The 55782-nt window shown below is 40.5% G+C and carries 63 protein-coding genes (1 of these 63 only partly in view); 15 read left to right on the top strand and 48 right to left on the bottom strand.

The window, feature by feature from the left end:
- The 5 genes in view from rluF to ACNORC_RS13870 are tightly spaced (at most 50 nt apart) and all read left to right on the top strand, a layout consistent with a single transcriptional unit that may run on beyond the window.
- Positions 1-834 carry the 3' portion of a 23S rRNA pseudouridine(2604) synthase RluF gene (rluF, locus tag ACNORC_RS13890; protein ID WP_418336268.1) on the top strand. Its footprint begins 12 nt before the window's first position, so 834 of the gene's 846 nt are visible here — the last part of the coding sequence; the start codon falls outside the window, past its left edge; the stop codon is at positions 832-834.
- A gap of 50 nt (positions 835-884) precedes the next feature.
- Positions 885-1130 carry a DUF7218 family protein gene (locus ACNORC_RS13885; protein ID WP_418336267.1) on the top strand — a complete coding sequence of 82 codons (246 nt, stop codon included), beginning with the start codon at positions 885-887 and terminating at the stop codon, positions 1128-1130.
- A gap of 2 nt (positions 1131-1132) precedes the next feature.
- Positions 1133-1558 carry a VOC family protein gene (locus tag ACNORC_RS13880; RefSeq protein ID WP_418336266.1) on the top strand — a complete coding sequence of 142 codons (426 nt, stop codon included), beginning with the start codon at positions 1133-1135 and terminating at the stop codon, positions 1556-1558.
- Between the two features lie 18 nt (positions 1559-1576).
- Positions 1577-2596, top strand: a complete 1020-nt coding sequence (locus tag ACNORC_RS13875) for an AI-2E family transporter (RefSeq protein ID WP_418336265.1) — start codon at positions 1577-1579, stop codon at positions 2594-2596.
- Between the two features lie 16 nt (positions 2597-2612).
- Positions 2613-3035, top strand: coding sequence for a YkvA family protein (locus ACNORC_RS13870; protein ID WP_418336264.1), 423 nt, complete (start codon positions 2613-2615; stop codon positions 3033-3035).
- A 12-nt stretch (positions 3036-3047) separates the two neighbouring features.
- On the opposite strand, the gene ACNORC_RS13865 is transcribed toward ACNORC_RS13870, so the two are convergent.
- The 3 genes from ACNORC_RS13865 to argS form a co-directional block, all read right to left on the bottom strand.
- Positions 3048-3944, bottom strand: a complete 897-nt coding sequence (locus tag ACNORC_RS13865) for a bifunctional 5,10-methylenetetrahydrofolate dehydrogenase/5,10-methenyltetrahydrofolate cyclohydrolase (RefSeq protein ID WP_418336263.1) — start codon at positions 3942-3944, stop codon at positions 3048-3050.
- A gap of 179 nt (positions 3945-4123) precedes the next feature.
- Positions 4124-5452: a signal recognition particle protein gene (ffh, locus tag ACNORC_RS13860; RefSeq protein WP_418336262.1), complete on the bottom strand. Its 1329-nt coding sequence runs from the start codon at positions 5450-5452 to the stop codon at positions 4124-4126.
- A 122-nt stretch (positions 5453-5574) separates the two neighbouring features.
- Complete coding sequence (gene argS / locus ACNORC_RS13855; protein WP_418336261.1) at positions 5575-7344, bottom strand: arginine--tRNA ligase; 1770 nt, start codon at positions 7342-7344, stop codon at positions 5575-5577.
- A gap of 110 nt (positions 7345-7454) precedes the next feature.
- Here argS and ACNORC_RS13850 point away from each other — a divergent pair, with 110 nt between their 5' ends.
- The gene (locus ACNORC_RS13850) at positions 7455-7886 is read left to right on the top strand and encodes a hypothetical protein (protein ID WP_418336260.1); all 432 of its coding nucleotides are present in this window, start codon (positions 7455-7457) and stop codon (positions 7884-7886) included.
- Between the two features lie 43 nt (positions 7887-7929).
- Here ACNORC_RS13850 and ctlX read toward each other — a convergent pair whose 3' ends face one another.
- Positions 7930-8862 carry a citrulline utilization hydrolase CtlX gene (gene ctlX / locus ACNORC_RS13845; RefSeq protein WP_418336259.1) on the bottom strand — a complete coding sequence of 311 codons (933 nt, stop codon included), beginning with the start codon at positions 8860-8862 and terminating at the stop codon, positions 7930-7932.
- A 9-nt stretch (positions 8863-8871) separates the two neighbouring features.
- Positions 8872-9783, bottom strand: a complete 912-nt coding sequence (locus ACNORC_RS13840) for a dimethylarginine dimethylaminohydrolase family protein (RefSeq protein WP_418336258.1) — start codon at positions 9781-9783, stop codon at positions 8872-8874.
- A gap of 188 nt (positions 9784-9971) precedes the next feature.
- Here ACNORC_RS13840 and ACNORC_RS13835 point away from each other — a divergent pair, with 188 nt between their 5' ends.
- Together ACNORC_RS13835 and ACNORC_RS13830 are read left to right on the top strand one after the other, a co-directional pair.
- Positions 9972-11288, top strand: a complete 1317-nt coding sequence (locus tag ACNORC_RS13835) for a glycoside hydrolase family 2 TIM barrel-domain containing protein (protein WP_418336257.1) — start codon at positions 9972-9974, stop codon at positions 11286-11288.
- Complete coding sequence (locus ACNORC_RS13830) at positions 11278-15030, top strand: glycosyltransferase (protein ID WP_418336256.1); 3753 nt, start codon at positions 11278-11280, stop codon at positions 15028-15030. Before ACNORC_RS13835 ends, ACNORC_RS13830 begins: the two co-directional genes overlap by 11 nt.
- Positions 15031-15078: 48 nt before the next feature.
- Here ACNORC_RS13830 and ACNORC_RS13825 read toward each other — a convergent pair whose 3' ends face one another.
- From ACNORC_RS13825 to rpsL, 35 genes are all read right to left on the bottom strand, one after another.
- Positions 15079-16368, bottom strand: coding sequence for a citrate synthase (locus ACNORC_RS13825; RefSeq protein WP_418336254.1), 1290 nt, complete (start codon positions 16366-16368; stop codon positions 15079-15081).
- 330 nt (positions 16369-16698) lie between these two features.
- Positions 16699-17991 carry a phosphopyruvate hydratase gene (gene eno / locus ACNORC_RS13820; RefSeq protein ID WP_418336253.1) on the bottom strand — a complete coding sequence of 431 codons (1293 nt, stop codon included), beginning with the start codon at positions 17989-17991 and terminating at the stop codon, positions 16699-16701.
- Between the two features lie 176 nt (positions 17992-18167).
- Positions 18168-19289: a glutamine-hydrolyzing carbamoyl-phosphate synthase small subunit gene (carA, locus tag ACNORC_RS13815; RefSeq protein ID WP_418336252.1), complete on the bottom strand. Its 1122-nt coding sequence runs from the start codon at positions 19287-19289 to the stop codon at positions 18168-18170.
- A gap of 148 nt (positions 19290-19437) precedes the next feature.
- Positions 19438-19929, bottom strand: coding sequence for a 50S ribosomal protein L17 (gene rplQ, locus ACNORC_RS13810; RefSeq protein WP_418336251.1), 492 nt, complete (start codon positions 19927-19929; stop codon positions 19438-19440).
- Between the two features lie 96 nt (positions 19930-20025).
- Positions 20026-21018, bottom strand: coding sequence for a DNA-directed RNA polymerase subunit alpha (locus ACNORC_RS13805; RefSeq protein ID WP_418336250.1), 993 nt, complete (start codon positions 21016-21018; stop codon positions 20026-20028).
- 20 nt (positions 21019-21038) lie between these two features.
- The gene (gene rpsD / locus ACNORC_RS13800; protein ID WP_418336249.1) at positions 21039-21644 is read right to left on the bottom strand and encodes a 30S ribosomal protein S4; all 606 of its coding nucleotides are present in this window, start codon (positions 21642-21644) and stop codon (positions 21039-21041) included.
- Between the two features lie 91 nt (positions 21645-21735).
- Positions 21736-22125 carry a 30S ribosomal protein S11 gene (gene rpsK, locus ACNORC_RS13795; RefSeq protein WP_029037149.1) on the bottom strand — a complete coding sequence of 130 codons (390 nt, stop codon included), beginning with the start codon at positions 22123-22125 and terminating at the stop codon, positions 21736-21738.
- 8 nt (positions 22126-22133) lie between these two features.
- Entirely contained in the window at positions 22134-22508 is a 375-nt protein-coding gene (gene rpsM, locus ACNORC_RS13790; RefSeq protein WP_418336247.1) for a 30S ribosomal protein S13, read from the bottom strand.
- A 2-nt stretch (positions 22509-22510) separates the two neighbouring features.
- Positions 22511-22627, bottom strand: a complete 117-nt coding sequence (gene ykgO / locus ACNORC_RS13785) for a type B 50S ribosomal protein L36 (protein ID WP_037325435.1) — start codon at positions 22625-22627, stop codon at positions 22511-22513.
- Between the two features lie 5 nt (positions 22628-22632).
- Entirely contained in the window at positions 22633-22848 is a 216-nt protein-coding gene (gene infA / locus ACNORC_RS13780; protein ID WP_013073244.1) for a translation initiation factor IF-1, read from the bottom strand.
- The gene (secY, locus tag ACNORC_RS13775) at positions 22848-24185 is read right to left on the bottom strand and encodes a preprotein translocase subunit SecY (protein ID WP_418336246.1); all 1338 of its coding nucleotides are present in this window, start codon (positions 24183-24185) and stop codon (positions 22848-22850) included. Before secY ends, infA begins: the two co-directional genes overlap by 1 nt.
- A 10-nt stretch (positions 24186-24195) precedes the next feature.
- On the bottom strand, positions 24196-24648 hold the full coding sequence (rplO, locus tag ACNORC_RS13770; protein ID WP_418336245.1) for a 50S ribosomal protein L15: 453 nt from the start codon (positions 24646-24648) through the stop codon (positions 24196-24198).
- 9 nt (positions 24649-24657) lie between these two features.
- The gene (gene rpmD / locus ACNORC_RS13765; protein WP_418336244.1) at positions 24658-24840 is read right to left on the bottom strand and encodes a 50S ribosomal protein L30; all 183 of its coding nucleotides are present in this window, start codon (positions 24838-24840) and stop codon (positions 24658-24660) included.
- A gap of 12 nt (positions 24841-24852) precedes the next feature.
- Positions 24853-25377 carry a 30S ribosomal protein S5 gene (rpsE, locus tag ACNORC_RS13760; RefSeq protein ID WP_029037144.1) on the bottom strand — a complete coding sequence of 175 codons (525 nt, stop codon included), beginning with the start codon at positions 25375-25377 and terminating at the stop codon, positions 24853-24855.
- Between the two features lie 5 nt (positions 25378-25382).
- A complete protein-coding gene (gene rplR, locus ACNORC_RS13755; RefSeq protein ID WP_418336243.1) occupies positions 25383-25739 on the bottom strand; it encodes a 50S ribosomal protein L18 in 357 nt (118 codons plus the stop codon).
- Between the two features lie 11 nt (positions 25740-25750).
- Positions 25751-26293, bottom strand: a complete 543-nt coding sequence (rplF, locus tag ACNORC_RS13750) for a 50S ribosomal protein L6 (protein WP_418336242.1) — start codon at positions 26291-26293, stop codon at positions 25751-25753.
- A 19-nt stretch (positions 26294-26312) separates the two neighbouring features.
- A complete protein-coding gene (gene rpsH / locus ACNORC_RS13745) occupies positions 26313-26711 on the bottom strand; it encodes a 30S ribosomal protein S8 (RefSeq protein WP_418336241.1) in 399 nt (132 codons plus the stop codon).
- Between the two features lie 71 nt (positions 26712-26782).
- Positions 26783-27052 carry a 30S ribosomal protein S14 gene (gene rpsN / locus ACNORC_RS13740; RefSeq protein ID WP_418336240.1) on the bottom strand — a complete coding sequence of 90 codons (270 nt, stop codon included), beginning with the start codon at positions 27050-27052 and terminating at the stop codon, positions 26783-26785.
- A 2-nt stretch (positions 27053-27054) separates the two neighbouring features.
- The gene (gene rplE / locus ACNORC_RS13735) at positions 27055-27606 is read right to left on the bottom strand and encodes a 50S ribosomal protein L5 (RefSeq protein WP_418336239.1); all 552 of its coding nucleotides are present in this window, start codon (positions 27604-27606) and stop codon (positions 27055-27057) included.
- A gap of 2 nt (positions 27607-27608) precedes the next feature.
- The gene (gene rplX, locus ACNORC_RS13730; RefSeq protein WP_418336238.1) at positions 27609-27920 is read right to left on the bottom strand and encodes a 50S ribosomal protein L24; all 312 of its coding nucleotides are present in this window, start codon (positions 27918-27920) and stop codon (positions 27609-27611) included.
- A 12-nt stretch (positions 27921-27932) separates the two neighbouring features.
- Positions 27933-28301, bottom strand: coding sequence for a 50S ribosomal protein L14 (gene rplN / locus ACNORC_RS13725; RefSeq protein WP_189604913.1), 369 nt, complete (start codon positions 28299-28301; stop codon positions 27933-27935).
- A 2-nt stretch (positions 28302-28303) separates the two neighbouring features.
- Complete coding sequence (gene rpsQ, locus ACNORC_RS13720; protein WP_093113468.1) at positions 28304-28561, bottom strand: 30S ribosomal protein S17; 258 nt, start codon at positions 28559-28561, stop codon at positions 28304-28306.
- Between the two features lie 17 nt (positions 28562-28578).
- Positions 28579-28770 carry a 50S ribosomal protein L29 gene (rpmC, locus tag ACNORC_RS13715; RefSeq protein ID WP_418336237.1) on the bottom strand — a complete coding sequence of 64 codons (192 nt, stop codon included), beginning with the start codon at positions 28768-28770 and terminating at the stop codon, positions 28579-28581.
- Positions 28771-28781: 11 nt separating this feature from the next.
- On the bottom strand, positions 28782-29201 hold the full coding sequence (gene rplP / locus ACNORC_RS13710; RefSeq protein ID WP_418336236.1) for a 50S ribosomal protein L16: 420 nt from the start codon (positions 29199-29201) through the stop codon (positions 28782-28784).
- Between the two features lie 19 nt (positions 29202-29220).
- Entirely contained in the window at positions 29221-29943 is a 723-nt protein-coding gene (rpsC, locus tag ACNORC_RS13705; RefSeq protein WP_418336235.1) for a 30S ribosomal protein S3, read from the bottom strand.
- A gap of 8 nt (positions 29944-29951) precedes the next feature.
- The gene (rplV, locus tag ACNORC_RS13700; RefSeq protein WP_418336234.1) at positions 29952-30359 is read right to left on the bottom strand and encodes a 50S ribosomal protein L22; all 408 of its coding nucleotides are present in this window, start codon (positions 30357-30359) and stop codon (positions 29952-29954) included.
- 8 nt (positions 30360-30367) lie between these two features.
- Entirely contained in the window at positions 30368-30646 is a 279-nt protein-coding gene (rpsS, locus tag ACNORC_RS13695; protein ID WP_029037132.1) for a 30S ribosomal protein S19, read from the bottom strand.
- A 6-nt stretch (positions 30647-30652) separates the two neighbouring features.
- Positions 30653-31480, bottom strand: a complete 828-nt coding sequence (gene rplB / locus ACNORC_RS13690; protein WP_418336233.1) for a 50S ribosomal protein L2 — start codon at positions 31478-31480, stop codon at positions 30653-30655.
- A 9-nt stretch (positions 31481-31489) separates the two neighbouring features.
- A complete protein-coding gene (rplW, locus tag ACNORC_RS13685) occupies positions 31490-31780 on the bottom strand; it encodes a 50S ribosomal protein L23 (RefSeq protein WP_228915699.1) in 291 nt (96 codons plus the stop codon).
- Between the two features lie 5 nt (positions 31781-31785).
- Positions 31786-32415, bottom strand: a complete 630-nt coding sequence (gene rplD, locus ACNORC_RS13680) for a 50S ribosomal protein L4 (RefSeq protein ID WP_418336232.1) — start codon at positions 32413-32415, stop codon at positions 31786-31788.
- Positions 32415-33026, bottom strand: a complete 612-nt coding sequence (gene rplC, locus ACNORC_RS13675; RefSeq protein ID WP_418336231.1) for a 50S ribosomal protein L3 — start codon at positions 33024-33026, stop codon at positions 32415-32417. Before rplC ends, rplD begins: the two co-directional genes overlap by 1 nt.
- Positions 33027-33176: 150 nt before the next feature.
- The gene (rpsJ, locus tag ACNORC_RS13670) at positions 33177-33482 is read right to left on the bottom strand and encodes a 30S ribosomal protein S10 (RefSeq protein ID WP_010181931.1); all 306 of its coding nucleotides are present in this window, start codon (positions 33480-33482) and stop codon (positions 33177-33179) included.
- Between the two features lie 11 nt (positions 33483-33493).
- Positions 33494-35602, bottom strand: coding sequence for an elongation factor G (gene fusA / locus ACNORC_RS13665; protein WP_418336230.1), 2109 nt, complete (start codon positions 35600-35602; stop codon positions 33494-33496).
- Positions 35603-35605: 3 nt separating this feature from the next.
- Positions 35606-36082, bottom strand: a complete 477-nt coding sequence (gene rpsG, locus ACNORC_RS13660; protein WP_418336229.1) for a 30S ribosomal protein S7 — start codon at positions 36080-36082, stop codon at positions 35606-35608.
- Between the two features lie 23 nt (positions 36083-36105).
- Positions 36106-36480, bottom strand: coding sequence for a 30S ribosomal protein S12 (rpsL, locus tag ACNORC_RS13655; protein ID WP_418336228.1), 375 nt, complete (start codon positions 36478-36480; stop codon positions 36106-36108).
- Between the two features lie 534 nt (positions 36481-37014).
- Between rpsL and ACNORC_RS13650 the strand changes: the two genes are divergently transcribed.
- The 5 genes from ACNORC_RS13650 to rlmB all read left to right on the top strand — a co-directional run bounded on the left by ACNORC_RS13650 (position 37015) and on the right by rlmB (position 44665).
- Positions 37015-40194, top strand: coding sequence for a SusC/RagA family TonB-linked outer membrane protein (locus ACNORC_RS13650; RefSeq protein ID WP_418336227.1), 3180 nt, complete (start codon positions 37015-37017; stop codon positions 40192-40194).
- Between the two features lie 47 nt (positions 40195-40241).
- Complete coding sequence (locus tag ACNORC_RS13645; RefSeq protein WP_418336226.1) at positions 40242-41606, top strand: SusD/RagB family nutrient-binding outer membrane lipoprotein; 1365 nt, start codon at positions 40242-40244, stop codon at positions 41604-41606.
- 14 nt (positions 41607-41620) lie between these two features.
- Positions 41621-42478: a hypothetical protein gene (locus ACNORC_RS13640; protein WP_418336225.1), complete on the top strand. Its 858-nt coding sequence runs from the start codon at positions 41621-41623 to the stop codon at positions 42476-42478.
- Between the two features lie 126 nt (positions 42479-42604).
- Positions 42605-43858, top strand: a complete 1254-nt coding sequence (locus tag ACNORC_RS13635) for an aryl-sulfate sulfotransferase (RefSeq protein WP_418336224.1) — start codon at positions 42605-42607, stop codon at positions 43856-43858.
- A gap of 66 nt (positions 43859-43924) precedes the next feature.
- Positions 43925-44665 (top strand): 23S rRNA (guanosine(2251)-2'-O)-methyltransferase RlmB, encoded by a 741-nt coding sequence (gene rlmB, locus ACNORC_RS13630; RefSeq protein ID WP_418336223.1) that lies wholly within the window; start codon positions 43925-43927, stop codon positions 44663-44665.
- Here rlmB and ACNORC_RS13625 read toward each other — a convergent pair.
- Positions 44662-45411 carry a rhomboid family intramembrane serine protease gene (locus ACNORC_RS13625; RefSeq protein WP_418336222.1) on the bottom strand — a complete coding sequence of 250 codons (750 nt, stop codon included), beginning with the start codon at positions 45409-45411 and terminating at the stop codon, positions 44662-44664. The genes rlmB and ACNORC_RS13625 overlap by 4 nt on opposite strands.
- Positions 45412-45576: 165 nt before the next feature.
- On the opposite strand from ACNORC_RS13625, the gene ACNORC_RS13620 reads away from it, so the two are divergent.
- The gene (locus ACNORC_RS13620; protein WP_418336221.1) at positions 45577-46854 is read left to right on the top strand and encodes a replication-associated recombination protein A; all 1278 of its coding nucleotides are present in this window, start codon (positions 45577-45579) and stop codon (positions 46852-46854) included.
- On the opposite strand, the gene ACNORC_RS13615 is transcribed toward ACNORC_RS13620, so the two are convergent.
- From ACNORC_RS13615 to ACNORC_RS13585, 7 genes are read right to left on the bottom strand one after another with little or no spacing between them, the layout of a single operon-like run.
- Positions 46848-47684 carry a hypothetical protein gene (locus ACNORC_RS13615; RefSeq protein ID WP_418336220.1) on the bottom strand — a complete coding sequence of 279 codons (837 nt, stop codon included), beginning with the start codon at positions 47682-47684 and terminating at the stop codon, positions 46848-46850. The genes ACNORC_RS13620 and ACNORC_RS13615 overlap by 7 nt on opposite strands.
- Complete coding sequence (locus ACNORC_RS13610) at positions 47681-49084, bottom strand: DUF5723 family protein (RefSeq protein WP_418336219.1); 1404 nt, start codon at positions 49082-49084, stop codon at positions 47681-47683. The genes ACNORC_RS13615 and ACNORC_RS13610 overlap by 4 nt, the downstream gene beginning before the upstream one ends.
- Positions 49081-49623, bottom strand: a complete 543-nt coding sequence (locus ACNORC_RS13605; protein ID WP_418336218.1) for a hypothetical protein — start codon at positions 49621-49623, stop codon at positions 49081-49083. The genes ACNORC_RS13610 and ACNORC_RS13605 overlap by 4 nt, the downstream gene beginning before the upstream one ends.
- A 44-nt stretch (positions 49624-49667) precedes the next feature.
- On the bottom strand, positions 49668-50357 hold the full coding sequence (locus tag ACNORC_RS13600) for a YjjG family noncanonical pyrimidine nucleotidase (RefSeq protein ID WP_418336217.1): 690 nt from the start codon (positions 50355-50357) through the stop codon (positions 49668-49670).
- Positions 50344-51633: a polysaccharide deacetylase family protein gene (locus ACNORC_RS13595; RefSeq protein ID WP_418336216.1), complete on the bottom strand. Its 1290-nt coding sequence runs from the start codon at positions 51631-51633 to the stop codon at positions 50344-50346. Before ACNORC_RS13595 ends, ACNORC_RS13600 begins: the two co-directional genes overlap by 14 nt.
- Before the next feature lie 12 nt (positions 51634-51645).
- A complete protein-coding gene (gene radC, locus ACNORC_RS13590) occupies positions 51646-52347 on the bottom strand; it encodes a RadC family protein (RefSeq protein WP_418336215.1) in 702 nt (233 codons plus the stop codon).
- Between the two features lie 41 nt (positions 52348-52388).
- The gene (locus ACNORC_RS13585; protein ID WP_418336214.1) at positions 52389-53741 is read right to left on the bottom strand and encodes a UDP-N-acetylmuramate--L-alanine ligase; all 1353 of its coding nucleotides are present in this window, start codon (positions 53739-53741) and stop codon (positions 52389-52391) included.
- A 415-nt stretch (positions 53742-54156) separates the two neighbouring features.
- Between ACNORC_RS13585 and ACNORC_RS13580 the strand changes: the two genes are divergently transcribed.
- A partial coding sequence (locus ACNORC_RS13580) for an immunoglobulin domain-containing protein (protein WP_418336213.1) occupies positions 54157-55782 on the top strand: 1626 nt, incomplete at its 3' end.

Here is a 55782-nt window from a genome sequence, read left to right as displayed (position 1 = left end):
CTTACCCGTCTCAATAAATACCTCAGCGAAGTTGGATACTGCTCACGCCGTAAGGCCGATGACCTTATAGAACAGGGACGTGTGACCATCAACGGACAGGTGCCCGAAATGGGAACGAAAGTGGCCCCGGGAGACGAAGTAAGGGTAAATGGTGAACTCATTACCCCTCCAAAAAAGGATAATGTTTATCTGGCTTTTTACAAGCCTATCGGGATCGTGTGTACTACGAATCCAAAGGAAAAGAAGAACATTGTTGATTATATCAACTACCCCACCCGCATCTTTCCTATAGGGCGCCTGGACAAACCAAGTGAGGGACTTATTCTGCTTACCGATGATGGAGATATCGTGAACAAGATCCTTAGGGCCCGCAACAATCACGAAAAGGAATACCTTGTGACTGTAGACCGGCAAATAACTCAGGATTTCATTGAACGAATGTCGAATGGAATACCCATTTTAGACACCGTTACCCGAAAGTGTGAGGTGGAACAGATCAGCAAATTTGTCTTCCGCATAATTCTCACGCAGGGACTGAACCGCCAGATCCGCAGAATGTGTGAATACCTGGGATATGAGGTGGTGAAGCTAAAGCGTATCCGGATCATGAATATTGAGCTTGACGTTCCGGTGGGCAAATACAGGCATCTTACTCCGGAAGAGCTTAATGAACTGGACAGATTAACAGGAGAATCCACAAAAACTGAAGAAGCTTCTCTTGACAAGAAGCCGGCACCCAAAAAAGCGGAAAAAAAGGAGCGAAAAAGCCCTAAAAACAGCACTAAAGATCCTAAGGATTTCAAAAGGATCAATCGCCGCAAAAAGCAATCTTAACAGAGAATTAAGCAAATTTTCAGCAGCAAGTTCCTATTTTTAAAAGAAAAATGGGAAAACAGAGTAACCGGATCAAGAACGAAGATCAATACGAAGCCCTGAGAGATAAAGGGGCCAGTAAAGAAAAAGCCGCCAGAATTGCCAATACTCCCAATTCAGGGAAAAAAGGTGGTAACGCGCAAAAATATGAGGACCGCACGAAAGACGAATTGTATGATAAAGCAAAGGAAGTGGGAATTAAAGGGCGTTCCAAAATGAACAAAAAAGAATTAATTAAAGCCTTGAGGAACCACTAAAAATGCAAAAAATTCAACCTTTCCACCTTGCCATTCCTGTAGATGATCTTGAGAATGCCAGAAGTTTTTACCGCGACACCCTTAACTGCAAGGAAGGAAGAAGCAGTGATCACTGGGTAGATTTTGATTTCTTTGGACATCAGCTGGTCATACATTACAAGAAACCATCGGGAACAGAAACCCCTGCGAGTAATCCGGTGGATGGCAAAGATGTTCCAATTCCGCATTTTGGAGTGGTCCTGGAGTGGGATACCTTCCAGACTTTTGCAGAAGAGCTTAAGAAAAAGGGGATCTTGTTCATTATTGAACCTTACATCCGGTTTGAGGGGCAGGTAGGCGAGCAGGCCACCATGTTTTTTAAAGATCCCTGCGGAAATGCCCTTGAATTCAAAGCCTTTAAAAATATCGACCAGTTGTTTGCAAAATAACAACCTAACCAAATATAAATGAACAGATTAAAACCGTCTCTGGTACGACAATTATTCGTACTACTTCTAATTGCTTTCTTACTGGTTTTGATCTTTAAGGAAATAGTTCCTTATCTCTCCGGTGTACTTGGAGCTATAACTCTTCACATCGTTTTAAGGAAACCTATGAACCGCCTGGTAAACAGGGGCTGGAAACCTGTTTTTGCCGCCTCCTTTCTAATATTCCTCTCCTTTGTTGGCATTCTGGTGCCTATCACTCTCACAGTTCTCATGCTTACCTCAAAGATCGGAAAAGCGGTTGCCAATTCTGAAAAGGTACTGACTGCCATAAAACACCAGATAGATGAATTGGAACGATACGTGGGGTATGATCTTAGCCAGAGTATTGATTCCAGCAGGGTCGCGAACTGGCTCTCCGATAATCTGCAGTCTCTGGGAGCAGGCACTTTCAATGCCTTTATTGCCATAGGTATCATGTACTTTATGCTCTACTATATGCTCATGAACCGGCATGAGCTAAAAAAAATAATGATCTCCTATATTCCTTTGGGAGAAGAAAATCTGCGGATAATTGCTGAAGAAGGAGATGAACTGGTAAAATCTAACGCCCTGGGTATTCCACTCGTGGCATTTTTCCAGGGTATTGTAGCTCTAATAGGCTTTTTAATAGTGGGAGTCCCTGATCCTCTATTTTGGTTTGTGATCACCTCTATTGGTGCCATGGTGCCCTTTATTGGTACCGCCATAGGTATTGTGCCCATAGCCATTCTTCTATTTTCGCAGGGAATGGACTGGCAGGCTATTTTTATTTTGATCTATGGATTTGTAGTGGTTGGGGTGACAGACAATATCCTGCGGCTTTATATACTTAACCGGTTAGCACAGGTGCATCCCTTAATTACCCTTTTTGGAGTAGTAGTGGGAGTTCCACTATTTGGGTTCATCGGACTCATCTTTGGGCCATTGTTAGTCTCTTTGTTTTTGCTTATCTTAAAGATTTACAAGCACGAATACGGAAAGACAGAACAGAAAATATAATTTAAAAAACTCAGCTATGTTAGAAGATGCCAGGAAAAAAGTGGAAGATGCAAAAAAGAAGATCGATGAGAAATTCGTGAAGTCTGAAATCACAAAGGTGGAAGACGGAGATCTAGATGTTGTTATGGACAACAAAGATGAGATCGATAAAAAGCTTTCCGGCTACGGAATGAAAAAATACGCCGAACTGGGTAAGATCATGTTCGGAATGCTGAAAGATTACAAAAAAGGGGAATATACGATCGTGCCCTGGTTCATTATTGCCGCAACAGGTTTTGCTCTTCTATACGTTTTCAACCCAATGGATATCGTACCAGACTTTATTCCCGGAGTGGGTTATGTAGATGATTTTGCGATCTTAACTATCGTGCTCCGTTTTATTCAAACCGACCTGCACACTTATCTCGACTGGAAAATTGATCGGGCTAAAAACGCATAAAAAAAGGTGCATCTAATGCACCTTTTTTTGTTTTGCTCTGTGAGTAGTTCTTGCCAGCAAGGTATTTTTTAGCAGCATCGCTATGGTCATAGGACCAACCCCGCCTGGAACTGGAGTTATATAAGAAGCCTTTTTACTCGCATTTTCAAAATCAACATCTCCTACAATGCGATAACCTCTTTCTTTGGAATCATCAGGCACACGGGTAATTCCGACATCAATAATAACAGCGTCATCTTTTATCATTTCGGCTTTCAGGAAGTTTGGAATTCCAACAGCTATAATAATGATATCGGCCTGTGAAGTTATCTGGGTGATGTTCTTAGTGAATTCGTGAGTTAAGGTTACCGTAGAGTTTCCGGGGAATCCCTGGCGTCCCATAAGAATACTCATAGGCCTACCAACAATGTAACTCCTTCCAATAACCACCGTGTGTTTTCCTTTGGTAGGAATATCATAACGCTCTAATAATTCAAGGATACCGTAAGGAGTAGCCGGAATAAAAGAGGTCATATCTAACGACATTTTTCCGAAGTTGGTAGGATGGAACCCATCGACATCCTTGTCAGGATCTACCGCTAAAAGTACTTTTTGAGTATTGATCTGTGGAGGAAGAGGTAGCTGTACAATAAATCCGTCGATATCATCATTCTGGTTAAGCTCCTCGATCTTGGCAAGCAGTTCCAGCTCACTGGTGGTAGAGGACATTCTGTAAAGGGAGGATTCAAAACCAACACGCTCACAGGCTTTTACTTTGCTGGAAACGTACGTGAGGCTGGCGCCGTCATTCCCTACGATTATAGCAGCGAGGTGCGGAACCTTCTCCCCCCGCTCCTTCATTTTTTGAACTTCTAAGGCAATTTCATCCTTAATTTCGTTGCTTACTTTTTTTCCGTCGAGGATAGTCATTTGAGTATTCAGATTTTAGCTTTCAGTTAGAAGTTTGAACTCCGAACTTTCCAGAATTAATGATCTTGTGTAATATAAAATTCAATCCTGCTGCCTTTCAGCAGCGATAATGTATTTTCAAAAAGTGTTGTAAGCAATAATTAATGTTGTGATGAATATTCCTCAGCACAACTGCTGCCTTATTTCATATTCTTCATCATCTGCATCATTTTGCGACCGCCGCCGCCCTGCATCATCTTCATCATTTTGCTCATCTGGTTGAATTGCTTCAACAATTGGTTCACCTGCTGCACAGAAGTTCCCGAACCTTTTCCGATCCTCTTTTTACGACTCGCATTGATCATTGCCGGTTTTGATCTCTCTTCGGGAGTCATAGAGTGGATGATGGCCTCAATATGCTTGAAGGCATCGTCATCAATATCCACATCTTTCAACATCTTCCCGGCACCGGGGATCATTCCCATAAGGTCCTTCATTGACCCCATTTTTTTGATCTGCTGAAGCTGACTTAGAAAATCATCAAATCCGAATTCATTTTTGGCGATCTTCTTCTGAAGTTTTCTTGCTTCTTCTTCATCATACTGTTCCTGCGCTCTTTCCACAAGAGACACCACATCCCCCATCCCAAGAATACGATCGGCCATACGGGAAGGATAGAACACGTCAATAGCGTCCATCTTTTCACCGGTACCAATGAACTTGATAGGTTTGTTGACTACAGATTTAATAGAGATCGCAGCACCACCACGGGTATCACCATCTAACTTAGTAAGGATAACTCCGTCGAAGTTTAGGCGCTCGTTAAAGGTCTTTGCAGTATTCACTGCATCCTGACCGGTCATGGAGTCTACTACAAAAAGAGTTTCCTGAGGTTCGATCGCCTTATGAATATTGGCGATCTCGGTCATCATCGTCTCATCTATTGCCAAACGTCCTGCGGTATCGATGATCACCACATTATGACCGTTCGCTTTAGCGTGGGCGATAGCGGCTTTAGAAATAGCGACCGGATCCTGGTTTCCTTCATCACTGAATACCTCAACATCGATCTGCTCTCCCACCACATGCAGCTGGTTGATCGCTGCCGGACGGTATACATCACAAGCCACCAATAATGGCTTTTTAGATTTCTTGGTCTTTAGATAGTTTGCCAGTTTCCCGGAGAAAGTTGTTTTACCACTACCCTGCAATCCGGACATTAAAATAATGGACGGATTTCCCGAAAGATTAATTCCTTCAGCATCTCCTCCCATCAACTCGGTAAGCTCGTCTTTCACAAGCTTCACCATCATTTGTCCCGGTTTTAAAGCAGTAAGAACATTTTGTCCCAGTGCCTTTTCTTTAACGGTATTAGTAAACTCCTTTGCGATCTTGTAGTTAACATCGGCATCCACCAGCGCGCGCCTAACTTCCTTTAAGGTTTCGGCTACGTTTACTTCTGTAATTTGCCCGTGTCCCTTAAGAACGTGTAAGGCATTATCTAACTTATCGCTTAAACTATCAAACATATTCTCTCTGTTTATTTAATCCCGCCGCTTCACGGCAGTTGCAAATTTAATGATTTGAGGCTGAAGTGAAAAGTTTTATTTGGCTCTCAAAAACCTAAAAACAGCACTTTCTGCCTTTCCTACTACATTCTTTCCGGCACCAGAATTCCCAAAAGACTAAAGGAGGATTTTATTACATCTCCCACCGCTTTCGACAACTGTACTCTGAATTTCTTTTCAGTTTCATCTTCAGTTCCCAAAATAGTCACATTCTGGTAAAAACTATTGAACTCCTTAACCAGATCGTAAGTATAATTCGCCACCAACGCCGGACTGTGATTGTCGGCTGCGAGCATCACAGTTTCAGGATAAAGTTGTAACTGTTTTATCAGTTCCTTTTCCTTTTCGTTCAGTGTATAATCGGTAATTGCTTCGGAATAATCGAATTCCGCTTTTCTAAGTATAGACTGAATACGGGCATAGGTATACTGAATGAACGGACCTGTGTTCCCCTGAAAATCTACCGATTCTTCAGGATTAAAAAGTATTCTTTTCCGAGGATCAACCTTCAGGATATAATACTTTAATGCTCCCAGACCGATTACCCTGTACAACTCTTCTTTTTCTTCCTTGGAATAACCGTCCAGTTTTCCAAGTTCCTCAGAGATCTCTCCGGCTGTCTTCACCATTTCCTCCACCAGGTCATCGGCATCTACTACCGTTCCTTCCCTACTTTTCATTTTCCCACTGGGAAGATCCACCATTCCATAGCTCAGGTGATACAGGTTTTCTGCCCATTCATATCCGAGTTTCTTCAAGATCAGGAACAACACTTTGAAATGGTAATCCTGCTCATTTCCTACTGTATAGACCATTCCATTGATATGGAAATCCTGAACCCGCTGGATAGCGGTACCGATATCCTGGGTCATGTAAACCGCGGTGCCATCACTTCTTAAGACGATCTTTTCATCCAGCCCTTCATCGGTAAGGTCGATCCAGACACTGCCATCGTCTTTCCTGTAAAAAATGCCTTTTTCGAGACCTTCAGCCACCACATCTTTTCCAAGCAGATACGTATTGCTCTCGTAGTAATTCTTATCAAAATCAACTCCCAGTTTATCATAGGTCTCTTCAAAACCATCATAGACCCACTGGTTCATGGTTTTCCATAGCTTAACCACTTCAGCATCCCCGGCCTCCCATTTCCTGAGCATTTCCTGGGCATCTTTTAGGATTGGCGCTTCTGCCTTGGCTTCCTCTTCCGATTTTCCCTGTGCGACTAAATAAGATACCTCTTCTTTATAGGCCTTATCAAATTTAACATAGTAATTCCCCACCAGCTTGTCTCCTTTGAGTCCTGAGCTATCGGGAGTTTCTCCATTTCCGAAGCGTTGCCACGCCAACATCGATTTACAAATATGTATCCCGCGATCATTGATGATCTGTGTTTTATAAACCTCTTTCCCGGCTGCCTTAAGAATTTCAGAAACCGAATATCCTAAAAGAACATTTCTGATGTGCCCTAAATGCAGAGGTTTATTGGTATTTGGTGAAGAGTACTCCACCATTATAGATTCCCCGTCTTTTGAATTTTTTCCAAAATCAGGATTATCCTTCATATTTCTGAAGAAATCCAGGTAGTACTGGTCATCCAGCACAATATTCAAAAAGCCCTGAACTACATTATATTTTTTAATCTCTTTATTATTCTCAACCAGGTATGCTCCAATGGCTTCTCCCAATTTGACGGGGCTCGTTTTGATCTGACGCAACATTGGAAAAACAACTAAGGTTATATCTCCTTCGAAGTCTTTTCTGGTAGGCTGAAATTCTACTGTTTCAGGCTCTACATTAAAAATGGATTTTACTGCCTCCTTTACCTGGACTGAAAGTGTATCTTGAACGTTCATTACTAATTGTTTTATTCCTGATGATTCTCTCAGGAAGCTGCAAAGATAACAGAAAATAAAGCTCAGGTAAAGGGTTTAAGGGCAAATGACTACCTTTATAAAAAAAGAAAATGCTACTGAATATTTCTGAGGGTTTTTCAGCCAAAAAAGAGCTTATTGACACCACTGTGGGAAAGCCTTTTAATTTGGAAGAACGGCAAAAGTTAAAGAATACAAGCCTCTCGGGACTACTAATCACAGCTGCCAGTATTGATATTTACAATCTTTTGGTGCTTAATGAAGGCATCAGTTATTGTACGGTTGAACTGCGATCGAACGGTGTGATCATTAGCTTCAGAGCCAAAACTGATTCCTTTGCCCTACTGATACCCTTTTATAAAATGAAGATCTATAAAGGAAAAGCAGAAGAGTATTCATTCTATAAAGACAATTACTTTATCAAGATCCAGGCGAAAGCGAAAGAACCTGAAATTCATCAATTCATCAGGAAAATTAAAGATCTGAAGATCGACAATTCGAATCCGCGCATAGAAGATCTTTAAAAAAGAAGCATCAAAAAAGCCCTTTTTGAAAGGGCTTTAATTTTTATTTCTTCGGAAGAAAAATTTCTGCAAGCATACACCTGGCACTTCCACCTCCGCAGGTTTCTATGGTGCTAAGATCACTGCTCAAAATTTCACAATGCTTCTCGATGGCCGCTACCTGTACGGGAGATAGACTTTCTCTGGCTGACTGACTCATCACCAAAAACTTCTTCCCATCTTTTCCCGCAACCTGTAACATGTTACCCGCATAGTGGTGCATTTGAGCTTCGGTAATCTCTATGATCTCCTTCCCGTCTGACTTCAAGTGCTTCACAACGTTCTTACGCTCTTTAGGATCATCGATACTATCAAGGCAGATCACGGCAAAATTTTCTGCCAGGCACATCATCACATTGGTGTGGTAAATTGGCATTCTGCGACCATCCACGTCCTGATAGGCGGTGAAAATTACCGGGGTGAGCTCAAAATCTTCACAAAATTCTATCAACAACTCCTCATTTGCTCTTGGAGAAAGAGCACAGTAAGCTTTTTCGTTAACCCTATCCAGGATCATACTTCCCGTAGACTCCAAAAAGAGTTCTTCTTCTTCGGCGCTGGTATAGTCGATCACATTATTTATAAGGAAACCTTCCTCTTCTATTTTTTCAAAGACCTCAGCACGTCTTTCTCTTCTTCTGTTTTCAGCAAAAAGAGGATAAAGGGCAGCAGTGGCATCTTCATGAAAAGTCACCCAGTTATTCGGGAAAATAGAATCCGGAGTATCCAGTTTCTCATCATCATCCACGACGATCACTTTAACTCCTGCATCCCTAAGTTTTTCTACAAAAGCATCAAACTCTTCCTGGGCTTTCTTATTAATTTTTTCATTTTCAAGCTGCAGTCCTTCCTGAAAATAATTATTGACCGCAGTTTGTTCATTCATTCTAAAGGCCACCGGCCTTATCATGAGTAGGGTATCTGTAATTTGTCTCATTCTATTCTTTTAGTCTCTAACAAGAGGAAGCGTTGAACATCTCAAAAGTCCTTCCTGTTTTGCTATTTCAGCGTATGGCACCTCCTCAACAGTTATTCCATTCTCACGAAGCCAGGTATTTAGCCTTTTAAAATTTCTTTCAGAAATAACCACGTCCTCAGAAATGGAGAAAACATTGGAGTTCATATCATACATTTCATCACGGGTGATCTCGAAGATATTTTCTTTTCCGAAGAAATTTACCAGCCACTCGTATTCATCCAGGTTTAAAAAACCGCCTTTGTAGAGAATAGCTTTGTCTTTTCCCACGGGCTGAAAACAGCAATCGAGGTGTAGGGCATTGTCCCTTGGTTCGTAATTGGATTTCTTCAGATTAAAAGATTTCACTTTTTTCTGCGGAAACATTTCCTTCAGGTAGTTCACCGCTTTCATGTTGGTCCTGGCCGTAATAAAGTTGGGATAGTCACTGCCATAATAAGTACCCACGAATAAATAATCATTGTGCACCATTACGTCGCCGCCTTCAACATGGGCATCCTCGGGCAACCTGACGATCTTATCCGGGTCAATTAAACCGAATACTTCTGAAATTGCCTCAATTTCCTGTTCCCTGTCGGGGAGGATATTGGCTTTAACAAAAACATCATCAATAACGAAGGCAATATCACGGGTGAAGATCTGGTTGTAATCCAGAATCATTTTTGGGCGGTACACCTTCACATCATATTTTTCAAGTACCTCCCGAACAGCCTCCATTTCTTTAACCATATCGGCCTCTACAGGATAAGTACCGGCTTTGATATGTTCAGCAGATTTTGGATCATAAGCATCTGCAAAAGACGGAGTACCGCCAAAACTTTCAGCTGTTCCAAGCACCACCGCCCTTAAGCGAGAAGTTTCGTTTTTGATGTTGAGTTTCATATTCAGAAATTTGTGCAAATATAAAAAAAGCATACCTGTAAGCTTCCCAAAAGGCAGAAAAGAAAAGGCTGAAATATCCCTTAAAAATGCAGAATTTATTTTTGTTTTTATTTAGTTGCAGCCAGAGCAATGGAATGTGAGACTTTCTTATATTAGCAATGTACCGTAGAGATTGACACAGACAGAATTTGACCCCCGGAGATTACAAAAAAATACTATTAATAGTTCTATCTATTACCGCCTATTCCTGTAAAGAACCAACTCCTGTTCAACAGGAAAAACCTTCTGTTTATATTGAAAAAAATGAGGCTGGTTATCAACTCATCAGGTATGGGGAACCTTACTACATAAAAGGAGGCGCCGCGGGAAGAGATTACCTGTCTGAACTCAAAGAAGCCGGGGCAAATACAGCACGTATTTACGACACCACCAACCTGCAACCGGTACTGGATCAGGCCGAAAAATTAGGACTGGCAGTTGTGGTTGATATTCCGCTGCCGAAGTTTAATAATGCACCTGAATACTACGAAGACCAGGAACTATTTGATCTAATGAAGGCAAAAATAGAGCCGGTAATTAGAAAATATAAGGACCATCCTGCCCTTCTCTATTGGAACCTGGGAAATGAACTTTACTACCCTTACCTCTACAAAAGCACAAAATTCTTTTCAAATTTTAATGCGTTGATAGATCTGGTTCATTCTGTAGATCCAAATCATCCTGTTAGCACCACTACAATAGGTGCAAATAAACTCCGGGTGCTGTCCATTATCAATAAAAGTCCGCAACTCGATTTTATCTCCTTTAATTCTTTTGGCATCCTGAGCACTTTTGAGGAACGGCTACGGCCAATAACCCCACTTTGGGATGGTCCGCATGTAATCACCGAATGGGGTGTAAATGGTCCATGGGAGGCGAAAAACACTTCCTGGGGTGTGCCGATAGAAGAGACCAGCACGAAAAAAGCCGAACAAATAAGACAGCGGTACAACTATTACATCGAGCCGTTGAAGGAAAATAACTCTTTAGGAAGTTTCGTTTTTTACTGGGGGCAGAAAAATGAAATTACACCTACCTGGTATAGTGCATTTCATGAAGGCAAAAAAAGCCAGGTGGTGTATGAACTCGACAAGATCTGGAAAGGTAATTCTTCTGATAATGTTTTTCCGGGTCCGGAGCTAAACTACATTTTGCTGAATGGGAAAGGAGCTCCTGAAAGTATCGTCTTAAGCGGGGGAGAACTGGCAGAGGTAGAGACCATTCTTCCGGAAGGAAAAGATCAGGCGTTACAGTATCGTTGGGAGATTAGAAAAGAGAGCTGGAACGACTTCGGCCTCAGTGAAAGACTTCCCATTCCTTTCAGAAATGAAGGAAGAAAAGCGGTTTTTAAAGTCCCCTCCAATGAAGGCCCTTACCGCGTGCACCTATTCCTCACGAATGGAACCGAATATTATGCTACTGCAAACATTCCTTTTTATGTTCTAAATTCTGAAAATGAAGAATAGCATTAAGGAACCTACTATTCGCGAGGAGATCATTATAAAAGTAATGATCCTGATTGGGCTGCTGAGCGTCATGAATTTCCTTTTCTTCTTTTTCAGACCTGAGCACAGAGGCAATACCTTTCTATTCATCTTACTCAGCATTACTATTTTATACGGAATTCTTCGGAAGCTCTATATGTGGTACAACTACGCCAATATTTCAATTCCTGAAGAACCTGAATCCGCGCCCGAATTTTCGGTAGATATATTGACCACCTATTTTCCGGGGGAACCCTATCAGATGATCGTCACTACCCTGGAAGCGATCGAAAAGATCACTTACCCGCACACCACTTACCTTTGTGATGAGGCCAATGACCCATTCCTGAAAAAATTCTGCCAGGAAAATGGAGTGATCCACGTTACCAGAGACAACAGGAAGGATGCAAAAGCCGGAAACATTAATAATGCTCTCAACACTGTCGCAACAGGAGATATTGCAGTAGTTCTGGATCCTGATCACATTCCAGAACCTGATTTTCTGGACCGCATCCTTCCGCACTTTTCAGATCCTGAAATTGGTTTCGTACAAATAGTTCAATCCTACTACAACATTAAAGAAACTTTGGTGGCACGTGGTGCTGCCGAGCAGACGTTCCAGTTCTACGGTCCCATGATGATGACTCTGAACGCTTATGGAACGGTGAATGCGATTGGAGCCAACTGTGTGTTTAGACGGGCGGCACTTGACAGTATTGATGGTCATGCCCCAGGTTTGTGTGAAGATATGCACACCGCTATGCTCCTATATGCCAAAAAATGGAAAGCAGTATATGTTCCGGAAGTTTTGGCGAAAGGACTGGCGCCTTCGAACCTCACCACTTATTTCAAACAACAGTTAAAATGGACACGCGGAACTTTTGACCTGCTTTTAAAGGTCTATCCAAAGGTTTTTAAAGACCTCAGTGTCCGTCAAAAAATACATTTCGGACTCCTCCCACTCCACTATTTGTGTGGTCTTATTTACCTGATAAATTTCCTCATCCCCATTCTAGCTTTAACCTTATCAACCACTCCCTGGAAAGGAAATATTATAGATTTTGTTTTGGCTTTACTTCCCCTGGCCGGTAGTGCTTTACTAATAAGAACCTATATTCAAAAGTGGGTCATTGAAAAACAAGAAAGAGGTTTCCACGTTGTGGGTGGGCTATTACAGATCAATACCTGGTGGATCTATCTGGTGGGTTTTTATTATACATTGATCAATAAGAATGTTCCTTACCTCCCCACACCAAAACAAAGTGAATTCAATACGAATCTTCAAATTGTAATTCCCAACAGTATTGTTGCAGTAATTTCCATTCTTGCTATTATTTATGGGCTAAATCAAGATTTCACCCCGTTTTCCATAATTATGGCCGGATTTGCCTTTTTCAATGCTCTTATAATGATCTTTGGAATCTACCTCACGGTAAAAGTTACCAATCAAAACAGGATTCTAAGATCCAATTTGGAAGAGGAGACGGTTAAAAAACTGTACAGTTTTAAGCAATTTTTGCGAAATAGTTTTCATAACGCTTTTACGTTTACCCGTATCACGGCCTTACCTCTACTGGTGCTTGTTGTTTTTCTCTCCCTGGGTTTAAAAGAAGTAAAAGAAGCCGACAGATGGCAGTTAATACAGGCATTTTCGACCGAAAAACGTACAGGACAATATCTGGGAATATTTCATCCGGCCAAAGACGAAGGCCTTGTTGACCTCGAAGAGATCAATTCTATTGAGGCCCGGAAAAATATAAATTTCGACATCATTTCTTTTTATTTGGCCTGGAACAAAGAAAGTATTACAGATTTCCCGGCTCCTTTAATGAATAATATTGCGGCTAAAGGTGCCATTCCATTGATCACCTGGGAGCCCTGGGCGTCTAGTCTTGATGAGGAAGATTTCCAGGAAAACCAGCAGATCTTCCAACATATTTCTGAAGGCCATTATGACTCCTACATCCGGAAATTCGCTGATCTGTTAGCAGCCTATGACCTACCAATCTTTCTGCGTTTTGCCCATGAATTTGATAATCCTCAATATCCCTGGTCTGCACCCGGAAAAAATTCAGCTAAAGAATTTAAAGCAGCCTGGAAGCATGTGCACCGGATTTTTAAAGAACAGGGAGCAACTAAAGTGGTATTTGTATGGAATCCGTGGAAACCTGAAGGCATGGCAGCTTATTACCCGGGAGATGAATATGTAGATTGGATTGGAGTAACTTTATTGAATTATGGCCCTCTTGGAGAGGGAAAAGATCTAAGCTTTAAAGATCTCTACCAGCCATTCCATGATAAATTCTATTGGTTTACCAGGAAACCTGTAATGCTTGCAGAATTTGGCTCTGTAAAAATGGAAGGAAATCAGAGTGAATGGCTAAGTGATGCCACCAAATCGATGGAAGATCAATTTCCTGAAATTGAGGCCGTGGTGCTCTTCGACAGCGCCTTCGATAATAATATACCCAAAAATGACTGGTATGAGGAAAAATATATTGACTGGACCACAGACTCCATAGAGATCGTTAGTGAACTTTTCAGTGATCATCCAAAGCGCAGTGAAAAGCTGCTCACTCCTGTTTATTATAAATCCGGAATAAAATTGGTAACCAATACTATTCGAGGTGTACGATATAAAAAAGGTATTGAATGGAAAGACAACTACTATGTCCTCACCAAAGAGGAAATAGAAAAGGATTTTTACAAAATGAAAAGTTTGGGTCTCAATACAATTTTGTACCAGGGCGGCAGCATCTACGATTACAATGTTCTCAAATATGCCGCGGAGAATGGAATCGAAGTGATCTATAACTTTGACCTTGAGCCGAATTCAGGATTTGAAGATGAAAAGAAGTTACAGAAGCTGGAAAAACATATCCTGGAAAAAATCGAGGAGCTAAAAGAAAATAAAGCTGTCATTGGCTACTCATTCGACCTGGATCTCGAGAACTTTTTCGAAAAGCCATTCCTGTTTTACCAGCAAGATCTTTTACTTGACTGGCTGCAAAATCTCAGTTTGGAGATAAAGGAATTGGATCCCACCACTCCTGTTCTAGCCGACCTGGTTCTTGACGAGGGAACTGCATCCCTATTGAAAAAGGTCAAAAAAGTTGTAGCCATAGATGCTGTTGGCCTGCGTGTAAAGGACAGCGCAACGATTAGTCAGGTAGAAAACTACAGCGGAAATAAAGAGATCCCAACTTTTATAAGCTCGATTCCTCCGGCGGTTTACCTCAAGTCTTCGGAAAATGTATCCAAAAATGTCATTTTTGAGAATTGGCAGGATGAAAGATTGAGCTATCGGTTTTCCCTCACCGGACTGACGGATTTAAAAGGACGAAAAAAAGCCATTTCCGAAGAATTAGAGGCGAATTTCAATCCAAAAGAAGAAGTTCCGGAAAACCCGTTAAAATTCGAAATCTTAAAACCATCTGTTCCGCTTATTGCAGGTGAGGTTGTAACGTATAACGCGATGATCTATTCTGAAGGCAAGTGGCATTACGGGAAGGAAGGGAATGAGAAGATGGAATTCGAATGGAGTCTGGTTAAAAATGATAGTTTCGGCAATCATTTGGCAGTGAAACAACTAGGCGCAGCTCCAACTATTAATCTCAAGATTCCGAAGAATTATAAAAATTATGAACTATTACTCACGGTAAAGATCTCCAACGAAGATCATGTTCATCAACTAAGCCGCAAACTCCATACTCCCCTGGAATAAAAAAAGCCTCACTATGTGAGGCTTTGGTATGTTTTCAGAAATCTTCTTTTAGCTTCTAGCTTCAATTTCTTTGAACTTTCTGTGGGTTTCTCCAATATAAACCTGTCTTGGGCGTCCAATTGGTTCCTTGCGCAAACGCATCTCCCTCCATTGAGCGATCCATCCCGGAAGACGACCAACTGCAAACATTACGGTGAACATTTCGGTTGGGATTCCCATCGCACGGTAGATGATTCCGGAGTAGAAATCTACGTTTGGATATAGTTTTCTGTCAATGAAGTACTGATCTTCCAAAGCGGCTTTTTCAAGACCTTTTGCAATTTCCAGAATTGGATCATCAACACCCAGTTGGTCTAACACTTCATCTGCAGCTTTTTTAATGATCTTAGCACGTGGATCAAAGTTTTTGTAAACCCTGTGGCCAAAGCCCATTAATCTAAATGGATCATCTTTGTCTTTAGCTTTTTCAATAAATTTTGAAGTATCTCCACCATCCGCTTTAATTTCTTCGAGCATCTCGATCACCGCCTGGTTAGCACCTCCATGAAGCGGGCCCCAAAGAGCCGAAACACCTGCAGAAATAGATGCGAAAAGTCCGGCGTGAGAAGATCCCACTATGCGAACCGTTGAAGTTGAACAGTTTTGTTCGTGATCTGCATGAAGGATCAACAGTTTATCCAATGCATTCACCACAGTCCTGTTAAGCTTATAAGTCTTCTTTTTGTCGTCCTGGAACATCATTTTCAGAAGACTTTCTACATAACCTAAGTTCGTATCCTTATTGAATAATTTTTGGTTTTTTTTCTTTCTTAGCGTCCATGCTGCAAGAACCGGGAATTTGGCAAGGATCTTTACAATTGCCTTATACATATCCTCTTCTGAATCAACATTAACCGACTTCGGGTTAAATGCAGTTAAAGCACTGGTAAGGGAAGAAAGCACACCCATTGGGTGAGCAGACTCCGGAAAACCTTTAAGCACGGTCTTCATGTCCTCATTCACAATACTTTGATCGAGAATATCTGTATTGAATTTTTGTAATTGAAGTTCATTCGGAAGTTCTCCGAAGATAAGTAAGTAAGCTACTTCCAGAAAGCTGGCTTTTTCTGCCAGTTCTTCGATTGAATAACCACGGTATCTAAGAATCCCTTCTTCCCCGTCGAGGAAAGTTATGGCACTCTCGCAAGATCCGGTATTCTTATACCCGGGATCTAAAGTTATTGCTCCAGATTGACTTCTTAATTGCATGATATCAAGAGCAATCTCATTTTCGGTTCCTACAACTATCGGCAGGTCATACTTTTTTCCCTCTATTTCTATAGTAGCTACTTTTGACATATTATAATGGATTTTCGTGAATTTTTTAAGGATTGCTAATTTACAAAATAATCTGCTATTTTTCTTCAATTCAATTCGATTCCTTTTCAGTAAAAAAGGGCTTTTCGAGCGATTTTTAACATAAAACACCAAAACAACTTCAGGTGGTCATTCCAGAAATTCATTTCGGGTGGTGGAGCAGTGAACTATAAAAGAAAACGTTTTCGTTTCAGTTAAGTTCGCTTAAATATCTGATTTCAAATCTTTTTAAAACATGATACTTGTCAGCTTCTAACGAAAAAAGCCTTTTCCGAAGAAAAGGCTTTCCAAAAAAGGTCTTTTTGACCCTCCTTATTTTTTGATCTTAAATGCTTTCTCCTGTGGAAAATAAGCCACACTTCCAAGCTCTTCTTCAATGCGAAGTAGCTGGTTGTATTTCGCCATACGATCACTTCGCGAAGCAGAACCAGTCTTGATCTGACCAGTATTTAATGCCACTGCAAGATCTGCAATGGTATTGTCTTCAGTCTCTCCGGATCTATGGGACATAACAGAAGTATAACCGGCGTTATGAGCCATATTCACTGCAGAAATGGTTTCAGTAAGTGTACCTATCTGGTTAACCTTTATAAGGATCGAATTGGCAATCTTGTTGGTGATCCCTTTTGAAAGACGTTCAACGTTGGTCACAAAAAGGTCATCACCTACTAACTGGATCTTATTACCAACCAGATCAGTTAGAGCTTTCCAACCATCCCAGTCATTTTCATCCATTCCATCTTCAATTGAGATAATTGGATATTTTTCAGCCAAAGAGGCAAGATATTCAGCCTGTTCCTGGCTGCTTCTCACTTTTCCCTTCTCACCTTCAAATTTGGTGTAATCGTATTTTCCATTCTCATAGAATTCAGCAGCGGCACAATCAAGGGCGATCATCACCTGCTCTCCAGGAGTATAACCGGCATTCTTAATTGACTGTAAAATGGTATCCAACGCGTCTTCTGTACCATCAAGAGTTGGAGCAAAACCTCCTTCATCACCTACAGCGGTGCTAAGCCCCCTTTTGTGAAGCACTTTTTTGAGATTGTGGAAGATCTCGGTTCCCATTTTTAAAGCTTCGGAAAAATTCTTGGCTTTAACAGGCATTACCATAAATTCCTGAAATGCGATAGGCGCGTCAGAATGCGAACCACCATTGATGATGTTCATCATAGGTACCGGAAGTGTATTGGCACTCACCCCGCCTACGTATCTGTAAAGCGGCATATTCAGTTCATTCGCTGCAGCTTTTGCAACAGCAAGTGATACACCTAGAATCGCGTTGGCACCTAACTTTGATTTATTTGGAGTACCATCCAATTCGATCATAGCCTGGTCAATAATATTCTGGTCAAAAACAGAATATCCCAAAAGCTCCTCAGCAATAACTTCATTCACATTTTTTATGGCCTTGGAAACACCTTTTCCCATATAATCATCTCCGCCGTCTCTCAATTCTACAGCCTCGTGCTCTCCAGTTGAAGCTCCCGAAGGTACCGCAGCTCTTCCAATAATTCCGTTCTCAGTTTCTACATCTACTTCTACCGTTGGATTCCCTCTGGAATCGAAAATCTGACGGGCATGAATATTAATTATAATGCTCATATTTGAATTTTTTAATGATTTATTGATTTTGTCCCCGCAAGATACGAATACTTCAAAAGAATAGTAAAAAAGCCCCTCGCTAGTTCAAGGAATTTAAGAGAATTTTATTAACGAGAACGTTATAGACGAAATATAAAAAAAGCCCTCCGGAAAGGAAGGCTTTTTTTTCAGGTTTTCTAATGTGAAACCCGCTTTTCTGCAATGAGATTATGAATGAATTCATCGAACAGGTAATGTGCATCATTTGGTCCCGGACTGGCCTCGGGATGATACTGTACCGAAAAACATTTTTTGTTCTTCATTCGTATCCCTGCAATGGTTTTATCGTTTAGATGTTGATGCGTGATCTTAACATCAGGATGTGCAGCAGTTTCCTCTTCGCTAATGGAAAATCCGTGGTTCTGTGAAGTGATCTCTCCTTTTCCGGTTTCCAAATTCATCACCGGATGGTTGATTCCTCTATGGCCGTGATGCATTTTGTAAGTGGAAATCCCGTTGGCAAGTGCGATCACCTGGTGACCCAGACAAATTCCGAAGACAGGTCTGTCTTTTTCAATAATATCCTTGGCAACCTGAATAGCCTCATTTAAGGGTTGAGGATCTCCCGGACCATTGGATAGAAGATAACCGTCGGGCTTCCATTCTTCCATTTCCTCGAAGCTCGTGTTATACGGAAAAACTTTACAGTAAACATCCCTTTTTGAGAGGTGCTTCAAAATGCTCTTTTTGACACCTATATCCAGTACAGCCACTTTATGGGTGGCAGATTCATCTCCGAAATAATAGGCTTCCTTTGTAGAAACTTTTGAAGCTAATTCGAGTCCGTTCATGTTTGGAACTTCTGCTAATTCCTTTTTAAGGGCCTCCATGTCTTCGAACTGGGTGGTGATAACAGCGTTCATTGCACCATTCTCCCTAATGTAAGTTACTAAAGCGCGAGTGTCTACATCAGAAATAGCAAACAAGTTACTCTTATCTAAAAATTGTTTTAGGGTTTCATCTGCAGCAGGACGGGATTGATTATAGCTGAAATTCTTGCAGACCAATCCTGAGATCTGTGCTGTAGCGGCTTCTTTCTCTTCTTCATTAGCACCATAGTTTCCAATATGGGCATTGGTGGTCACCATGATCTGGCCAAAGTAAGAAGGATCTGTAAAGATCTCCTGGTAACCGGTCATCCCGGTATTGAAGCAAACTTCACCAAAAGCTTTTCCATCCTGATCTCCAACGGCTTTTCCGTGGAAGATCGTTCCATCTTCCAATAACACAATCGCTCTTTTTCTTGTTTGGTATTTCATAGAATTTTTCAGGTTTTAAGACGTTGTAAAATTACCTTTTTTGAGCATCCGGTCAAACACCGAATATTTTAAAATCTGATTACACAATATAAAAAAAGGATAAGCTAATTAGCTTATCCTTTTAAAAATTTATGAAGTAAGAATCATTTTATTCCTCTTTTCCTTCGTTGCTTTTGTCCTCAGAAGCTTCAGGAGTCGTTTTTGCAGTGTCAGCAGATTTCTTACTTCTACCGGCTCTACGCGTTGACTTCTTCTTCTCTGGTTTGTTAACGTTGTAAGTTTCATTAAAGTCAACCAGTTCGATAAGTGCCATATCAGCATTATCTCCCAATCGGTTTCCAAGTTTAATGATCCTTGTATATCCTCCCGGACGGTCTCCAACTTTTGGTGCTACTTCTCTAAATAGTTCAGAAATAGCATTCTTGTCTCTCAATTTACTGAAAACAAGTCTTCTGTTGTGAGTTGTGTCTTCTTTGGATTTTGTCACCAATGGCTCAACGAACTGTTTCAAAGCTTTTGCTTTAGCAACTGTAGTGTTGATACGCTTGTGCTCAATTAGCGAGCAAGCCATGTTTGCCAACATCGCCTTACGATGAGCAGTTTGCCTACCTAAATGGTTTGTTTTTTTTCCGTGTCTCATGACATTTTTTATTTCATCATCTTGCTACGACCCGCTTTGGGGAGCAAACTATGATGGTTATTGTATTATTAATGACAGCTACGAATTAATTCGCGACTAGTCTTTATCTAATTTATATTTTGAAAGGTCCATTCCGAAATTCAATCCTTTGTTGTTTACCAACTCTTCAAGTTCGGTAAGGGATTTCTTTCCGAAGTTACGGAACTTCATCAGGTCGTTTTTGTTATACGACACTAAATCACCAAGGGTATCAACTTCAGCAGCTTTCAGGCAGTTCAATGCTCTAACTGAAAGATCCATGTCAACCAATTTGGTCTTTAGCAACTGACGCATATGAAGAGATTCCTCATCATAAGTTTCAGTTTGTGCAATTTCATCGGCCTCCAAAGTAATGCGTTCATCAGAGAACAGCATAAAGTGGTGAATTAAAGTCTTGGCAGCTTCAGTCAACGCATCTTTAGGGTGGATAGATCCATCGGTAACGATCTCAAAAACCAGCTTTTCGTAGTCAGTTTTTTGTTCTACACGATAGTTCTCAATGCTGTACTTAACATTCTTTACAGGTGTGTAAATAGAGTCAGTATAGATTGTACCTAAAGGAGCATTGGCTTTCTTGTTCTCTTCAGCAGGAACATAACCTCTACCTTTTTCCACGGTAACTTCCATGTTCAGGTTCACTTTTTTATCCATGTTACAGATCACAAGATCTGGGTTTAGGATCTGGAATCCTGAGATGAACTTTTGAAAATGTCCTGCAGTCAATTGATCCTGCCCTGATACAGAAATTGTAACGGCCTCATTGTCTATTTCATCAATTTGCCTCTTGAACCTGATTTGTTTCAGGTTTAGAATAATTTCGGTTACATCTTCTACTACCCCAGGGATAGTGGAGAATTCGTGATCTACTCCTTCGATGCGAACCGAAGTAATAGCGAACCCTTCGAGGGAAGATAACAGTACTCTCCTTAAAGCGTTACCAACGGTCAATCCATAGCCGGGTTCCAAAGGGCGGAATTCAAACTTCCCTTCGAAATCGGTTGAATCAATCATTATAACTTTATCGGGCTTCTGAAAATTTAATATTGCCATATTACGACTTCTGTGAATTATTATTTCGAATATAATTCGACGATGAATTGTTCATTTATATTTTCCGGAATCTGGACTCTTGCCGGTACAGAAACAAAGGTTCCTTCTTTAGTTTCATTGTTGAAGGTGATCCATTCGTATACACTGCTTGAATTAGCCAATGAATCCTGGATGGCAGTTAAGGATTTTGATTTCTCTCTTACTCCAACAACATCTCCTGCCTTCAACTGGTAAGAAGGAATGTTCACTAATTCACCGTTAACGGTAATGTGTCTGTGAGAAACCAATTGTCTTGCACCACGTCTTGAAGGGGCAATACCCATTCTATAGACAACGTTGTCTAAACGTGATTCTGCCAATTGTAGAAGCACCTCACCTGTAATTCCCTGAGCGCGGGTCGCTTTTTCAAACATGTTTCTGAACTGACGCTCCAAAATACCATAAGTGTATTTTGCTTTTTGCTTTTCCATCAACTGGATAGCGTATTCAGATTTTTTACCACGACGACGGTTGTTACCGTGTTGTCCTGGAGGATAATTTCTTTTCTCGAAAGATTTATCATCTCCAAAAATAGCTTCACCGAATTTACGGGCTATTTTAGTCTTGGGACCAGTATATCTTGCCATTTAAAATTGAATTTACAGAAGGTGATTATGAATTAAGGTCTCTGTCCTTCGATAACCGTTAACCCTTCCTTTTGTTTATACTTATTATTAATTAAACTCTACGTCTTTTAGGAGGACGACATCCGTTGTGTGGTAGTGGAGTAACATCGATGATCTCTGTTACTTCAATTCCGGCATTGTGAAGGGAACGAATAGCAGATTCTCTACCGTTTCCTGGTCCTTTCACATATACTTTTACTTTGCGCAAACCAGCTTCGTGAGCCACTTTTGACGCATCTTCAGCAGCTAACTGAGCTGCATAAGGAGTGTTTTTCTTAGATCCTCTAAAGCCCATTTTACCGGCAGAAGACCAGGAAATTACATCTCCCTTCTTATTGGTTAACGAAATAATAATGTTGTTGAAAGAAGCAGTAACATGCGCTTCTCCAATAGACTCAACATTTACTTTACGCTTCTTTTGAGTTGCTTTTGCTTTTGCCATCCTACTTATTATTTAGTTGCTTTCTTCTTGTTGGCAACTGTTTTTCTTCTTCCTTTTCTGGTTCTGGAGTTATTCTTGGTTCTTTGTCCTCTTAACGGTAATCCCGCTCTGTGACGAATTCCTCTATAACTTCCAATATCCATCAATCGCTTAATGCTCAATTGAACTTCTGAACGCAATTCACCTTCGATCTTATAGCCACCAACAGCTTCACGGATTCGTCCGATTTCATCATCGTCCCAATCAGAAACTTTTTTCCCTTCTTCTACGTTGGCTTCTTTAAGGATCTCCTGAGCCCTGCTCTTTCCAATTCCGAAGATATAGGTCAATGCTATAACGCCTCGCTTTTGTTTTGGTATATCAACACCTGCAATTCTAGCCATAACTACCCTTGTCTTTGTTTAAATTTTGGATTCTTTTTGTTAATCACGTACAGTCTGCCTTTTCTACGCACAATCTTGCACTCGGCACTTCTTTTTTTAATTGATGCTCTAACTTTCATAGTTATTAGTATCTGTAAGTTATTCGAGCCTTTGATAAATCATAAGGACTCATTTCTAATTTCACTTTGTCCCCAGGCAATAACTTAATATAATGCATGCGCATTTTACCTGAAATATGTGCGGTCACAACATGACCATTCTCTAATTCCACACGGAACATTGCATTAGACAATGCTTCAATGATCGTTCCGTCTTGTTCTATTGCCGGTTGTTTTGCCATTATGCTACTGCTTTTCTGTTTTTACCGGTTTTCATCAACCCATCATAATGCCTGTTCAGCAAATATGAGTTAACCTGCTGCATGGTATCTATTGCAACTCCAACCATGATTAACAGCGAAGTACCTCCAAAAAATAACGCCCATCCCTGTTGTACTCCAAGCAGTGAAACGATAACTGCAGGGAACACTGCAATCATTGCAAGGAATATGGAACCCGGAAGGGTGATCTGTGACATAATTCGATCTAAAAATTCAGCGGTTTCAGATCCGGGACGTATCCCCGGAATAAATCCACCACTACGTTTAAGGTCATCAGCCATCTTATTGGTAGGTACCGTAATCGCGGTGTAAAAGTACGTAAAAATAATAATTAACAACGCAAACACCAGATTGTACCAGAAACCAAAGATATCACTGAAGGCAGCCGTTACTCCCTGTGCAGTTTCAGACTGTGAAAGCCCTGCAACTGCAGCCGGAATGAACATGATCGCCTGCGCAAAGATGATTGGCATTACCCCGGAAGCATTTAGCTTAAGGGGAATATATTGTCTTGAACCAAAAACATTCTTTTCATATCCGCCTGAAGCGGTTCTTCTTGCATATTGAACCGGTATCTGTCGCACCGCCATAACAAGCATAACACTTGCCAGGATGATCACAAACCAGATCACTAACTCAATAAGGACCATGATGGCCCCACCATTTGATTCAATTACCCTGGATACAAATTCCTGAATAAAAGCCTGAGGCAATGTCGCAATGATACCAACCATAATCAATAAGGAAATACCATTACCGATACCTTTATCAGTTATCTTTTCACCCAGCCACATTGCGAAGATGGTTCCCGTAGCCAGTATGATCACAGATGATACCACAAAAGTAACATTACTTTCAATCAAGAAGGCACTTGAAGGGAGTGTTGCAAAGAGATTATAGATATAACCCGGCCCCTGCACCAGCGTAATAGCAATTGTCAACCATCTCGTGATTTGATTGATCCTTCTTCTTCCACTCTCTCCTTCTTTTTGTAGTTTCTGAAGATAAGGAACCGCGATTCCCATCAACTGTACCACAATAGAAGCAGAAATATAGGGCATGATACCTAATGCAAAAACAGAAGCGTTAGAAAATGCCCCTCCTGTAAATGCATTAAGAAGACCTAAAAGACCTCCATCTGTTTGAGAAGATAAATTTGCTAATTGTGCTGCATCAACACCTGGAAGCACAACTTGCGCTCCAAAACGATACACCAACAACAAACCGAGGGTCACTAAAATTCTATTTTTTAGCTCCTCGATTTTCCAGATATTCTTTATTGTATTGATGAATTTCATTGCTTATCTATTATAAAGTAACAGCTTCACCACCAGCCGCCTCAATGGCTTGCTTTGCTGAGGCAGTAAATTTATGAACAGATATTTTCAACTTAGCTTTTAATTCTCCTCTACCTAATATCTTAACCATTTCATTTTTGCGTGCCAGACCGTTTTCAACCAACACTCCCATATCAACAGAATCTTTAACTTTTCCCTCGTCAACTAAAGTTTGAAGAGTGTCCAAGTTAATCCCCTGGTATTCTTTACGGTTAATGTTGTTGAATCCAAATTTAGGCACACGTCTTTGAAGTGGCATTTGCCCTCCTTCAAATCCTATTTTCCTGGAGTAACCAGAACGTGACTTGGCTCCTTTGTGACCACGGGTGGCTGTTCCACCTTTTCCTGATCCTTCACCACGACCAACACGTTTGTTGTTACTTTGAACTGAACCTTTTGCAGGTTTTAAGTTACTTAAATCCATGTGAATTTATTATTTGATTTCCTCAGCGGAAACTAAGTGTTTTACTTTATTTACCATACCAAGGATGTTTGGCGTATTCTCGTGCTCCACAACCTGCCCAATTTTCTTTAGGCCCAGTGCTTCCAAAGTACGTTTTTGGTTTTGAGTGCGCTTAATAGCACTTTTTACCTGAGTAACTTTAATTTTTCCCATCTTTCCTTGTTATTATCCTTTAAAAACCTTTTCAAGTGAAATACCTCTCTGTTTTGCAACAGTCTCGGCACTCCTCAATTGAAGCAGTGCATCAAAAGTAGCCTTCACCACGTTGTGTGGGTTTGAAGATCCCTGGTTCTTTGAAAGTACATCATGTACTCCAACAGATTCCAGTACCGCACGAATCGCTCCACCGGCAATTACTCCCGTACCGGGAGCTGCAGGTAACAACATAACTCTCGCACCACCGTACTTCCCTTTTTGCTCATGCGGAAGTGTACCCTTATTCAAAGGAATACGAACCAGGTTTTTCTTGGCGTCTTCTACTGCTTTTGAAATAGCATCTGCTACCTCTTTAGATTTTCCTAACCCGTGGCCTACAACACCATTTTCATCACCTACAACTACAATAGCAGAAAAACCAAATGCTCTACCACCTTTTGTAACTTTAGTAACACGTTGTACACCCACCAAACGATCTTTCAATTCAAGACCACCCGGTTTTACAAGTTCTACGTTTTTATAATCCTGATACATATCTTCTAGAATTTAAGTCCTCCTTCGCGAGCACCTTCTGCTAATGATTTAACTCTTCCGTGGTATAAGTAACCTCCCCTATCAAAAGAGATGGTGTCAATACCTGCCTTTAAGGCTTTTTCGGCGATGGCTTTACCAACTAAAGCAGCCTGTTCTTTTTTGCTAACTTCTGGTGAAGCAACATCTTTGTCTCTTGAAGAAGCGGCTACAATAGTAGTTCCGTCCTGGTCATTCACGATCTGAGCATAAATTTCTTTATTGCTACGGAAAATTGACATCCTTGGACGTTCTCCTGTACCGACGATATCCTTACGGATTCTCTTCTTTATCTTATTTCTTCTATCTTGTTTTGACAATGCCATATCTAAACTTATTAAGCTGATTTACCTGCTTTTCTTCTTAATTGCTCTCCTTTGAACTTAATACCTTTTCCTTTGTAAGGTTCTGGTGCACGGAAAGAACGAATTTTCGCAGCTACCTGGCCAACCAATTGCTTATCAAAAGAAGTCAATTTCACGATAGGGTTTTTACCCTTATCAGAGATTGTCTCTACTTTGACTTCCGGGGCCAAATCTATAATAATGTTGTGAGAGAACCCAACCGCAAGGTCTAATTTTTGACCCTGGTTTGAAGCTCTATATCCAACACCCACTAATTCCAGCTCTTTAGTATAGCCGTTAGCCACACCCTCGATCATGTTACTGATCAAGGCACGATATAGACCGTGCTTGGCTTTAAGATCTTTCTTATCTGAAGCGCGCTCAAAAGTGATAACCCCATCTTCGATTTTCACATCGATATCCTGGATCTCCTGCTTGAGTTCTCCTAATTTTCCTTTTACCGTAACAACTCCGTCTTTCAGGTCTACTGTAACACCTTCAGGAATTGTGATTGGATTTTTACCTATTCTTGACATTTCTTTGCGTCTTTAAATATTAGTAAACGTAGCACAATACCTCGCCACCAACTTTTTCTTGTTGTGCCTGCTTTCCGGTCATAACACCGTGAGAAGTAGAAACAATCGCGATACCCAATCCATTAAGGATACGTGGTAATTCGTTGGCACCGGCATACTTACGTAAACCAGGTTTACTTATTCGTTGAATTTTCTTAATCACAGGCTCTTTACTTACTTTATCGTATTTAAGAGCGATCTTGATGCTTCCCTGTGCGGTTGAGTCATCAAATTTGTAACTAAGGATATATCCCTGGTCGAATAAAATTTTAGTGATTTCCTTCTTAAGATTAGAAGCAGGGATTTCCACAACTCTATGGTTGGCTGCCACTGCATTTCTAATTCTTGTCAAATAATCTGCAATAGGATCTGTATTCATCTATTTCAATTTGCGGAAGTGGTTTTCGCTACTGACAATTATCAGGCCGAACCTTCCTCCAATTTATATTTCTACCAACTAGCTTTCTTTACCCCGGGAATTAATCCATTGTTTGCCATTTCCCTGAAAGTAACACGGGAAATACCAAACTGTCTCATGTACCCTCGTGGTCTTCCGGTTAGCTTACAACGATTGTGCAAACGAACTGGAGAAGAGTTTTTTGGCAGTTTTTGAAGCGCTTCGTAATCACCAGCTTCTTTCAAAGCTTTGCGTTTTTCAGCGTACTTATCTACCAATTTTTGTCTCTTAACCTCGCGGGCTTTCATTGATTCTTTAGCCATAATTAATTCTTTTTAAAGGGTAATCCTAGTTCAGTTAACAATGATTTTGCTTCCTTATCGGTATTGGCAGAAGTAACAAAAGTAATGTCCATACCATTAATTCTGTTCACCTTGTCAATATCGATCTCGGGGAAGATGATCTGTTCTGTAACACCCAGGTTATAGTTTCCTCTTCCATCAAAACCAGTAGCCTTGATCCCGTTGAAATCACGAACACGTGGTAGTGCCGATGTGATCAAACGATCTAAAAATTCATACATTCTCTCTCCTCGTAAAGTAACTTTAGCGCCAATTGGCATTCCTTTACGAAGTTTGAAAGAAGCAACGTCTTTTTTAGAAATGGTCGCAACCGCCTTTTGACCGGTGATAGCTGTTAATTCATCTACCGCATGATCAATAAGTTTCTTATCTGCTACAGCAGCTCCAACACCTCGGCTCACAACTATCTTCTGTAGTTTTGGAACCTCCATAACATTGGAGTAGCTGAATTCTTCTGTAAGAGCTGAGATTACTCTCTCTTTATACTCTTGTTTAAGTCTTGGTACGTATGCCATAACTAAATTACTTCATTGGATTTTTTGGAAAATCTTACTTTCTTACCATCCTCTGTTCTGTATCCAACTCTGGTAGTTTCACCATTCTTGTCTATCAAAGACAGGTTAGAGATATGAACAGGTGCCTCCTTCTTCTTGATTCCTCCCTGTGGGTTAGCTGCACTTGGCTTCTCATGTTTGGAAACCATGTTTACACCTTCCACGATTGCTTTGTTCTTATCCAGGAAGATCTGTTGTACTTTACCTTCCTGACCTTTATGATCTCCGGCAGTAACACGAACAGTATCTCCTGTTTTTATTTTAAGCTTTCTCATTTTAATTCTGTATTAAAGCACTTCAGGTGCCAATGATACAATCTTCATGAACTGCTTATCACGAAGTTCACGTGCTACAGGACCAAAAACACGGGTTCCTCTCATTTCCCCGGTAGGGTTAAGAAGAACACACGCATTGTCATCAAAACGGATATAAGATCCGTCTGGTCTGCGCACTTCTTTTTTGGTACGAACAACAACTGCTGTTGAAACTGCACCTTTTTTTACGTTTCCATTAGGTGTAGCTTCTTTAACACTGACAACTATTTTGTCTCCAACAGAAGCGTATCTTCTATTTGTACCGCCCAATACACGAATAACTAAAACTTCTTTAGCTCCGGTATTGTCTGCAACTCTTAATCTAGACTCTTGTTGTACCATAATTACTTCGCTCTTTCAATTATTTCTACTAATCTCCAGCATTTAGATTTACTTAAAGGACGAGTTTCCATGATCCTTACAGTATCTCCAATGTTGCAGTCGTTTGTTTCGTCGTGTGCCACGTATTTCTTCGTTTTCAAAACGAATTTTCCATACATGGGGTGTTTTACTTTTTTAGTTTCAGAAACCACGATTGATTTCATCATCTTATTACTGGTAACAACACCTATACGTTCTTTTCTTAAGTTTCTTTTTTCCATTTTCAGCAGAATAACACTTATTGTTGTTCTCTTTTAGTTAACTCTGTAGCAAGCCTCGCTATAGATCGTCTTACAGCTCTCAACTGTATTGGGTTCTCTAATGGCGATACTGCGTGAGCCATTTTTAGATCGGAATATGCTTTTCTTGACTTACCAAGTTCTTCCTGTAATTCTGCTACAGACAATTCTCTTACTTCTGATTGTTTCATAACGTCTCTTTTTAAGCTTGATAATCTCTAGCTACAATGAACTTAGTTTTCACAGGAAGCTTTTGAGCTGCAAGACGTAGCGCCTCTTTTGCAACATCATAAGACACACCTCCGATTTCAAAAAGTATTCTTCCTGGTTTCACAACTGCTGCCCAGTATTCAACGGCACCCTTACCTTTACCCATACGTACCTCCAGAGGTTTCTTAGTGATAGGTTTATCTGGAAAGATCTTGATCCAAAGGGAACCTTCTCTTTTCATATAACGGGTAGCGGCAATACGCGCAGCTTCTATTTGTCTCGCAGTCACAAAATTGGAGTCTAAAGACTTGATCCCAAAAGTTCCGTTCGAAAGTCTATGCCCTCTTTGAGCATTTCCCTTCATACGGCCCTTCTGCATTTTGCGATATTTTGTTCTTTTAGGCTGTAACATTTTTCTTTACTTTAAAAAATTACTTTCTACGACGTGATTTTGGTGCACCACTTCGTCCGGCTCCGGATTTTCCTCCTTGTTTTTTGGCCATGCCAACAAGTGGAGAAAGCTCTCTTTTACCGTATACCTCGCCTTTCATGATCCATACTTTTACACCCAATCTACCATAAGTAGTGTGAGCTTCAACTAAAGCATAATCGATGTCGGCTCTAAATGTTGACAATGGAATTCTTCCATCCTTGTAAGATTCTGAACGTGCCATCTCAGCACCGTTCAAACGGCCTGAAATCTGGATCTTAATCCCTTCAGCGTTCATTCTCATTGCAGCCGCAATAGCCATTTTGATTGCTCTACGGTAAGAGATACGATTCTCAATTTGTCTAGCAACACTGGATGCTACTAAATGAGCATCAAGTTCTGGCCTTTTAATCTCAAAGATGTTAATTTGAACTTCCTTGTCAGTGATCTTCTTAAGCTCTTCTTTCAACTTGTCTACCTCCTGTCCACCTTTCCCGATAATGATACCAGGACGGGCAGTGGTGATAGTAACGGTTACAAGTTTAAGTGTGCGCTCAATGATCACTCTTGATACACTCGCTTTAGAAAGACGAGCATGGATGTATTTTCTAATCTTATCGTCTTCGGCTAACTTGTCACCGTAGTCATTTCCTCCGTACCAGTTAGATTCCCATCCTCTGATGATACCAAGACGATTCCCGATTGGATTTGTTTTCTGTCCCATACTCTTACTTAGCTTTGTGTATTATTGTTTGATCCAAGCACCAATGTAACGTGATTGGAACGTTTTCTAATTCTATGTGCACGACCCTGTGGTGCAGGACGTAGTCTTTTCAACATACTACCTCCGTCAACACGAATCTCTTTTACAAACAACTCTGCATCTTCTATGCTAGCATCCTCGTTCTTTGTTTGCCAGTTAGCAATAGCCGACAATAAAAGTTTCTCAAGGCTTTTAGACGCATCCTTAGAATTGAATTTCAAAATTTGAAGCGCTTTTTCTACTTTTTCACCGCGAACAAGGTCTGCTACCAAACGCATTTTTCTTGGCGAAGTAGGGCAGTTATTCAACTTGGCAAAAGCTATTTGCTTCTTAGCTTCTTTAGTTTGCTCTGCTCTTTCTCTTTTACGAACTCCCATAGCTTCAATTATTTTTTACCTTTATTTTTAGCACCAGCATGACCCCTAAAAGATCTTGTTGGTGAAAATTCACCTAATTTGTGACCTACCATGTTCTCAGTAATGTACACAGGAACAAATTGACGTCCGTTGTGCACAGCAATAGTTTGCCCAACAAAATCAGGAGTGATCATTGAAGCCCTTGACCAGGTCTTGATAACCGCTTTCTTTCCGGATTCTGTGTTCTGAGCTACTTTTTGCTCTAGTTTATAGTGAACGTAAGGTCCTTTTTTTAATGAACGTGCCATATCTTATTATTTCTTTCTACGTTCTACAATATATTTATTACTCGCTTTCGTCTTAGAACGGGTTCTGTATCCTTTTGCAGGGATTCCCTTTCTAGAACGTGGGTGACCTCCAGAAGCACGACCTTCACCACCACCCATTGGGTGATCTACTGGGTTCATTACAACCGGTCTTGTTCTTGGTCTTCTACCCAACCATCTCTTTCTACCAGCTTTACCTGATACAAGCAATTGATGATCACTGTTTGAAACAGCACCAATAGTTGCCATACAGGTCGCCAGTACTCTCCTGATCTCTCCGGAAGGTAATTTGATGGTAGCGTATTTTCCCTCTCTTGCCATTAATTGAGCAAAAGCACCTGCACTACGAGCCATAACAGCTCCCTGGTGAGGTCTAAGCTCAATACAAGAAATGATAGTACCTAATGGAATATTAGCCAATGGCATAGCGTTTCCTATTTCAGGAGCACCAGCATCAGCTGTAGATACTACATTTTGCCCAACCTGAAGTCCATTTTGAGCAATAATATATCGTTTTTCACCGTCTTGATAATTCAATAAAGCGATAAAAGCCGTTCTGTTTGGATCATACTCGATAGTAGCGACAGTAGCCGGAATCCCGTGCTTGTCTCTTTTAAAATCGATGATCCTGTAACGCTTTTTATGACCACCACCAATATAGCGCATGGTCATTTTTCCCTGACTGTTTCTACCACCTGATCTTTTGTTCGGAGCTAATAAACTTTTCTCCGGCTTATCAGTAGTAATCGCGTCAAATCCGTTTACTACTCTAAATCGCTGACCAGGGGTGATTGGTTTTAATTTTCTAACTGACATTTTCTAATCTTAGAGATTACTATACAAATCAATAGTTTCACCTTCCGCCACCTGTACTAAGGCCTTTTTAAAGGCACTAGTTTTACCAGTGACCACACCCGTCTTTGTGTAACGGGTCTTTCTGTCTGGGCGGACATTAATAGTACGAACTTTAGTAACTGAAACACCATAAGCAGACTCAACTGCGTCTTTTATTTCAATCTTATTCGCCTTATTATCAACCACAAAAGCATACTTATTATTAAGCTCGCTATCTGCTGTGGCTTTCTCTGTAATAATAGGTTTTATTAAGATACTCATAATGCTTATTTACTTAAATTCGACTCAATTCCTTCTAGAGACCCCTCTAAAAACACAATATTATTTGCGTTTAAAATTTTGTAAGTGCTTAATTCTGAGGCACTTACAACTTCAGAGGCCTTTAAATTGCGTGACGACAAATATACGTTTTTATTTGAGTCACCCAACACTACCAAAGATTTTTTCCCTTCTAACCCCAAGGCTTTCAATACATCAATGAAATTTTTGGTCTTTGGAGTATCAAATGAAAAATCTTCAACCACGATAACAGAGTTATCATTTACCTTCATAGAAAGGGCAGATTTTCTTGCCAATCTCTTCAGGTTTTTGTTCAACTTGAAACCGTAATTTCTTGGACGTGGTCCAAAAACGCGACCTCCTCCTTTAAAAACAGGAGATTTGATACTTCCTGCACGTGCAGTACCAGTACCTTTTTGTTTTTTGATCTTACGGGTAGAACCTGCGATCTCAGCACGTTCTTTTGCTTTATGCGTTCCCTGACGTTGATTTGCCAGGTATTGCTTCACATCAAGATAAACAGCGTGGTTATTAGGCTCTATTGCAAAAACAGCATCAGAAAGGTTTGCCTTTCTCCCTGTTTCTTTTCCTTTAATGTCTAAAACTGCTACTTCCATTACTTCTGAATGATTACGTAAGAGTTTTTGTGACCTGGAACTGCTCCTTTAACTACAAGAAGGTTCTTTTCAGCAACCACTTTTAAAACTCTCAGGTTTTCTACTTTTACTTTTTCACCACCCATTCTACCGGCCATACGCATTCCTTTAAATACCCTTGCAGGATAGGATGCAGCACCAATAGAACCAGGAGCTCTTAATCGGTTGTGCTGACCGTGAGTCGCTTGACCAACTCCACCAAAGCCGTGACGCTTTACAACACCTTGAAAACCTTTACCTTTTGAAATACCGGAAACGTCTACAAATTCGCCTTCAGTAAAATGCTCAACGGTAATGGTATCACCTAATTTGTGCTCTCCTTCAAATCCCTTGAATTCAACGACTTTGCGCATTGCTGCGGCTCCGGCTTTTTTAGCGTGCCCTTCGGCAGCCTTATTAGCAGTCTTTTTGTCATCGAAACCAAGTTGAAGAGCTTCGTACCCGTCAACCTCCTCGGTTCTGACTTGGGTAATTACACATGGTCCTGCTTCAATAACGGTACAAGGAATGTTCTTTCCGTTCTCGTCAAAAATGCTGGTCATGCCAATCTTTTTTCCTATTAACCCAGACATAATTAATTATTAGTTATTAAATTATTTATTTAAAAATATTCAGGATTGAAAAACACTTCCAATCCTGAATGTATTTTTCTCCGTTTTTCCCTTGCCAACTGCTCGGGACATGTTATAGGCCTCGAAACCTGTTCGCGACCAAGTGCTTCATCACACTTTAATCTCTACCTCCACTCCACTTGGCAATTCAAGCTTCATCAAGGCATCAATAGTTTTAGAAGATGAACTGTAAATATCAAGTAACCTCTTGTAAGAGCTTAATTGAAATTGTTCTCTTGACTTCTTGTTCACGTGTGGAGAACGCAATACAGTAAAGATCTTCTTGTGTGTTGGCAATGGAATTGGACCAGTTACCACAGCACCCGTACTTTTTACGGTTTTTACGATTTTCTCGGCAGATTTATCTACCAGGTTATGATCGTAAGATTTTAGTTTTATTCTGATTTTTTGACTCATTTTCCTGATAATTAATCGTTAGCTCCTTTTGCTGCTTTAATTACTTCTTCTGAAACATTAGAAGGAGTTTCAGCATAGTGAGAAAATTCCATAGTAGAGGTTGCACGTCCAGATGAAAGGGTACGAAGTGTTGTAACGTAACCGAACATTTCAGAAAGTGGCACTTCAGCCTTAATAACTTTAGCTCCAGATCTGTCTGACATGTTGTTCACCTGTCCACGACGTCTGTTCAAATCTCCTACTATATCACCCATGTTCTCTTCAGGAGTAACCACTTCAACTTTCATGATTGGCTCAAGGATAACAGCACCTGCTTTTTTAGCAGCTTCTTTATATCCCATTTTTGCAGCCAATTCGAAAGAAAGCTGATCAGAATCCACAGGGTGGAAAGATCCGTCAACAAGATTTACTTTCAGTGTATCCATTGTAAATCCTGCAAGAGGTCCATTTTTCATTGCCTCTCTGAAACCTTTTTCTACAGAAGGAATAAATTCCTTAGGAATACGACCACCTTTGATCTCATCCACGAACTGAAGTCCAGGTCCTTTGAAATCTTCATCTACAGGTCCTAATTTGAATACGATATCACCAAATTTACCACGTCCACCAGATTGCTTTTTGTAAACCTCTCTGTGATCTGTTGATCTGGTAACTGCTTCTTTATACTCAACCTGAGGCTGACCCTGGTTAACTTCCACTTTAAATTCTCTCTTCAAACGATCCACAAGGATCTCAAGGTGAAGCTCACCCATTCCCGAGATAATTGTTTGACCTGAAGCCTCATCAGTTTTAACCTGGAAAGTTGGATCCTCTTCAGCCAGTTTAGCTAAAGCCATACCCATTTTATCCACATCTGCCTTTGTTTTTGGCTCAACAGAAATACCGATCACAGGATCAGGGAATGACATTGATTCAAGAACAATAGGGTGTTTCTCTGAAGTTAGCGTATCACCAGTCTTAATATCTTTAAAACCAACAGCTGCTCCAATATCACCAGCCTCAATACTATCGATAGGCTGTTGTTTGTTAGCATGCATTTGATAGATACGTGAAATACGTTCTTTCTTTCCAGAACGGTTATTCAATACGTATGATCCAGCGTCAAGTGTACCGGAGTAAACTCTAAAGAAAGCCAAACGTCCTACGAAAGGATCTGTAGCGATCTTAAATGCCAAAGCTGAGAAAGGAGAATCAACGTTTGGTTTACGGCTTTCTTCTTTTTCAGTATCAGGGTTAACCCCAACAATAGCTTCTACGTCAACCGGAGATGGAAGGTATCTCATTACCGCATCCAACATTGCCTGTACACCTTTGTTCTTGAACGCAGATCCACACATCATTGGGATGATAGACATATCAATTGTTGCAGCTCTTAGCGCAGCAATAATTTCGTCTTCAGTAATGGAGTTCTCATCTTCGAAGAATTTCTCCATAAGAGCTTCGTCATATTCAGCAACGGCTTCAACCAACTGAGCTCTATATTTATTTACATCTTCTTCAAGTTCCGCAGGAATTTCAATTGTATCATAGGTCATTCCGAAGTCTTCCTCATTCCAAACAATTGCTTTTTTGGAAATAAGATCAACCACACCTTTGAAATCAATTTCGTCTCCAATTGGAATTTGTAACGGCACCGGGTTACCTCCCAACATTTCTCTAACCTGGTTACACACGTTAAAGAAGTCAGCACCCTGACGGTCCATTTTATTTACAAATCCTAAACGGGGAACTCTATATTTATCAGCTTGTCTCCATACAGTTTCAGACTGAGGCTCAACCCCGTCAACTGCACTAAACAAAGCTACCATCCCGTCAAGTACACGCAATGAACGCTCTACCTCTACAGTAAAGTCAACGTGTCCGGGAGTATCAATAATATTTACGGTATATTCCTGATCGCGATAATTCCAGGTACAGTGAGTTGCAGCTGAAGTAATGGTAATACCACGCTCCTGCTCCTGCTCCATCCAGTCCATAGTCGCAGCACCATCGTGAACCTCACCAATCTTATGACTGATTCCCGTATAGAAAAGGATTCGCTCTGTCGTCGTCGTTTTACCGGCATCAATATGCGCGGCAATTCCAATATTTCTGGTAAATTTTAAATCTCTTTGTGCCATTTTCTAGAATCTAAAGTGAGAGAATGCTTTGTTCGCTTCAGCCATCTTGTGGGTATCAACCCTCTTCTTCACAGCCGCTCCTTCTTCTTTAGCTGCAGCTAAAACTTCAGCAGCTAACTTTTGGGCCATTGATTTCTCATTACGCTTACGAGCATAACTAATCAACCACTTCATTGCGGTTGATACTTTACGATCTGGTCTAATTTGCATTGGGATTTGAAAAGTAGCACCCCCTACTCTACGGCTACGTACTTCTACGTGCGGCATAACATTAGAAAGAGCATCTTTCCAAAGCTCAAGGGCAGTTTTTTCATCATCCTGTTTCTTTTCTTCTACAATTGCAATAGCATCGTAGAATACTTTAAAGGCAACAGATTTCTTACCATCCCACATCATCATGTTAACAAAACGCGTTACTAACTGATCATTAAATTTTGGATCTGGTAAAAGTGGCCTTTTTTTCGCCTGTCTTTTTCTCATTTCTTTACATTAAAAGTTTTTAATTACTTCTTAGGTCTTTTTGCACCATACTTTGATCGTCTTTGCGTTCTTCCTTCAACACCAGCGGTGTCAAGGGCGCCCCGAACAATATGATACCTAACCCCAGGCAAATCTTTAACTCTTCCGCCTCTAACCAATACTATCGAGTGCTCTTGCAAGTTGTGCCCCTCACCAGGAATGTACGCGTTCACCTCTTTCCCGTTAGTCAATCTTACCCTTGCAACTTTACGCATTGCAGAGTTAGGTTTCTTAGGGGTAGTGGTGTAAACACGTGTACAAACTCCTCGTCTTTGAGGGCACGAATCCAAAGCAGCCGATTTACTCTTCTTGGTAATTGTGGCTCTTCCTTTTCGTACTAATTGTGAAATTGTTGGCATAATTTCTTTTACACTAATTATTTGTTTTAATTATTCCCTTTTTTAAAAGGTCTGCAAAGGTAGAAATAAAACCCAATTATTCAAATCTTAATTCATTAATTTTCAGTTGCCTTTGATTTGAAAAAAAATTAAGCTTTTAAATACATATAATATAGACCTGTAAAATCCCATATTAATTCTTTTTTACACCCTCTCCACATCACTTTACCAAAAACTATCTTTATAAGATAGAGTATCCCCCACACCTCCATTCATTGTTTGAAACAACTCCATTTTCAAAAGCAACCCGTTCAATTAAAAAATGACAATAATCATCTTTTAAAAGAATCACAATACATTCAATCACTTTTCCATATAAAACAATAAAAACGCAATTTTGTTAACAAAACCTTAAAAATTAAAATCAATTAATTAGGTAACTGAAGTTTTAGATGAAAAAAGTTGCCCAGTTAACATTTAATTGCCATTTTTGGCACTGGCTAATTCAAACAAATCATTAAAATGAAAACAAAGTTTAGTAGAATTTTAACGCTCATGCTAGCGTTGATTGTGCAAATCACTTTTGCACAAGACGTAGGAAGGACCATTAGTGGTACCGTCACCGACGCAAATGGAATGCCCCTCCCGGGAGTAAACGTACTCATCAAGGGAACAACAACGGGTGTTCAAACCGATTTTGATGGAAACTATGCGATCGAAGCAACTCGTGGAGACGTACTTGTATTTTCTTATATCGGATTGAAAACAGCAGAATACGGTGTAGGTGACATTACCCGTATTGATGTTGTAATGCAGGAAGATGCAGCACAACTTGAAGAAGTTGTAATTACAGCTGTAGGTATTTCCAGGGATGAAAAGGAACTTGGATACAATGTCCAGACGGTTGGTTCTGAAGAGATCAGCAACAAACCGAATGCCGACATTGTAAACTCCCTTGCCGGTGAAACCTCAGGTGTACAAATTGTAAGTTCTTCTGGTGAAGCAGGAGCATCTACCTTTATTACCATTCGTGGATCTTCCTCTATTACAGGGAACAACCAACCACTTTTCGTAGTAAACGGTATGCCTATCGCCTCAGGTGGTGGTAACAGTGGTGTTGGTGGTGTTAACACTTCCAGCCGTACCATTGATATCAACCCAGACGATATCGAGTCTATGTCTGTACTTAAAGGTGGTGCCGCTACAGCTCTTTACGGAGTGCGTGCAGCAAACGGTGCGATCATCATTACTACTAAAAGCGGTAAGAACCTTACTCAAAGAAGAATTGAATTCCATTCTTCTGTAGCTTTTGATGAAGTATCACAACTACCTGGAAGACAGAAACAATTTGCACAGGGAGTAAATGGCAATTGGGTTAGCGGAAGCGCTTTCTCCTGGGGTCCAAGAATTTCATCTTTAGTTTATGATGGAGATCCGGATTACAAATGGGATCCTAGAGGGCGTCTTGTGCCTGCTGCCACTAACGATGGGCCCGCTGCACAATATTATGATCCTTACGATTTCTTCCAAACCGGTATCACAACCAATAACAGGTTCAGTATTGCCAACGGAACTGAGCAAGGAAATTACTTCTTCTCTCTTTCCAACCTGGATCAGGAAGGTATTATGCCAAATGACACTTACGGAAGAACAACTCTGCGTTTGAATGCATCTACAAGCATTTCTGATGATATGACCCTGGGTGCAGATATGGCCTATACCAACTCAAGAGCAAACAACCTGCAAAAAGGTTCTAACGTTTCCGGTATTATGTTAGGTCTGCTTCGAACCGCATCTACCTTTGATAACAGTGCAGGCTATGAATTCCCTGATGGCACTCAAAGAAACTACCGTAATGGTGGTGGATATGATAACCCATACTGGGTAGCTAATAACATTTCATTTGATGAAGATGTTAACCGTTTCACAGGTAATGTAAACTACAACTGGAACGTAAGTGATTTCTTTAACATCAACTATAACGGTGGTGTTGACTGGTATAACAGAAGGTTCCTTGACCAATTTAAAATTGGATCCAGAGGAGTGCCAACAGGATACCTCGGAGAATATATGGCGTATAGCACAATCGTGAACTCAGATTTGTTGTTCAACTTTGATCATGATTTCACAGATGACTTCAATGCGAAGTTAACATTGGGTAATAACCTTTACAGCACTTTTACAAAAACTCTTTTTGGAGATGCTACAGGACTTGAGATCCCTGACTTTTATCAGTTAAGCAACTCAAGTAATAATACTACCAGCAGTGGTGAAAGCAGTTTCCGAACAATGGCAGTTTTTGCTGATCTGCGTTTATCATACATGGATATGCTTTTCTTAGGACTTACAGGACGTAACGACTGGGCCACTACCATGCCAGAGCAAAATCAGTCTGCTTTCTATCCATCTGTCAGTGCTTCCTTTGTATTCACTGAATTGGATGCGTTAAGAAATAACGACGTACTTACATTCGGTAAAATTCGTGCTTCTGCTGCGCGTACTGCGAACATTGCTCCTCCTTACCAAACCACCAACAACTTTGTGGCTGCGACTATTGGAGACGGGTGGACAACCGGAGTTAACTTCCCATATCAGGGACAAACAGGTTTCCAGTTAAGTACAGGATTGGGTAACCCAGATCTTACTCACGAGAACCAGGAATCCTGGGAAGTAGGTACTGATCTTCGTTTCTTTGACAACAGATTGGGTGTTGACTTTACTTACTTCAAGAACGTTAACACTGACCTTTTAATGGCTGTGCCAATTTCTGCATCTTCTGGGTTTACTTCTGTATTCCTGAACGCGGCAAGTATGGAATCTGAAGGTATTGAAGTAAGCTTAAGAGCTGACCTTATCAATACGGATAAATTCAATTGGAGTGTAGTTGCAAACTACACCGAATTAGATAACGTTGTTACTGAACTTGCAGAAGGAGTAGATAACGTATTCCTTGGAGGTTTTACAGTTCCACAGGTTCGTGCCGTAGTTGGAGCTGAATATCGTAGCATCTTTGGTTTCGACTGGTATCGCGATGAACAAGGTAGAGTTCTTATCAATGATGATCCTACAGACAACTACAGAGATGGTTATCCAATGGCTGACGAAAGAGAAATGGTACCAATTGGAAACTTTAACCCTGATTGGACTGCTAACATTACTAACAACATTAGTTACGGTAATGCATCCCTGTCATTCCTAATTGATATTAAAAAAGGAGGAATGATGTATAATGGAACAGCTTTCGCGATGAATTACTTCGGTGTTCATGAAAGAACTGCAAACAGAGAAGTAACTTATACTGATGCTGGTACTATCGATTTCGAAAATACTCCGGCTGAAAATATTGTTGTTATGGACGGTGTTTACGGTAGAGTTGGTCCTAATGGAGAACCAATTTCAACAGGCGTTGAAAACGTTACTCCTGTAGTTCAAGATCAGGCTTGGTTTACAGGTCAGGGAAGTAACTTTGGAGGTGGACCTTCAGTTGCTGCCATGGAACCAGCTGATTGGGTAAGGCTAAGAAATATTACAATTAGCTACGACTTCCCGAATTTGATTGACGGAGTTGAGAATCTGCAAGTATACGCCACAGGTAGAAACCTTTGGATAGATACTCCATATACAGGAATTGATCCTGAAACCAACTTGGGTGGGGCAACAAACGCACAAGGTATGGACTACTTCAACAGTCCAGGTACCAAGAGCTATCTGTTTGGTGTCAAACTAGCATTTTAATCTAAAAATAAAGAAATAGAATTATGAAAATTAATAAATTCTTTAAAATGAAACAGATAGCAGCCCTCATGTTGCTGCTTGTAATTTCATTATCATCCTGTACCGATGACTGGATCGATAGTGATTTGAACATCGACCCGGATGCTCCTTCCGATGTTCCTATGAACCTACTGCTTCCGGCTATTGAACAGTCAATGGGTTATCTTCTTGGAGGTAATGACGCAGTAAGAACAACCAGTATCTGGATGCAGCAATTCGATGGTACAGCACGTCAGTCCTTTACTGAAGCCAGGTACCAGTTAACTCCTGCAGATGTAAACAACCTTTGGAATTCTGTTTACACCGCTATTTTTATGAACCTTCATGAAATGGTTGAAAAGTCCAAGACACAGGATTCTCCACACTACACCGGTGTAGGTCAGGTACTTCAGGCTTCAACCTTAGGTATAATGACCGACCTTTTCGGAGCTATGCCATTCAGTGAAGCTTTCCAGGGAGCATCAAATGTTCTGAAACCAGCTTATGATGAGCAAGAAGTTCTTTATGATACTATTTTTGCGATGCTGGACGATGCTGTAGTCAACTTAAATGCAGAGGACAACGTTCTTGATGTTGAAGGCGATGTGATATATGACGGTGATATGGACCAATGGACCAAAGCAGCTTATTCCTTTAAAGCACGTGCATATATGCAGCTTGGAAATGTTTTAGGAAATGAGGCTTACACCAAGGCTTTAGAAGCCGCTCAAAACGGTTTTACCTCTACTGATGACAATTTTGTGATCCCATTTGAGGATGCTAACAGAAACCCTATCTTCCAGTTTATGGAGCAAAGGGGAGACATTAGAATGGCGTCAACGTTCGTTGAGCTTTTAACATCTGAAGAAGATCCAAGATTACCATTTTTTGTAGCTGAAGATGCTGACGGTAATTTCGTAGGAAGTGAACCAGGAAGTTCTAATGAAGCTGCATCTGAGCCTGGAGATTACGTTGCAGATGAAGTTGCCGATGTTGTTCTAATGTCTTATGCAGAATTGAAATTCATTGAAGCTGAAGCTTACTTCCGATTGAACCAGTTAGCTGATGCACAAACTGCGCTCGAAGAGGCTGTTGAAGCTTCTATGATTCGAGTAACTGGTTCTGCACAGTCTGATTGGGTGGATAATAATATTGTAGGCGTACCTCTTTCTTTAGAAAGTATACTTCAACAAAAGTATATCAATGGTTTTGGAACCACTCAGCCTTACGCTGACTGGAGAAGAACGGGACTTCCTACTCTTGATCTGGCTGCAGGAGCTGTTCTACAACAGATCCCAACCCGATTCCCTTATCCACAATCGGAGTATGACTATAATTCTGCCAACGTCCCTGCCAATGTTACAATTACGAATAAGCTATGGTGGGATCAATAAAAACATATAAGACAATGAAAAAATATATAACAAAAATTGCACTTTTAGCATTTGTGAGCATTCTCGGTGTTTCTTGTGATTGGGATGAAACCGAATACCAGTCACTGTTGAATGATTATGATCCTAACAGTACGTACTACATCCAATTCAATGATGCAGCACAAGGTTTCGAAACATCTTTTGATGCTAACGGTCAACCTGTGAACGTAGAGACTTCGGTCGCAGTTAAATTAGTTGGTCCTCCACAGTCAGAGGATATAACTGTAAACTTAACCTTAGATCCATCTTCAGATATCACTGAAAGTATGTTTGAGATTGGAACCAAGTCTTTAGTGATTCCTGCTGGTCAAACATCAGCTTCTACAGACTTAACAATCTTTACAGATATGCTACCTGTAGATGAAACCTCTTCATTAGTTATGACTATTGATGCAGGTGCCAATACAGCTACAGCGGGAGATGTTTTAACATACAATGTATTTAGAACACCACCTTGTATTCCAATTCCTGGAGAATATAGAATTGTCATGACCGACTCTTACGGAGATGGTTGGCAAACTACTAATGGTGACGCCGGAGAAGGAATCACTGTTGAAGTTGATGGTGTGAAAATTGCCGAAATTGGACTATGTTCTCCATATGCGGCATCCGCATTTACTTGTACCGATGATTCTTCAGAAGGTGAAACTACTGTTACAATTCCGGAAGGAAGTCTTTTCGCCAAATGGGTTTTCCCTGGAGACTGGTGGGGTGAAATAGGTTATGAGATCTATGATCCTAATGGGGTTCTTGTGGCCTCTGCCAAAGCTGGTGAAGGAGAAGCTGGTACTATTGATGTACAGGCTTGCGTTCAGGAAGAAGCAGCAGAATAATAACAAATAAACCTTTAGGTTAAAAGGCTGTCCTCTAAAAAGGGCAGCCTTTTTTTATTCTCCTCCACTCATTAAAGCATGAATCTGGAAATAAGTGTGTAAATTTCAGATATCAATTTCTTATCTATGATTAATAAACACTCTTTTGCCTGTTGCTTCTGTCTCCTTCTGTTGTTTGGCTGCTCAAATGATGATCTTACGCAACCACCGACTGACACTGGAGGAAACAACGAAGACAACCAGCCTGTAAAAGACCATCTTTTCCTGGTCAATGATGCCGAAAATAACAGAGTTTTTCTCATGGATAAGGAAAAACAAAACGTTTTTGAATGGCAACTACAATCTGGAATAGGAAATGATTGTTTTTTAATGGAAAATGGAAAGCTATTAGCCCTTCTTCAAGCTGAAGATCCAGCAATAGAATTTGGTGGCTATGGGGGCAAGTTACAGATCATAAATCCCGACTTTACAGTCGAATGGGAATATATGCTTTCTACTGAAAGTGAAATAGCACATCATGACATTGAAATGCTGCCTAATGGAAATATTCTGGCCATTGTATGGGCAAGAATAAGTGCACAGGAAGCACAAGAAGCTGGTTTTAAAGAAGGATATGAGATCTTTCCAGAGAAGATCGTTGAGATCGACCCTGGAACTAATGAAAGAGTATGGGAGTGGAATTCCTGGGATCATCTAATCCAGGATTTTGACAGCACAAAAAATAATTTCGGTAGTATTGCTGCTAACCCTTCTAAAATTGACATCAACTATAGTCTTGTTCCCAACGGGGATATAATGCACGCCAACGGAATTGATTATGACCCCAAGAATGATTTAATTTTTCTCAGTGTTAACTTTTTTAGTGAAGTATGGGTAATTGACCATAGCACAACTACCGAAAAAGCCAAAACTTCATCTGGTGGAAATTTCGGGAAAGGTGGTGATCTGGTATACCGATTCGGAAATCCTGAAGCCTATCAAAATACGAACGGAAAAAGGCTCTTTCACAACAACCACCGCCCAAATATTTTTATGGAGAATGGTCAAAATAGGATGCTTATTTTCATGAATGGCAACAATATAGAACAATCTACTGTCTATAAGTTTGACCTGGAAAGCCTAAGGGAATTAGAAGCAATGAAAGATAATGAACCAAATGTACTCTGGGAATTTACTCATCCAGACCTATATTCTCCAAAGGTATCGGGTGCTGAAACCTTGCCAAACGGCAACATCTTAATTACAGTAGGCACTAAAGGAATTTGGGAGGTAACTCCCAAAGCTGAAGTTGTGTGGAAATTCGAGGAAAGAGGATTCTGGTGGAGAACATACCCATATCACAAAGAATCACAGGCAATACGGAATCTTAATATCAACTAAAGTACGCAGGTATTCCAAATTAGAAGTAGTACTTTTGCAGTCAATTCTTTTAAAAAAAGGCTTTTCATGCAAAACCCTGATACCACTACCATTTTTGGCATTCGTGCCGTTATTGAGGCAATACAGAACGAGAAGTCCATAGACAAGGTCTTTATCCAAAAAGGGCTTAGTGGTCATCTCTTTCAGGAATTACAACAACAACTTTCTTCCTCTGACTATAATATTTCTTATGTGCCGGTGGAAAAACTGAACCGCATGGTCAAAGGAAACCACCAGGGAGTGGTTGCCAAAATTTCTCCGGTAGAATTTCAGGAATTAGAAAGTTTAGTCGAGAGTACTTTAAATAAGGAAAAGGCTGCATTTTTTCTTTTACTGGACCAGGTAGATGATGTTCGCAATTTTGGGGCGATCATTCGTACAGCAGAATGTTGTGGAGTTGACGGGATCATTATTCAGAAAAAAGGTGGTGCGCCGGTCACTGCAGATACTGTAAAAACTTCTGCCGGAGCGGTGTTCAATGTCCCTCTTTGCAAGGTAGACCATATCAAAGATGCTGTGTATTACATGCAGGCTTCAGGAATAAAGGTAGTTGCCGCAACCGAGAAGACTGAAGATCTTTTATACACCAAAGATCTTTCACAGCCACTTGCGCTTGTGATGGGAAATGAAGGCAAGGGTATTACCCCTTCCGTACTTAAAAGTGTGGATGAAAAAGCCAAACTACCCCTTCAGGGCACTATAGGTTCTTTAAATGTGTCAGTTGCTTGTGGAGCTTTTCTTTATGAAGTAGTGAGGCAAAGGCTTTAATGCCCCTCCTTCTTATCAGTGGAATTTCCGTTCGCTTTGAAATGATAAATATACTCCTGCTCCTCCCCTTCCGGGTGTTCAATAAAATTCCCGTCTTTATCAAAATGTTTCATAAAAGGATCATCTTCTTCCCGGTAAGTATCCTTTTCCCATTCATATTTTGGAGCCCGTGCGATATTCTTTCTGTATATCAGTGAAAAAACAAATCCGGTAATTAGGCCTGAAAGATGTCCTTCCCAGGATATTTCTGGATCTATAGGGGCTACATACCAAAGCAGGCCGCCATACAGGAACACCACAATAAGGGACAGAGCCACCAACCTGAAATATTTGGAAAAGATGCCTTTGAAGAAAAGAAAAGCTGCCAGCACATAGATAATTCCGCTGGCTCCTATATGATACGCCGGTCTTCCTATTAACCAGGTAAGGATTCCCGATAGCAACATACCCAAAAAAAGGACTTTCCAGCTAATTTTCCTGTAGAAATAAAATAAGGAAAGGGACAGCACAAACAAAGGAATGGTATTGTGAAAAAGATGTTCGATATCACTGTGAACGAACGGGGAAAAGATCACTCCTCTTAAGCCTTCGAGTCTTCTGGGATAAACGCCATAGTTAGTAAAATCTACCCCAAACCTGATCTCAATCCAGAATACTATCCAAATAAGCAGCACAAACAGCAACGGATACCCTATTACGGCAGGGGTAAATACAAACGGCTCTTTAGTTTTCAAAGTTCTACTCATTCTTATTTAATATTACAAAAAAATGGCCATAACTTAATACCTGCCAAAAATGGTTAATCCGGGCCTTTTTAAGATCCGTTAAAATCCAATCCGCTTTTTTGTCAGTAAATCACATCCTTACATCAAATGCTTTTTCACCCCAGAGCGAATTGCTAATTTTACAACATGAACGAACCTTTAGCTGAACGCCTGCGTCCCCGTACCCTGGAAGATTACCTGAGTCAGAATCATTTAGTGGGACCTGAGGCTGCTTTAAGAAAGCAGATCCAGAATGATATTATCCCCAGCATGATCCTATGGGGACCGCCGGGAGTGGGAAAAACTACTCTGGCTAATATTATTGCAGCGGAGTCGGGAAGGCCATTTTATACCCTGAGTGCCATTAGCAGCGGAGTCAAGGATGTCCGCGAAGTAATCGAAAAAGCAAAGAGAAATGACGGCCTTTTCACTACAAAGAATCCTATCTTATTTATTGATGAGATCCATCGCTTCAGCAAGTCGCAACAGGATTCCCTCCTGGGAGCAGTAGAGAAAGGTTGGGTTACTTTAATTGGCGCCACCACTGAAAATCCGAGTTTCGAAGTTATCGCGGCTTTACTTTCCCGCTGCCAGGTTTATGTTCTGAATTCCTTTTCTAAAGAAGACCTGGTCGCCTTACTGGAAAGGGCCATAAAAGAGGACGAAGTCATTGCCCGGAAGAAGGTTGAACTAAAAGAAACTGAGGCACTGCTGAGATTAAGTGGTGGTGATGCAAGAAAGCTTCTGAACATTTTTGAACTGGTAGTAACTTCCGAAGAAAAAGCACCGGTAGTTATAACTAATAAAATGGTGTTGACAAAAGTTCAGCAGAATCCTGCGCGCTATGACAAAACGGGAGAGCAACACTATGACATCATTTCTGCTTTTATTAAGTCTATTCGCGGAAGTGACCCTAATGCGGCTGTCTACTGGCTCGCCCGAATGATAGAAGGCGGTGAGGATGTAAAATTCATCGCGCGGCGTTTGCTGATCCTTGCCAGTGAAGATATTGGAAACGCCAATCCTACCGCGCTCATCTTGGCAAACAATACTTTCCAGGCTGTATCAACCATAGGTCATCCTGAATCCCGGATAATTCTTAGCCAATGTTGTATTTACCTCGCAACCTCCCCAAAAAGCAATGCCTCTTATATGGCCATCAATGAAGCCCAGGCTCTTGTAAGAAAGACCGGGGACCTTCCTGTGCCTCTGGCAATAAGGAACGCACCTACAAAGCTAATGAAGGATCTGGGTTACGGTGAAGATTATAAATACGCCCACAATTACGAAGGGAATTTCGCAGCTGCCGAATTTCTTCCCAAAGAGGTGTCAAACACTACCTTCTTTAAACCCGGTTCAAATCAAAGAGAACAGGCTCAGAGAGAATTTCTGAAGAAACGGTGGAAGGGAAAATACGGTTATTGATCGACAGCGCGATAGACCAGTCTCAGTAATTGGCCGGTTGAGTCATTCAGAAATTCGACCACTAAATTATTATCAGTATCAAAAAAGGCAGTCCCCTGCACATTTTCTGAGGAGTACAGGTAAGTACCTTCTCCACTGGTTTTTAGCAATTTCGCAAATCTTTTAGACTCATTTGCTTTAAAAAGATCAAAACCAACCGCCGTTTTTCGCAACTCATAGGTGTCGGTTCCATTAGTGAAGCTTCGGAAGGATCCTGTTTTATCAGAAACTTTTTCATCTTTAACTTTGATTTCTGTTTCCTCAATTTCTTTAGCAGTGACTATTGGGTCAACAATAACTTCGGGCACCTTCTCCAAATTCTCCTTTGGTCTAACTTCGGAAGCTTTCTCTTTTTTATCATTGGAAGAATCTTCATACCTGTAATTAACTTCTTTTAAAGACTCGAATGCCACCCTGATCGCTTCCTGATAACTGTCTTTATAATCCTTGCGCTTACTAACACCTGTATCTGACTTAAAAACTTCTTTAGCCTCGCAATCTTCAAGAGTAAAATAAACTTTTACTCTAAATAGGTTAGATTCGTTATATACCTTTATGGAAAGCAGATCACATGGCTCCAAAGCCACCGGCAGCTCTTCCTTGTACAAAGCTTCGAATCCATATTTCTCTAGCAAGAAGGCAGTCAAAGCGTTCAGCTGATATCTATCGGGTTCATCAAAAAATTCAAATTTTTCCGGAACCTGAACGTATTTATAGGTATTCAGCTCCTGGGCCTCAACATTAGTGACAATGAACAGAAACAGGATTATTGATAAAATGGAAGTTCTCATTCTCTATTAAAAATTAATTGCATCCCAAACTGCACTGAAGCATTCCGTGCCTTCGCAAGGTTGGTATAATCCAAGAGATTATCTGCAGCAAGGTAAACATTAAAGTTATAAATCTTTCCGGAAAGAAGAAGACCGATATTTGAAAAAGAAAAAGAATCGGCCGTATAGGTGACCTTCCCTCTAAAATTATCTGAAAAGGATTTGTCAAATGATAAGGTTGTGGCATAGTTAATTCCGCGAGGTCTTTTCATAGCAAAGAACTGCAAACCCAAATGGTTATAGTATCGTCTTCTTCCCATTGGTTTATGACAGTTACAGGGTTCTGTATTCTCGCTGAAACCATAATCAACAGAAGCATTTACTTTTATGGGTCGCCAGGTTATGTAAGAGTTTGTAAGGGTTTCATCCTTTAAATGTCTATCGAGATCATCTTCCCACTCGTCCCAGTAAGAAGGGGAATTCCCGCCCGGGAAAAGTAGTTCTATTCCATCAGTCTGGTAGGTTCCATAATACCTGTAATTTTCCACATTTTTGGAATTGTGAACGAACCCTATATCAAGTATGCTTCCGGTCACCCTATATTGATCACTCCAGTAATAGGTGAACCCCATGTCAAATCCCAATCCTAAATTCCCTCCAAAAAAAGCTCTTTGACCTAACTCTTCCATGGTCTTTAAACCCGTCACATTTTCCGAATCTATCAAATTTGCCCAGCCCGCTGTCTGGACCAGCACATCAAGTCTGCTCATGTAGTGTCTGTAGACGTTTGGATTGGCTGGATTACGAACTGTTGTAAAGGATCCTCTATTATTCAGACTGTTGGCATTAAATACTCCGGAATAGATCTTTCCCCTAAACCCATAATTGAAGTCTTCAGAATAGTAATTTGTAAAACCAATATGGAAAACATTCAATACTTCCGCTGTAAAGGCAGCATCTGAAAAATGAAAGGTTTTACCGATGTAGTTCTTATTCCCCTCATAAGCTAATACGGCCAGATCTTTAGGAAAATAAGCAAAAGCATCCAGCTCCTGGTATATTCCCGCGGTATAATACCTCCTCTTTTGATCGCGCCATCCCAGAAAAAGTAACTCCAACTGCTGGTTAGCCACAAAAAAATCACGATTAGACATGCTCCTTATTGCCTCCCTGATCCTGGTATTAATAGTTCCGGAACCTGTTTGAAAAATATCGTAGAAGCTCACTCCCGAAGAACCTCCTGAGACATGAACCTGGGACAATAAAGGAAATCCCACGTGCATATCGAAACTGGTTTCCGCTCCCGGATTGTTCATCAGGCTTTGGGGCAGATCATCAAAGTTGTAGAGAAGCTGCTTGTTCTGCCCAAAAAGACTGAAACCTGAAAGCACACATAAAAGGATCAGTAACAGTCTTATCATTTGAACTCAAACTTATAAAAGGCTTTAGATTCCAGGCGAAGTGCGCCCTCAATAGGTTCTGAATTGGGTTGCATCTCCACTTCCACTACCAGCTTGATTGATCTTTTAATGTCATTGATCCTGGAGGCGGGAACGAGTTCTGTATAATTAACTACAGTTGGGGTACCGGGCTGCCCGGGCGGAACTTCGACAGGAAATTGATACCGCACCGAGTTATTAGTAGCGAGTAACTTTACGGTAACCGAAAAAGCCTGCGGAAAGGTGTTATAGAAGATAAAGTTGAAATTGGCACCTACCAATCCATCCTGAATATAATCATCATCCAAAAATTCAAGTCTTACTTCGTCTTTCGCAGTTTGAACCTGTCCTGAGGAATTAAGAAAATTTTCCGCAGAAAGGGTAAAATAAACAAGGTCAAGAGCAGCTGTAGGCGGAATGACGATCTCCTGGTATTGGTCAATATCTACATCTTTGACACAAGATTGCATCACCAGGAAAAGCAAAAAACAGGTCTTTCTTAAATGAGCAAAATTGTGCATTAATGAGACTTTGGATACCAAACGAAGCTAACATTTTTTTATTGCTAAAGAAAATTCACCAATTCTTTCATCTCCATAACCTGATGACAATCAGCAGAAAACTCTTTTTTGGAATAGTTATAGAAAATGGCGGCCATCCCTATTTCTTTAGCTCCTAAAATATCAGCCTCCCAACTGTCGCCAATCATAATACTCTCCTCGATCTGTGCAGCGGCTTTATTCAGAGCGGCCTGAAAGATTTCTTTTCCCGGCTTTTTTACTCCAACTTCTTCCGAAGTGGTCACTGTAGTAAAAAACCTGTCAATCCCGGAACTTTCCATTTTTCGCGATTGCACTTCACTAAATCCATTGGTAATAATGTGAAGCTTGTAATTAGGATGAAGATATTCTAGTATCTCAGTAGCACCTTCGAGCAAATGATTATAAAGTGGTAAATGGTCAATATAATCGACAGAAAGTCGATCAATTTCTTCATCTGAAACTGTCATTTTTAAAGCATCAAAAGTTTCTTTTAAACGACCATACCGTAGGTCACTTTTGCTCACTTTATCCTCCCTGTACAATTTCCAGTAATTAAAATTTATTGGTTCATACACTTCGAGAAAGTCCTGAAGCGCCACCTCAATCCTGTTCTTTTCAAAAATAGAGGCAAAAGCAAGCCCGGAATTTTTTTCAAAATCCCAAAGAGTATGATCCAGATCGAAAAAGACGTGTTGTATGTTAGTAAACTTCATTGATCTTTCTTAAAGTTGAAAAATTACGTTTAGAATTAGCGTATTCTGAGAAATCGACATTGGTAAAAACCGAGATCAGATGTCCCTCTACAAGTTTGATCTGTCGTTTTAATTCCAGAACCTTAAATTCAATTTCAGTTTCCTTTAATTTATGAAATGCCTGCGCGTTAATGGCGTATGGATGTATTACCAGCGGAGTGGTGATCTCAAAATTTATATCATAAAACAGAAATGGTGTACAGGTACCGGCACGAAAACCAAGTGCTTCAGGGTACCCCATGGAGTAATCATTCTGAAATTCCAGTTCCACCATGTGATTATAAGTATCCGGAAGTAAAAGATTGTATTTACTGTTAAGGGCGCTCAATACCGGTCTCTTCAGGATATACTCGAGTCGGGTTTTTTCTTCTTTGAGCACTTCGAGTCTATGATTGGCATAATAGCCAGGTTGCAGACCCACTTCGGCATAATCAGCTACCGATTTTATGAGACTGTGAAATTCCAACCTGTTATAATTGACGTTTCTGTCCTGAGCTGAAAAGTCGCTGACCTGAAACATAAATTTCATTGACACTCCTCGCTTCTTCAAAAACCTGATCAACTTCTTGTAAACTTCATAAGGATCTTTCTTAGCCTTCAGCATTACCTGCACCCGGTGCAGCACATATTTAGGCTTAAGCTGAACAATATCCAGCAGTAGACCCAAAAACCCTCTTACAATTCCCTTTTTCTTGTAGCGATATGCTTCGGTGACAGATATGATATTGTGGATCTGCATTTCTCTCTTCGGAAAATTATAGTTCGGAAACCTCTTTTTTAGAACCTCCTGGAACTTAAATGCCCAAATATCAACTACAGGAAGATCTAAAAATTCTTCCTGAAATGCCAGACTTTCCGAAGCCTGAAAGCGCCCCTCCTCATCCTTCACATGCGGCAGATACTCTTCATATCTACTCAAAAGGAAAAAAGTAGCAGCAAAAATGTCAAATGGAAGGGCGCTGTTTTCCGAAACCGCAAAAAAACAAGGCACATCTTCCCATTTTTGAACCTTTATCTCGACATCGGTCAAACCCTGCTCCAATAACAGATCAACATTTTGGATAAAGACCTCATTGGCCAGACTTTGCTTTCCATAAGACAGCTTCATCCCTTCATGCGCAACAAACTCCTCTATCTTAGAAGTAAAACCCACCGGAATTCCCAAAATATTAGTACAAACATTTTTGAAGGAATAGGTTATTCGGGAAGTAATCTTTTGAGTATAGATCAACAACATACAGAAACAGGGTTAAAGCAGGCCTTCATCGGCGAAGCTGAAATATGAATTTTCAGTTACAATAATGTGGTCCAGTATTTTAATATCCAAACTTTCGCCCGCAGTTTTCAATTTCTGCGTTAGCTGTTTGTCACTGCTGCTAGGATTCAAGTTACCGGACGGATGGTTATGAGAAAGGATAATTGAAACAGCTCCAACCTCTAAAGCCTTTTTTAGCGCAAGGCGAACATCAACCAGCGTACCGGTAATTCCGCCTATACTTAACTGAAATCGATCAATGACTTTATTGGCATTATTGAGATAAATGATCCAGAATTCCTCGTGAGGCAGCTCCCCGATTAGAGGCTGCATCAGTTCAAAAACTGAGGAACTGGAGGTGATCTTTTTCTTTTCAAGTGCTTCTTCAGTGCGGCGTCTCCTGCCAAGTTCAAGAGCAGCGACAATTGTCACTGCTTTCGCCTCCCCAATTCCCTTCGATTCCATCAACTGCTTAACAGTAAATTTTCCCAATTCATTGAGACTGTTTCCGGCCTGAGAAAGTATCTTTTTACAGAGATCTACTGCACTTTGTTTTGGACTACCAGTGCCAATCAGGATTGCCAGAAGTTCAGCATCGCTAAGGGAAGTACGGCCCTTTTGAAGGAGCTTTTCCCTGGGCCGGTCATCAGCTGCCCAATGTTTGATCGAAAAAAAGCCTTCCTCCTTGTTGTCCATTCATTAAAGATAGCAAAATGAGGTAAAATTAAAGGATTACCTCATATCCATTCTTTTATTTCTTCAAAGTCCAGGCCACCGTAATTCCCACTACTCATCAAAAGCAGAGCGGTGTTATTATAATCCTGTTCTTTTAGAAAAATTTTGAATTCTGAAGGTTGGGTGAATACAATGAGATCATCTCTGCCAAAGGCATTAAAGATCTGCTCTTTTGAAATTGGATCAAGCTTTTTGTTTTCAACGGCTTCCGGTGAAAAGAATACGACCGGCACATCAACCGCATCAAGCGTTCCTTTATATTCCTTTAAAAATTCTTTGTTCAGGCTGCTGAAGGTATGTAGCTCCAGACAGGCCAAAAATTCCTTTTCCGGATACTGTTGCCTCACAGCTCCTGCTGTTGCCTGCACCTTGGAAGGACTATGTGCAAAATCTTTAAATACTACTGTGTTTTCAGTTTCTGCGATCTTTTCCAGCCTTTTTGAAGCCCCTTTAAACGAACTTATTGCTTCATAGAAATCATCTTCATCAATACCCATGTGCTGACAGATCCATTTAGCTCCGCTCAAATTCTGAAGATTATGTTCCCCAAAAATTTCAACCGGCATCTCTCCTTCTGGTGTCTCTAAAAGAGTTTTTCCATTTTCCATCCTATAAGCAGGGGTATGATATGGATGTTTTCTTATTGTATTGGTGGTTTCAGCTACCAACTCCCGAATTATTTCGTCTTCTTCATTATAGACCAGAATTCCTCCCTTAACAATAGAATCAATGAAAATCCTGAATTGCTCTTTATAAGTTTCAAAGGTTGGAAAGACATTAATATGATCCCAGGCAATACCACTTAAAAGGGCAATATTGGGCTGATATAGATGAAACTTTGGCCTTGGATCCATAGGTGATGACAGGTATTCATCTCCCTCGAGTACTATAAAATCATTCTCTTCTGTCAGGTGGACCATCGTGTCAAATCCCTCCAATTGGGCACCCACCATATAATCAACCGGTTTTTGATGATATTGCAAAACATGCAACACCATAGAAGTAATAGTGGTTTTGCCATGGGAGCCACCAATTACCACCCGGGTCTTTTCTTTAGATTGTTCAAAAAGAAACTCCGGATAAGAATAGATCTTTAGTCCTAATTCCCGTGCCTTCACTAACTCCGGATTGTCCTTACGGGCATGCATTCCAAGAATTACGGCATCCAGTTCAGGACCTATTTTTTCAGGGAACCAGCCGTAGGCTTCAGGCAGCAGATGATGTTTTTCCAGGCGTGAGCGGGAAGGTTCGTAGATCATATCGTCACTACCAGAAATAGTATAACCCTTATGATGTAAAGCCAAAGCAAGGTTGTGCATCGCACTTCCTCCAATAGCTATAAAATGTATTCTCATGTATGTGAATTTGAGGTAAAGGTAAATCTTAGAAAAAAGAGAAAAAAGCCCGACAACGATAATTCTCGGTTTAATGGGCACAAAAAGGCCTATCCTAATTGTCTTTTGAAAGGCATATCGAGATATTTGCTTCAAAAAAGCTTAAAAAAGATTCAGTCAAAAGAAAGATTTTTGCCAAATCTGACGGATAAAAAGTTATTTTAACTAATAATGTGTAAAAAAATTCCTAACAATTTTTTATTAATAAAAAAATTGTATTTTTAACCACCCCTACCTCAATAAGATAGCAGGAAATCTCTCCTGATCACTTAAACCCTTGTGTTAACAGGAGATTAAGTAAATTTTTGAATCTTTACTTTATATTTGAACCGTAAATAACATAATGAAAATTGATTTAATCTAATATTTCGAGCCTATGCAGAATTTTACTCTAGGTAAAAAAGGAATCATGTACTTCTTTTTTGCCTTCCTTTTAATGAACGGAACCTACTCGTATGGACAAAGCTGTCCGGTAGCAGATCCTTTACAGTATTTCTGTGATTCACAGGAAGCTGAAATCGCAGATCTTGTTGTTTCCGGAACAAACGTGCAGTGGTATTCTTCACAAACCGCTACCACTCCGTTATCGATGACCCAATTCCTGGTGAATGGAACCACTTATTATGCTGGAACAGACGGCTCGTGTGAAAATAATAGAGCTCCTGTTACAGTTAGTATTGCCAGTCAGCCAGAGATTTTAGGTATTAGATCATCTTCAGCAACACCTACTGCTGCCAATAAGCAATCATTGACAATAATTGGTATTTGTGTAGCTGATATTAACAATCCTGGTTTAACAGTGGGAGATCTGCGAACTAATGCCGCAGATGAAGATGCTGTAAGATGGTATTACAACCGTACAGATACCACTCCAATTCCGAAGGATACTGAATTGATGAACAATACTGACTATTACGCAAGTATTGTGTCCGCAGATGGAAATTGTGAGACCAACAGGAGAAAGACAACAGTACAATTCTTTTCTGAACCTGCTCCAACCGGAAATCCAAATCAGGAATTTTGTGCAATTAACAATCCTACTTTATCAAATATCGTTGCCAGTGGGCAAAACCGATATTTCAGCACTGCAAACTCTGAAACAGAACTAAGTCCTAACACACCTCTTGTGAGTGGAAGAACTTACTATCTTACCGCAGTTGGAGAAAATTGTGAGAGTATTGACAGGTTAGCAGTAACGGTCACTGTTACTCCAGCAATTTCTTTGGAAGAAATTTATGTTCCAGTTTGCTCTTCTGAAATCGACAATCCCACTTTAAGTGGTTTCCAAACTTATTATCAAAACTTATTAGATTCAAATTCTGTTCCTCCTGGTGGTTCATTTTCGCCACCCTTGGAAGACCTATACAACCAGTACAAAAATAATCCTATTGGTATTTTCACAACAAAATACTCCAATCCTAGTAGCTGTATTGAACCTGTTGACGTGTCAGTTGAGGTCATTCAATCCCAAACTGCTGAAGCTGGAACTATTGCAGATAGAACTATTAGTGAAACTAGCCCCGTAATTGTACTTGATGAATCGGTCTTAAGTAGTGATGCTATGACAGGAGGTACGTTTTCCGCTGATCCAGACGTACTCAATGCTGATGGAAATTTTGACCCTTCACTTGTAGGACCTGGAGTATACCCGATCACCTATACCATAGTAGGAACCGGATGTGTAACTGAACAAGACTCCGTTACTTTTAATATTACTGTTACAGAAGAAGTGCAGGAACCAAATCAAATTTATATCCCACTTTGTTCTGCAGACATTAATAATCCAAACCTTAATGGGTTCAGGAGTTATTTCAATGCACAGGTAAGCAACGAAACTGATCTCCCATTAGGAGGTACATATAATCCGACTATCCAGGAACTGCTCAGCCAATATCAGAATCAGCCAATTGGAACCCTTACAACTACATATACCGTAACAACCACAAGCGGTGAAGAATCAGTTGTAATTTCTGTAGAGGTTATTCAATCCCAAACTGCTGAA

This window comes from Salinimicrobium soli, assembly GCF_048323655.1.
Taxonomy (GTDB): domain Bacteria; phylum Bacteroidota; class Bacteroidia; order Flavobacteriales; family Flavobacteriaceae; genus Salinimicrobium; species Salinimicrobium soli.
The sequence above is the reverse complement of the archived record's forward strand: the minus strand, read 5'-3'. Positions and strand labels throughout refer to the sequence as shown.

What these genes read in the sequence shown, in the direction of transcription:
- ACNORC_RS13885 (WP_418336267.1), top strand. Translation starts at nt 885, where the DNA reads ATGGGAAAACAGAGTAACCGGATCAAGAACGAAGATCAATACGAAGCC.
- ACNORC_RS13880 (WP_418336266.1), top strand. Translation starts at nt 1,133, where the DNA reads ATGCAAAAAATTCAACCTTTCCACCTTGCCATTCCTGTAGATGATCTT.
- ACNORC_RS13875 (WP_418336265.1), top strand. Translation starts at nt 1,577, where the DNA reads ATGAACAGATTAAAACCGTCTCTGGTACGACAATTATTCGTACTACTT.
- ACNORC_RS13870 (WP_418336264.1), top strand. Translation starts at nt 2,613, where the DNA reads ATGTTAGAAGATGCCAGGAAAAAAGTGGAAGATGCAAAAAAGAAGATC.
- ACNORC_RS13865 (WP_418336263.1), bottom strand. Translation starts at nt 3,944, where the DNA reads ATGACTATCCTCGACGGAAAAAAAGTAAGCAACGAAATTAAGGATGAA.
- ffh (WP_418336262.1), bottom strand. Translation starts at nt 5,452, where the DNA reads ATGTTTGATAGTTTAAGCGATAAGTTAGATAATGCCTTACACGTTCTT.
- argS (WP_418336261.1), bottom strand. Translation starts at nt 7,344, where the DNA reads ATGAACGTTCAAGATACACTTTCAGTCCAGGTAAAGGAGGCAGTAAAA.
- ACNORC_RS13850 (WP_418336260.1), top strand. Translation starts at nt 7,455, where the DNA reads ATGCTACTGAATATTTCTGAGGGTTTTTCAGCCAAAAAAGAGCTTATT.
- ctlX (WP_418336259.1), bottom strand. Translation starts at nt 8,862, where the DNA reads ATGAGACAAATTACAGATACCCTACTCATGATAAGGCCGGTGGCCTTT.
- ACNORC_RS13840 (WP_418336258.1), bottom strand. Translation starts at nt 9,783, where the DNA reads ATGAAACTCAACATCAAAAACGAAACTTCTCGCTTAAGGGCGGTGGTG.
- ACNORC_RS13830 (WP_418336256.1), top strand. Translation starts at nt 11,278, where the DNA reads ATGAAGAATAGCATTAAGGAACCTACTATTCGCGAGGAGATCATTATA.
- ACNORC_RS13825 (WP_418336254.1), bottom strand. Translation starts at nt 16,368, where the DNA reads ATGTCAAAAGTAGCTACTATAGAAATAGAGGGAAAAAAGTATGACCTG.
- eno (WP_418336253.1), bottom strand. Translation starts at nt 17,991, where the DNA reads ATGAGCATTATAATTAATATTCATGCCCGTCAGATTTTCGATTCCAGA.
- carA (WP_418336252.1), bottom strand. Translation starts at nt 19,289, where the DNA reads ATGAAATACCAAACAAGAAAAAGAGCGATTGTGTTATTGGAAGATGGA.
- rplQ (WP_418336251.1), bottom strand. Translation starts at nt 19,929, where the DNA reads ATGAGACACGGAAAAAAAACAAACCATTTAGGTAGGCAAACTGCTCAT.
- ACNORC_RS13805 (WP_418336250.1), bottom strand. Translation starts at nt 21,018, where the DNA reads ATGGCAATATTAAATTTTCAGAAGCCCGATAAAGTTATAATGATTGAT.
- rpsD (WP_418336249.1), bottom strand. Translation starts at nt 21,644, where the DNA reads ATGGCAAGATATACTGGTCCCAAGACTAAAATAGCCCGTAAATTCGGT.
- rpsK (WP_029037149.1), bottom strand. Translation starts at nt 22,125, where the DNA reads ATGGCAAAAGCAAAAGCAACTCAAAAGAAGCGTAAAGTAAATGTTGAG.
- rpsM (WP_418336247.1), bottom strand. Translation starts at nt 22,508, where the DNA reads ATGGCTAGAATTGCAGGTGTTGATATACCAAAACAAAAGCGAGGCGTT.
- ykgO (WP_037325435.1), bottom strand. Translation starts at nt 22,627, where the DNA reads ATGAAAGTTAGAGCATCAATTAAAAAAAGAAGTGCCGAGTGCAAGATT.
- infA (WP_013073244.1), bottom strand. Translation starts at nt 22,848, where the DNA reads ATGGCAAAACAACCGGCAATAGAACAAGACGGAACGATCATTGAAGCA.
- secY (WP_418336246.1), bottom strand. Translation starts at nt 24,185, where the DNA reads ATGAAATTCATCAATACAATAAAGAATATCTGGAAAATCGAGGAGCTA.
- rplO (WP_418336245.1), bottom strand. Translation starts at nt 24,648, where the DNA reads ATGGATTTAAGTAACTTAAAACCTGCAAAAGGTTCAGTTCAAAGTAAC.
- rpmD (WP_418336244.1), bottom strand. Translation starts at nt 24,840, where the DNA reads ATGGGAAAAATTAAAGTTACTCAGGTAAAAAGTGCTATTAAGCGCACT.
- rpsE (WP_029037144.1), bottom strand. Translation starts at nt 25,377, where the DNA reads ATGTATCAGGATTATAAAAACGTAGAACTTGTAAAACCGGGTGGTCTT.
- rplR (WP_418336243.1), bottom strand. Translation starts at nt 25,739, where the DNA reads ATGGCATTGTCAAAACAAGATAGAAGAAATAAGATAAAGAAGAGAATC.
- rplF (WP_418336242.1), bottom strand. Translation starts at nt 26,293, where the DNA reads ATGTCAAGAATAGGTAAAAATCCAATCACAATTCCTGAAGGTGTTACA.
- rpsH (WP_418336241.1), bottom strand. Translation starts at nt 26,711, where the DNA reads ATGAATACAGATCCTATTGCAGATTATTTGACAAGAATTAGAAATGCA.
- rpsN (WP_418336240.1), bottom strand. Translation starts at nt 27,052, where the DNA reads ATGGCTAAAGAATCAATGAAAGCCCGCGAGGTTAAGAGACAAAAATTG.
- rplE (WP_418336239.1), bottom strand. Translation starts at nt 27,606, where the DNA reads ATGGCATACGTACCAAGACTTAAACAAGAGTATAAAGAGAGAGTAATC.
- rplX (WP_418336238.1), bottom strand. Translation starts at nt 27,920, where the DNA reads ATGAGAAAGCTTAAAATAAAAACAGGAGATACTGTTCGTGTTACTGCC.
- rplN (WP_189604913.1), bottom strand. Translation starts at nt 28,301, where the DNA reads ATGGTACAACAAGAGTCTAGATTAAGAGTTGCAGACAATACCGGAGCT.
- rpsQ (WP_093113468.1), bottom strand. Translation starts at nt 28,561, where the DNA reads ATGGAAAAAAGAAACTTAAGAAAAGAACGTATAGGTGTTGTTACCAGT.
- rpmC (WP_418336237.1), bottom strand. Translation starts at nt 28,770, where the DNA reads ATGAAACAATCAGAAGTAAGAGAATTGTCTGTAGCAGAATTACAGGAA.
- rplP (WP_418336236.1), bottom strand. Translation starts at nt 29,201, where the DNA reads ATGTTACAGCCTAAAAGAACAAAATATCGCAAAATGCAGAAGGGCCGT.
- rpsC (WP_418336235.1), bottom strand. Translation starts at nt 29,943, where the DNA reads ATGGGACAGAAAACAAATCCAATCGGGAATCGTCTTGGTATCATCAGA.
- rplV (WP_418336234.1), bottom strand. Translation starts at nt 30,359, where the DNA reads ATGGGAGTTCGTAAAAGAGAAAGAGCAGAGCAAACTAAAGAAGCTAAG.
- rpsS (WP_029037132.1), bottom strand. Translation starts at nt 30,646, where the DNA reads ATGGCACGTTCATTAAAAAAAGGACCTTACGTTCACTATAAACTAGAG.
- rplB (WP_418336233.1), bottom strand. Translation starts at nt 31,480, where the DNA reads ATGTCAGTTAGAAAATTAAAACCAATCACCCCTGGTCAGCGATTTAGA.
- rplW (WP_228915699.1), bottom strand. Translation starts at nt 31,780, where the DNA reads ATGAGTATCTTAATAAAACCTATTATTACAGAGAAAGCCACAGCAGAT.
- rplD (WP_418336232.1), bottom strand. Translation starts at nt 32,415, where the DNA reads ATGGAAGTAGCAGTTTTAGACATTAAAGGAAAAGAAACAGGGAGAAAG.
- rplC (WP_418336231.1), bottom strand. Translation starts at nt 33,026, where the DNA reads ATGTCTGGGTTAATAGGAAAAAAGATTGGCATGACCAGCATTTTTGAC.
- rpsJ (WP_010181931.1), bottom strand. Translation starts at nt 33,482, where the DNA reads ATGAGTCAAAAAATCAGAATAAAACTAAAATCTTACGATCATAACCTG.
- fusA (WP_418336230.1), bottom strand. Translation starts at nt 35,602, where the DNA reads ATGGCACAAAGAGATTTAAAATTTACCAGAAATATTGGAATTGCCGCG.
- rpsG (WP_418336229.1), bottom strand. Translation starts at nt 36,082, where the DNA reads ATGAGAAAAAGACAGGCGAAAAAAAGGCCACTTTTACCAGATCCAAAA.
- rpsL (WP_418336228.1), bottom strand. Translation starts at nt 36,480, where the DNA reads ATGCCAACAATTTCACAATTAGTACGAAAAGGAAGAGCCACAATTACC.
- ACNORC_RS13650 (WP_418336227.1), top strand. Translation starts at nt 37,015, where the DNA reads ATGCTAGCGTTGATTGTGCAAATCACTTTTGCACAAGACGTAGGAAGG.
- ACNORC_RS13645 (WP_418336226.1), top strand. Translation starts at nt 40,242, where the DNA reads ATGAAACAGATAGCAGCCCTCATGTTGCTGCTTGTAATTTCATTATCA.
- ACNORC_RS13640 (WP_418336225.1), top strand. Translation starts at nt 41,621, where the DNA reads ATGAAAAAATATATAACAAAAATTGCACTTTTAGCATTTGTGAGCATT.
- ACNORC_RS13635 (WP_418336224.1), top strand. Translation starts at nt 42,605, where the DNA reads ATGATTAATAAACACTCTTTTGCCTGTTGCTTCTGTCTCCTTCTGTTG.
- rlmB (WP_418336223.1), top strand. Translation starts at nt 43,925, where the DNA reads ATGCAAAACCCTGATACCACTACCATTTTTGGCATTCGTGCCGTTATT.
- ACNORC_RS13625 (WP_418336222.1), bottom strand. Translation starts at nt 45,411, where the DNA reads ATGAGTAGAACTTTGAAAACTAAAGAGCCGTTTGTATTTACCCCTGCC.
- ACNORC_RS13620 (WP_418336221.1), top strand. Translation starts at nt 45,577, where the DNA reads ATGAACGAACCTTTAGCTGAACGCCTGCGTCCCCGTACCCTGGAAGAT.
- ACNORC_RS13615 (WP_418336220.1), bottom strand. Translation starts at nt 47,684, where the DNA reads ATGAGAACTTCCATTTTATCAATAATCCTGTTTCTGTTCATTGTCACT.
- ACNORC_RS13610 (WP_418336219.1), bottom strand. Translation starts at nt 49,084, where the DNA reads ATGATAAGACTGTTACTGATCCTTTTATGTGTGCTTTCAGGTTTCAGT.
- ACNORC_RS13605 (WP_418336218.1), bottom strand. Translation starts at nt 49,623, where the DNA reads ATGCACAATTTTGCTCATTTAAGAAAGACCTGTTTTTTGCTTTTCCTG.
- ACNORC_RS13600 (WP_418336217.1), bottom strand. Translation starts at nt 50,357, where the DNA reads ATGAAGTTTACTAACATACAACACGTCTTTTTCGATCTGGATCATACT.
- ACNORC_RS13595 (WP_418336216.1), bottom strand. Translation starts at nt 51,633, where the DNA reads ATGTTGTTGATCTATACTCAAAAGATTACTTCCCGAATAACCTATTCC.
- radC (WP_418336215.1), bottom strand. Translation starts at nt 52,347, where the DNA reads ATGGACAACAAGGAGGAAGGCTTTTTTTCGATCAAACATTGGGCAGCT.
- ACNORC_RS13585 (WP_418336214.1), bottom strand. Translation starts at nt 53,741, where the DNA reads ATGAGAATACATTTTATAGCTATTGGAGGAAGTGCGATGCACAACCTT.